Origin of the sequence: Spongiibacter thalassae, assembly GCF_012272835.1 — a bacterium.
GTDB lineage: Bacteria > Pseudomonadota > Gammaproteobacteria > Pseudomonadales > Spongiibacteraceae > Spongiibacter > Spongiibacter thalassae.
The window spans coordinates 1-56,105 of the sequence record NZ_JAAWWK010000009.1 but is presented as its reverse complement, the minus strand read 5'-3'; the positions used below and the strand labels follow the sequence as shown (position 1 = coordinate 56,105).

General features: G+C 55.3%; 55 protein-coding genes (1 of these 55 running past the window's edge). 26 read left to right on the top strand and 29 right to left on the bottom strand.

What is annotated here, in order from left to right; translation table 11 throughout:
- Together HCU74_RS19535 and HCU74_RS19530 are read right to left on the bottom strand one after the other, a co-directional pair.
- On the bottom strand, positions 1-455 hold the 5' portion of the coding sequence (locus HCU74_RS19535) for a methyltransferase domain-containing protein (RefSeq protein ID WP_168452126.1). 298 nt of this gene lie to the left of the window's left edge; the window shows 455 of its 753 coding nt (coding positions 1-455); the start codon lies at positions 453-455; the stop codon falls past the left edge of the window.
- Positions 456-715: 260 nt separating this feature from the next.
- Positions 716-916 (bottom strand): YdcH family protein, encoded by a 201-nt coding sequence (locus HCU74_RS19530; protein WP_168452125.1) that lies wholly within the window; start codon positions 914-916, stop codon positions 716-718.
- A gap of 216 nt (positions 917-1,132) precedes the next feature.
- Here HCU74_RS19530 and HCU74_RS19525 point away from each other — a divergent pair, with 216 nt between their 5' ends.
- On the top strand, positions 1,133-2,260 hold the full coding sequence (locus HCU74_RS19525) for a nitronate monooxygenase (protein ID WP_168452124.1): 1,128 nt from the start codon (positions 1,133-1,135) through the stop codon (positions 2,258-2,260).
- An 11-nt stretch (positions 2,261-2,271) separates the two neighbouring features.
- On the opposite strand, the gene HCU74_RS19520 is transcribed toward HCU74_RS19525, so the two are convergent.
- Entirely contained in the window at positions 2,272-2,895 is a 624-nt protein-coding gene (locus tag HCU74_RS19520; protein WP_168452123.1) for a riboflavin synthase subunit alpha, read from the bottom strand.
- Positions 2,896-3,053: 158 nt separating this feature from the next.
- Between HCU74_RS19520 and HCU74_RS19515 the strand changes: the two genes are divergently transcribed.
- Positions 3,054-3,848, top strand: coding sequence for a ParA family protein (locus tag HCU74_RS19515; protein ID WP_168452122.1), 795 nt, complete (start codon positions 3,054-3,056; stop codon positions 3,846-3,848).
- Between the two features lie 19 nt (positions 3,849-3,867).
- On the opposite strand, the gene HCU74_RS19510 is transcribed toward HCU74_RS19515, so the two are convergent.
- The 5 genes from HCU74_RS19510 to HCU74_RS19490 all read right to left on the bottom strand — a co-directional run bounded on the left by HCU74_RS19510 (position 3,868) and on the right by HCU74_RS19490 (position 10,039).
- Positions 3,868-4,326 (bottom strand): LEA type 2 family protein, encoded by a 459-nt coding sequence (locus tag HCU74_RS19510; RefSeq protein WP_168452121.1) that lies wholly within the window; start codon positions 4,324-4,326, stop codon positions 3,868-3,870.
- Between the two features lie 76 nt (positions 4,327-4,402).
- Positions 4,403-5,071, bottom strand: a complete 669-nt coding sequence (locus HCU74_RS19505) for a YiaD family glycine zipper/OmpA-like lipoprotein (RefSeq protein ID WP_168452120.1) — start codon at positions 5,069-5,071, stop codon at positions 4,403-4,405.
- Positions 5,072-5,202: 131 nt separating this feature from the next.
- Positions 5,203-7,986 carry a CehA/McbA family metallohydrolase gene (locus HCU74_RS20365; RefSeq protein WP_168452119.1) on the bottom strand — a complete coding sequence of 928 codons (2,784 nt, stop codon included), beginning with the start codon at positions 7,984-7,986 and terminating at the stop codon, positions 5,203-5,205.
- Positions 7,983-9,131, bottom strand: coding sequence for an alpha/beta hydrolase family protein (locus HCU74_RS19495; protein ID WP_168452118.1), 1,149 nt, complete (start codon positions 9,129-9,131; stop codon positions 7,983-7,985). The genes HCU74_RS20365 and HCU74_RS19495 overlap by 4 nt, the downstream gene beginning before the upstream one ends.
- 134 nt (positions 9,132-9,265) lie before the next feature.
- A complete protein-coding gene (locus HCU74_RS19490; RefSeq protein WP_168452117.1) occupies positions 9,266-10,039 on the bottom strand; it encodes a ferredoxin--NADP reductase in 774 nt (257 codons plus the stop codon).
- 113 nt (positions 10,040-10,152) lie between these two features.
- Here HCU74_RS19490 and HCU74_RS19485 point away from each other — a divergent pair, with 113 nt between their 5' ends.
- The gene (locus HCU74_RS19485; protein WP_168452116.1) at positions 10,153-11,031 is read left to right on the top strand and encodes a LysR family transcriptional regulator; all 879 of its coding nucleotides are present in this window, start codon (positions 10,153-10,155) and stop codon (positions 11,029-11,031) included.
- A gap of 25 nt (positions 11,032-11,056) precedes the next feature.
- Here HCU74_RS19485 and HCU74_RS19480 read toward each other — a convergent pair whose 3' ends face one another.
- Complete coding sequence (locus HCU74_RS19480) at positions 11,057-12,283, bottom strand: multidrug effflux MFS transporter (RefSeq protein WP_168452115.1); 1,227 nt, start codon at positions 12,281-12,283, stop codon at positions 11,057-11,059.
- Positions 12,284-12,381: 98 nt separating this feature from the next.
- On the opposite strand from HCU74_RS19480, the gene HCU74_RS19475 reads away from it, so the two are divergent.
- Entirely contained in the window at positions 12,382-12,876 is a 495-nt protein-coding gene (locus HCU74_RS19475; RefSeq protein WP_168452114.1) for a MarR family winged helix-turn-helix transcriptional regulator, read from the top strand.
- Here the strand turns inward: HCU74_RS19475 and HCU74_RS19470 are convergent.
- The 3 genes from HCU74_RS19470 to HCU74_RS19460 form a co-directional block, all read right to left on the bottom strand.
- Positions 12,873-14,507, bottom strand: coding sequence for a ShlB/FhaC/HecB family protein (locus HCU74_RS19470; RefSeq protein ID WP_168452113.1), 1,635 nt, complete (start codon positions 14,505-14,507; stop codon positions 12,873-12,875). The two genes, HCU74_RS19475 and HCU74_RS19470, sit on opposite strands and share 4 nt — an antisense overlap.
- 94 nt (positions 14,508-14,601) lie before the next feature.
- Positions 14,602-15,495, bottom strand: a complete 894-nt coding sequence (locus HCU74_RS20360) for an OmpA family protein (protein WP_168452112.1) — start codon at positions 15,493-15,495, stop codon at positions 14,602-14,604.
- Positions 15,496-15,598: 103 nt separating this feature from the next.
- Positions 15,599-16,399 carry a DUF4126 family protein gene (locus tag HCU74_RS19460; RefSeq protein WP_168452111.1) on the bottom strand — a complete coding sequence of 267 codons (801 nt, stop codon included), beginning with the start codon at positions 16,397-16,399 and terminating at the stop codon, positions 15,599-15,601.
- Between the two features lie 184 nt (positions 16,400-16,583).
- Here HCU74_RS19460 and HCU74_RS19455 point away from each other — a divergent pair, with 184 nt between their 5' ends.
- Positions 16,584-17,363 carry a DUF2889 domain-containing protein gene (locus HCU74_RS19455; protein WP_168452110.1) on the top strand — a complete coding sequence of 260 codons (780 nt, stop codon included), beginning with the start codon at positions 16,584-16,586 and terminating at the stop codon, positions 17,361-17,363.
- Positions 17,364-17,557: 194 nt separating this feature from the next.
- On the opposite strand, the gene HCU74_RS19450 is transcribed toward HCU74_RS19455, so the two are convergent.
- On the bottom strand, positions 17,558-18,250 hold the full coding sequence (locus HCU74_RS19450) for an SIMPL domain-containing protein (protein WP_168452109.1): 693 nt from the start codon (positions 18,248-18,250) through the stop codon (positions 17,558-17,560).
- Between the two features lie 66 nt (positions 18,251-18,316).
- On the opposite strand from HCU74_RS19450, the gene HCU74_RS19445 reads away from it, so the two are divergent.
- From HCU74_RS19445 to HCU74_RS19430, 4 genes are all read left to right on the top strand, one after another.
- Positions 18,317-19,783 (top strand): coniferyl aldehyde dehydrogenase, encoded by a 1,467-nt coding sequence (locus tag HCU74_RS19445; protein WP_168452108.1) that lies wholly within the window; start codon positions 18,317-18,319, stop codon positions 19,781-19,783.
- A gap of 286 nt (positions 19,784-20,069) precedes the next feature.
- Entirely contained in the window at positions 20,070-20,513 is a 444-nt protein-coding gene (locus HCU74_RS19440; RefSeq protein WP_168452107.1) for an ATP-dependent zinc protease family protein, read from the top strand.
- A gap of 70 nt (positions 20,514-20,583) precedes the next feature.
- Positions 20,584-21,489, top strand: coding sequence for a 30S ribosomal protein S6--L-glutamate ligase (gene rimK / locus HCU74_RS19435; RefSeq protein WP_168452106.1), 906 nt, complete (start codon positions 20,584-20,586; stop codon positions 21,487-21,489).
- Between the two features lie 55 nt (positions 21,490-21,544).
- A complete protein-coding gene (locus HCU74_RS19430; RefSeq protein WP_345889719.1) occupies positions 21,545-22,669 on the top strand; it encodes a succinylglutamate desuccinylase/aspartoacylase family protein in 1,125 nt (374 codons plus the stop codon).
- Here HCU74_RS19430 and HCU74_RS19425 read toward each other — a convergent pair.
- Positions 22,662-23,861 carry an alpha/beta hydrolase gene (locus tag HCU74_RS19425; protein ID WP_210425405.1) on the bottom strand — a complete coding sequence of 400 codons (1,200 nt, stop codon included), beginning with the start codon at positions 23,859-23,861 and terminating at the stop codon, positions 22,662-22,664. The two genes, HCU74_RS19430 and HCU74_RS19425, sit on opposite strands and share 8 nt — an antisense overlap.
- A gap of 163 nt (positions 23,862-24,024) precedes the next feature.
- Here HCU74_RS19425 and xerC point away from each other — a divergent pair, with 163 nt between their 5' ends.
- Together xerC and HCU74_RS19415 are read left to right on the top strand one after the other, a co-directional pair.
- Positions 24,025-24,948 (top strand): tyrosine recombinase XerC, encoded by a 924-nt coding sequence (gene xerC, locus HCU74_RS19420; protein ID WP_168452105.1) that lies wholly within the window; start codon positions 24,025-24,027, stop codon positions 24,946-24,948.
- Positions 24,949-24,950: 2 nt separating this feature from the next.
- On the top strand, positions 24,951-25,658 hold the full coding sequence (locus HCU74_RS19415; RefSeq protein ID WP_168452104.1) for an HAD family hydrolase: 708 nt from the start codon (positions 24,951-24,953) through the stop codon (positions 25,656-25,658).
- 76 nt (positions 25,659-25,734) lie between these two features.
- Here the strand turns inward: HCU74_RS19415 and HCU74_RS19410 are convergent, their stop codons facing one another.
- From HCU74_RS19410 to moaA, 7 genes are all read right to left on the bottom strand, one after another.
- Entirely contained in the window at positions 25,735-25,938 is a 204-nt protein-coding gene (locus tag HCU74_RS19410; protein WP_168452103.1) for a hypothetical protein, read from the bottom strand.
- Between the two features lie 278 nt (positions 25,939-26,216).
- Positions 26,217-26,555 (bottom strand): P-II family nitrogen regulator, encoded by a 339-nt coding sequence (gene glnK, locus HCU74_RS19405; protein ID WP_168452102.1) that lies wholly within the window; start codon positions 26,553-26,555, stop codon positions 26,217-26,219.
- Positions 26,556-26,702: 147 nt separating this feature from the next.
- Entirely contained in the window at positions 26,703-27,353 is a 651-nt protein-coding gene (locus HCU74_RS19400) for a DUF502 domain-containing protein (protein ID WP_168452101.1), read from the bottom strand.
- 114 nt (positions 27,354-27,467) lie between these two features.
- Complete coding sequence (locus HCU74_RS20355; RefSeq protein ID WP_168452100.1) at positions 27,468-28,850, bottom strand: VWA domain-containing protein; 1,383 nt, start codon at positions 28,848-28,850, stop codon at positions 27,468-27,470.
- A 2-nt stretch (positions 28,851-28,852) separates the two neighbouring features.
- Positions 28,853-29,782, bottom strand: a complete 930-nt coding sequence (locus HCU74_RS19390; RefSeq protein ID WP_168452099.1) for an AAA family ATPase — start codon at positions 29,780-29,782, stop codon at positions 28,853-28,855.
- Positions 29,783-29,810: 28 nt separating this feature from the next.
- Positions 29,811-30,326, bottom strand: coding sequence for a cupin domain-containing protein (locus HCU74_RS19385; RefSeq protein WP_168452098.1), 516 nt, complete (start codon positions 30,324-30,326; stop codon positions 29,811-29,813).
- 9 nt (positions 30,327-30,335) lie between these two features.
- A complete protein-coding gene (moaA, locus tag HCU74_RS19380) occupies positions 30,336-31,337 on the bottom strand; it encodes a GTP 3',8-cyclase MoaA (RefSeq protein WP_168452097.1) in 1,002 nt (333 codons plus the stop codon).
- A 97-nt stretch (positions 31,338-31,434) separates the two neighbouring features.
- On the opposite strand from moaA, the gene HCU74_RS19375 reads away from it, so the two are divergent.
- The 3 genes from HCU74_RS19375 (at position 31,435) to HCU74_RS19365 (ending at position 33,727) form a co-directional block, all read left to right on the top strand.
- The gene (locus HCU74_RS19375; RefSeq protein WP_168452096.1) at positions 31,435-32,070 is read left to right on the top strand and encodes a hypothetical protein; all 636 of its coding nucleotides are present in this window, start codon (positions 31,435-31,437) and stop codon (positions 32,068-32,070) included.
- A gap of 142 nt (positions 32,071-32,212) precedes the next feature.
- Positions 32,213-33,238 (top strand): Rieske 2Fe-2S domain-containing protein, encoded by a 1,026-nt coding sequence (locus tag HCU74_RS19370; RefSeq protein WP_210425404.1) that lies wholly within the window; start codon positions 32,213-32,215, stop codon positions 33,236-33,238.
- 147 nt (positions 33,239-33,385) lie between these two features.
- Positions 33,386-33,727 (top strand): hypothetical protein, encoded by a 342-nt coding sequence (locus HCU74_RS19365; RefSeq protein ID WP_168452095.1) that lies wholly within the window; start codon positions 33,386-33,388, stop codon positions 33,725-33,727.
- Here the strand turns inward: HCU74_RS19365 and murI are convergent.
- Both murI and HCU74_RS19355 read right to left on the bottom strand, forming a co-directional pair.
- Complete coding sequence (gene murI, locus HCU74_RS19360; RefSeq protein WP_168452094.1) at positions 33,724-34,515, bottom strand: glutamate racemase; 792 nt, start codon at positions 34,513-34,515, stop codon at positions 33,724-33,726. The genes HCU74_RS19365 and murI overlap by 4 nt on opposite strands.
- Positions 34,516-34,539: 24 nt before the next feature.
- Entirely contained in the window at positions 34,540-35,019 is a 480-nt protein-coding gene (locus HCU74_RS19355; protein WP_168452093.1) for a peroxiredoxin, read from the bottom strand.
- 182 nt (positions 35,020-35,201) lie between these two features.
- On the opposite strand from HCU74_RS19355, the gene HCU74_RS19350 reads away from it, so the two are divergent.
- The gene (locus HCU74_RS19350) at positions 35,202-35,618 is read left to right on the top strand and encodes an Hsp20/alpha crystallin family protein (protein WP_168452092.1); all 417 of its coding nucleotides are present in this window, start codon (positions 35,202-35,204) and stop codon (positions 35,616-35,618) included.
- Between the two features lie 54 nt (positions 35,619-35,672).
- Here HCU74_RS19350 and HCU74_RS19345 read toward each other — a convergent pair whose 3' ends face one another.
- The 6 genes from HCU74_RS19345 to HCU74_RS19320 form a co-directional block, all read right to left on the bottom strand.
- On the bottom strand, positions 35,673-36,251 hold the full coding sequence (locus HCU74_RS19345) for an REP-associated tyrosine transposase (protein ID WP_168452091.1): 579 nt from the start codon (positions 36,249-36,251) through the stop codon (positions 35,673-35,675).
- Between the two features lie 61 nt (positions 36,252-36,312).
- Positions 36,313-37,974, bottom strand: a complete 1,662-nt coding sequence (gene ettA, locus HCU74_RS19340) for an energy-dependent translational throttle protein EttA (RefSeq protein ID WP_168452090.1) — start codon at positions 37,972-37,974, stop codon at positions 36,313-36,315.
- 343 nt (positions 37,975-38,317) lie between these two features.
- Entirely contained in the window at positions 38,318-38,629 is a 312-nt protein-coding gene (gene cyaY, locus HCU74_RS19335; protein WP_168452089.1) for an iron donor protein CyaY, read from the bottom strand.
- Positions 38,630-38,649: 20 nt separating this feature from the next.
- Positions 38,650-39,141, bottom strand: a complete 492-nt coding sequence (coaD, locus tag HCU74_RS19330) for a pantetheine-phosphate adenylyltransferase (protein WP_168452088.1) — start codon at positions 39,139-39,141, stop codon at positions 38,650-38,652.
- 727 nt (positions 39,142-39,868) lie between these two features.
- Positions 39,869-42,121: a polysaccharide biosynthesis tyrosine autokinase gene (locus HCU74_RS19325; protein ID WP_168452087.1), complete on the bottom strand. Its 2,253-nt coding sequence runs from the start codon at positions 42,119-42,121 to the stop codon at positions 39,869-39,871.
- 61 nt (positions 42,122-42,182) lie between these two features.
- Complete coding sequence (locus HCU74_RS19320) at positions 42,183-43,322, bottom strand: polysaccharide export protein (RefSeq protein ID WP_168452086.1); 1,140 nt, start codon at positions 43,320-43,322, stop codon at positions 42,183-42,185.
- 1,007 nt (positions 43,323-44,329) lie between these two features.
- On the opposite strand from HCU74_RS19320, the gene HCU74_RS19315 reads away from it, so the two are divergent.
- The 11 genes from HCU74_RS19315 to HCU74_RS19265 all read left to right on the top strand — a co-directional run bounded on the left by HCU74_RS19315 (position 44,330) and on the right by HCU74_RS19265 (position 55,955).
- Positions 44,330-45,784 (top strand): undecaprenyl-phosphate glucose phosphotransferase, encoded by a 1,455-nt coding sequence (locus HCU74_RS19315; protein WP_345889718.1) that lies wholly within the window; start codon positions 44,330-44,332, stop codon positions 45,782-45,784.
- A 183-nt stretch (positions 45,785-45,967) separates the two neighbouring features.
- Positions 45,968-47,119, top strand: coding sequence for a glycosyltransferase family 4 protein (locus tag HCU74_RS19310; protein ID WP_168452085.1), 1,152 nt, complete (start codon positions 45,968-45,970; stop codon positions 47,117-47,119).
- Positions 47,109-48,383 (top strand): polysaccharide pyruvyl transferase family protein, encoded by a 1,275-nt coding sequence (locus tag HCU74_RS19305; protein ID WP_168452084.1) that lies wholly within the window; start codon positions 47,109-47,111, stop codon positions 48,381-48,383. The genes HCU74_RS19310 and HCU74_RS19305 overlap by 11 nt, the downstream gene beginning before the upstream one ends.
- 1 nt (position 48,384) lies before the next feature.
- Positions 48,385-49,488, top strand: coding sequence for a glycosyltransferase (locus tag HCU74_RS19300; RefSeq protein ID WP_168452083.1), 1,104 nt, complete (start codon positions 48,385-48,387; stop codon positions 49,486-49,488).
- Positions 49,489-50,511, top strand: a complete 1,023-nt coding sequence (locus HCU74_RS19295; RefSeq protein WP_168452082.1) for a glycosyltransferase family 4 protein — start codon at positions 49,489-49,491, stop codon at positions 50,509-50,511.
- A 12-nt stretch (positions 50,512-50,523) separates the two neighbouring features.
- A complete protein-coding gene (locus HCU74_RS19290; RefSeq protein WP_168452081.1) occupies positions 50,524-51,348 on the top strand; it encodes a sulfotransferase domain-containing protein in 825 nt (274 codons plus the stop codon).
- Positions 51,349-51,429: 81 nt separating this feature from the next.
- A complete protein-coding gene (locus tag HCU74_RS19285; protein ID WP_168452080.1) occupies positions 51,430-52,131 on the top strand; it encodes a WecB/TagA/CpsF family glycosyltransferase in 702 nt (233 codons plus the stop codon).
- A 2-nt stretch (positions 52,132-52,133) separates the two neighbouring features.
- The gene (locus HCU74_RS19280; RefSeq protein WP_168452079.1) at positions 52,134-52,706 is read left to right on the top strand and encodes a sulfotransferase; all 573 of its coding nucleotides are present in this window, start codon (positions 52,134-52,136) and stop codon (positions 52,704-52,706) included.
- 5 nt (positions 52,707-52,711) lie between these two features.
- The gene (locus tag HCU74_RS19275) at positions 52,712-53,596 is read left to right on the top strand and encodes a hypothetical protein (RefSeq protein WP_168452078.1); all 885 of its coding nucleotides are present in this window, start codon (positions 52,712-52,714) and stop codon (positions 53,594-53,596) included.
- Between the two features lie 3 nt (positions 53,597-53,599).
- Positions 53,600-54,667: a hypothetical protein gene (locus tag HCU74_RS19270; RefSeq protein WP_168452077.1), complete on the top strand. Its 1,068-nt coding sequence runs from the start codon at positions 53,600-53,602 to the stop codon at positions 54,665-54,667.
- A gap of 115 nt (positions 54,668-54,782) precedes the next feature.
- A complete protein-coding gene (locus HCU74_RS19265) occupies positions 54,783-55,955 on the top strand; it encodes a hypothetical protein (protein ID WP_168452076.1) in 1,173 nt (390 codons plus the stop codon).
- Positions 55,956-56,105 lie beyond the last annotated feature (150 nt).

Genomic DNA, 56,105 nt, shown 5'->3' with positions numbered 1-56,105 from the left:
ACCAGGGCGTTGAGGTTGTAAAACATCAGCGACAAATAGCCGCCTGGCCGCAGGCCTCGATGCAAGGCTTGCAATAGTGCCGGGGCGTCGTCAACCCATTCCAGCACAGCGTGGCAGCAGGTGAGGTCGAAGTTTGAGTGCTCGACTGACTGAATCGCGGTGCACTCCAGTTCCAGGCGGTCGCCAAGGTGGGAGTGCAGGCTGTCCTTTGCCAGCGCCAGCATTTCGCTGGACAGGTCGTTGAGATAGACCTGATGGCCCGCTTCGAGAAACCATGCACTCATCTGCCCGATGCCGCCACCGGCGTCCCACACTCGGCGCGGCGCAGAGAGAAAGTCGCCCAGCCGGGCGCTCAGCTCCCGCTGGCACAAGGCCAGACGCAACTGCCCCTTGGGGTTGCCGTAAATATTGTGGTGAAAGCGTGCGGCAATGCCGTCGAAGTTGCGGTCAGGCATGGATAGGCAAGGGCTGTGGGAGTGGGTAGCAGAGTGTAGTCGTCCGGTCCTTGCGCTAGCAAGTCCTGCGCCCAAAGGTCAGGCGAAAAAAAACCGAGGCAACGAGTGCCTCGGTTTTTACGAATTTCGACTTCCTATGTCGCATCCAGTCCATTGAATGCCTGAATCGTCCTGATGGGAAGTATTTAACCAAAACCACTTAGTGGGCGACAGGCGTCAAAGTCATCACCGCGTGTGAGATATATCTCACACGCGCGGAGTCACGCGTCGATGTCGGGCACCATTTCGTTCTTGAGCCATTCGATATTGTCTTTGATACGCAGTTTTTCGCGTTTCAGGCGTTGCAGAAGAAGCTGGTTTTGCCAGGGGTTGACCGATAGCAGTTTGATTTCCTCATCGAGTGCGCGATGGCGGCGTTTTAGCAACAGCAGACGCGCACTGGCGGACAGGCAGTTATCCATAATATCGGTTTAATCCCGGAGCGGTAAGGCGGTGTACAAAACCTATTTTTACTCTCTGCCAGTCCATCTTACAAGCGCCGACCGCCCCCTTCGTTGATCTTTTTCGTCACTGGGCAATGACTGCTTAGGCCATTGTTGCGCCGCGGCCCCTTGGCAATACTGGAGGCATCCTGTGCAACCGTCGCCAACAGCGGCTATTTCTGACGAGGCAAAAACATGCGCACTGAACTCTGTGAAAAACTGGGCATTGAGTATCCGATCTTTGCATTTACCCACTGCCGCGATGTGGTGGTGGCGGTAAGCAAGGCCGGGGGCATCGGTGTGCTGGGGGCGGTGGGTTTCACTCCTGAGCAGCTCAAGGCCGAACTCGACTGGATCGACGAGCAGATCGGCGACTTGCCCTACGGTGTTGATATTGTGATTCCGCAAAAATACGAAGGTATGGGCGATACCAGTCCCGAGGAGCTGGAAAAGCAGTTGTGGAGCATGGTGCCGGAGGAGCATATCGCCTTCGCACAAAAACTGCTGGCCGATCACGGCGTACCGGAGTGGCCCGATGGCACCAAAAGCATGGGCCTGCTGGGCTGGACCGAAGCCACTGCAACGCCGCTGTTAATGGAGGCCCTGACCCGCCCCAAATGTCGCCTCATCGCGAATGCATTGGGCACGCCGCCGGCGGACAAGGTCAAGATGATTCAGGACAGCGGTCGTTTGGTCGGTGCACTGTGTGGCAAGGTAAAACAGGTTAAAGCCCACAAAGAAGCGGGTCTGGACTTTATCGTCGCTCAGGGTGGCGAGGGTGGCGGACATACTGGCGACGTAGGGTCGATTGTTTTCTGGCCCCAGGCGGTTGCCGCCGCAGAGGGTGTGCCAGTGCTGGCTGCCGGGGGTATCGGCACGGGGCAGCAGGTGCTGGCGGCGATGGCGCTGGGTTGTGCGGGAGCGTGGACGGGGTCGCTGTGGCTCACTGTTGAAGAAGCCCATGCCGAGCCGGCACAGAAGGAATCGCTACTCAAGGCGAGCAGTGAAGATACCGTGCGCTCGCGCTCGTGGACGGGCAAACCCTGCCGCATGTTGAAAAATGACTGGACCGAAGCCTGGGCGGCGCCGGGCAACCCTGAGCCACTGGGCATGCCCTTGCAGGGCCTGGTCAGCGGTGACGGTATTCGCCGCACAGCGAAATACGCCAGTGTTGGCGACTGCCAGAAAGTGGCATTCAATCCGGTCGGCCAGGTGGTGGGACAAATCAATCAGGTGGAATCCACCCGCAACGTGGTATTCCGACTGATTACCGAATATGTCGATGCGCTGGAGCGGGTCAACAGCCTGATGCCCGAGGCCTGATGCCCAGGGCGTCAAACCCCGAGATGTTGTTCGGCCAAAACCCGCTCAACAGTATCGACGATCACCTGGGTTTGGCGATCCACCTCGATGTTCACCCGGTCACCCCTGCGCAGTGCGCCAAGATTGGTGGCGCGCAGGGTTTCAGGGATCAGGCACACTGAAAATATTCCGCTGCTGCGATCCATGGTGGCGACCGTCAGGCTGCAACCGTGCAGCCCGATAAAGCCCTTGGTAAAGACATATTTGTTCACGGCGTCCGGCAGCTTGAAGTGCAGGCTGAGGTTGTTTTCGCTCTCCTGGCGCTCTACCACTTCGGCGGTGCCATCGATATGGCCAGAGATCAGGTGGCCGCCGATTTCCGCTCCCTGCCTGGCCGAGCGCTCGACATTCACCAAGTCGCCCACCTTTAGCTGGCCCAGTGTGGTCAGGCGCAGGGTCTCGGCCATGGCGTCGAAGTGCAGGGTGTTGCCGTCGATGCGGGTCACCGTCATACACACGCCGTCGAGGCCGACACTGGCACCGATGGTAATATCTGTGAGCAGCGTGTCGGGCAACTCGACGCTGAGCCGCCGCAGTCCGGGCTCATCGTCACAGCGGGTGATGGTGAAGGCGCCCTGCACTATACCGGTATACATGATTTCTCCAGAGTGATCGCGGCTCGGCAAACTACCGATCCGTCAGACATAGCGCATTATGCGCAGCGGGCGAGGAAGCGCAAGCCCACGGCCATAGCGCCGTCCCCCGTGAGCTGCTAGCATTGGCGCTTTCATACGGCTATTGGCAGGATTTACGAATGAAGCGGGTGATCTTCAATCAGAAAGGCGGCGTCGGCAAAACCAGTATCAGTTGTAATCTGGCGGCGATCAGTGCCTGGAAGGGAAGCAAAACACTGTTGATTGACCTCGATATTCAGGGCAATAGCAGCGAATATCTGATTGGCAGCCAGTTCCGCGACCTCGAAGATAACGCGGCGAGCTTTTTCAAGCAGAAGCTCAGCTTGTTTGGCAAGGCCAAGGACGCCGGTGACTGTGTTTACCAGACCGAATTCGACAACCTGTACCTGATGCCCTCAAGCCCCGAGTTGGCGGTGATCGAGCGGGAGCTGGAAAGTCGTCACAAGATCTACAAGCTGCGCGACGCACTGGAGTCTCTGCAAAAAGAGTACGATTACATTTATATCGACACCCCTCCAGCGCTGAATTTTTACAGCCGTTCGGCGCTGATTGCGGCAGATAGTCTGGTTATCCCCTTTGATTGCGACAGTTTTTCCCAGGGCGCGCTGATTGGCCTGCTGGAGACCGTCGAGGAAATCCGCGAAGACCATAACCCCAAGCTGCGTCTGGAAGGCATTGTGGTAAACCAGTTCCAGGCTCAGGCCAGCCTGCCCACGCAGCTGATTGAAAGCCTGCGGGAAATGAACCTGCCAGTGTTTGACCAGTACCTGAACAGCTCGGTAAAAATGAAAGAATCCCGCAGCCGCCAGGTGCCGCTGGTGCATATGGCACCGTCACACAAGCTCACCCAGCAGTTGATTGCCTTGCACGACAGCCTTGATGCCGAAAGTGCCAAGGCTGCCAAAACGGCCTAGAACGCCTCGATTGGCCCCACTAGCGAGTGGGGCCGTTGATCCCGACAAAGCCCTTCTTGCTCAGGGTCATATCTCCCAGTCCAAAGTTGCCCACATCGGCGGTCATGCGCAGCTCGTATTCCAGGTCGCTGCTGGTATTGCTCAATACGGTTCGCAGTAGCCCAATGCCGCTAAGCAAGTTAATGCCCACAGGCACTTCGATTTGCGTCTGGCCATTGGCGGGTACTGAAATGGCATCGTTGAAGGTGCCCGAGGCCAATTGGCTGCCTGCGAGATCCATCTGATAGCGCAGCTTGCCCAGGTTCAGGGCGAAGCTGTTGGGGTTGCTCACCTGTAGGCCGATCAGCAGCTGCTGTTGCAAGCCGTTGGAGGGGCCGATATTGATACGGGTAATGGCGACTTCAGGCTTGGCCACGGGGTTCAGCGAGGCACAGGCGCTCAGCAGCGCGACAAAGGTTAACAGCAGCAGTTTTTTCACGGTAGGCAGGTTCCCGTTGAGTTAAAACAAAAAGGGGCGCCACAAGGCACCCCATTACACCCGTGAGCCAGACCAATTACTGCATTGGCAGCATTTCGATCTCGACCCGGCGGTTCTGGGCGCGACCTGAGGCCGTGCTATTGTCGGCGATGGGGTCACGTGGGCCGTAGCCAGTGGAACGAATGCGGCTGGAGGGCACACCGTGATTCATAAAGTAGCGGGCCACGCTGCCAGCGCGCTGCTCGGACAGGTTCTGGTTGGTCTGGAAGCTCCCGGTGGAATCGGTATAACCGTTGATTTGCATCAGCGTTTTGTCGAATTCCTTGGCGACCAGTACCACACTGTCGAGGACACTGTTGAAGCTGGGCATAATCGCCGAGCTGCCGGTATCAAAGGTGATATTGCCGGGCATAATCAGCTTGATGGTGTCGCCGATGCGTTCAACGCGAACGCCGGTGCCTTCGAGGCGGGCGCGCAGCTTGGCTTCCTGGCGGTCCATATAGTAGCCGTAGCCACCCCCGGCAGCGGCACCTGCGGCGGCGCCGATCAATGCACCTTTTTTACGATCTTCTTTATCAGACACCGCAGCGCCCAGTACTGCACCACCCAGTGCGCCCCAGCCAGCGCCTTTGGCGGTGTTGCTGGTTTTCTCTTCGCCGGTATATGGGTCGATACTACATGCGGCGACCAATAACACTGCCGATGCGAGCCCGGTTACACGTCCTGTTTTCGCTAAACGAATCATTGCTTCCCCCTGGTTGAAGTCTGTTTTTTGCTGTGGAGCTTCTCGATCATGGCACAAATCAGTGAAATATTTATAGTTTAGCGACGGATTTCCCCGCCGCACTTCAGTGCTATGACAAGCAGTATAGCCTGCTAGTTCAATGGTGCCTGCCACCGGCCATCATTATTGGCGTCGATATAGATGGGATTGCTCAGTGCCAGGGGCTGCAGGTCGGGCAATACCTTGCGATACAGCTCCCCGGCCTTGCCGCGTACTTCCACCACCAGCCAGGAGTCCTTGTCGGCGACAATTTCGACAACCTTGTGATCGCCGGGGAAGGTTCGCAGCTCCCGGTAGATTTCACCGTTGACCCAAATCGTCATCAGGTCGACATCGACCCAGTCGGCGGCGCTGACCCGTACGTGGAGCTGCCCCTCGCGGCCGTGCAAATAGCCACCCAGGCCAATGGTATTTTTCCCCTGGCGCAGGGTCAGCTCGAGGAACGGGCCTGTGGTGGCAAAGCTCTGGCCGCTCGACAAGGCCTTGACTATCGCTTGCTCGCTGAGGGGCAGCGGCCCGGAGTCAGGCAGGTAAATATAATTTCTCGGTGCCGCCACCACCTGGGACAGGTCGTGGGAGTCGCTATTGCCGGTGGCGGCGCGGCGGGCACCCTGATTCAGCAGGGCGAACCAGTCGTTGCGCACCTGCTCGTACACCGCAAACTCGCTGCCGTTGATAACTTCCAATAGGTCGAAATCGATATCCCGAGCACCTGACACCGGGTCTACCGCCAGCAAGGAGCGGTTGTCGGACGCGTCCAGTGGCTGGTCGGCGTTAAAGCGCTTGCCGATGGACAGGTGATCGAAGAAGGCCAGGTCCTGATCGTCCGGAGCCACCGCCCGGGGGTGGTTAAGCTGGAACAGGGCGCCGGGTTCACGGCCCTTCACCTCGGCGATCAGCTCGCGCAGGGCGCGCCCCTCGGTGCGGAAAATGCCCCCCGCGTAATCGTTGGGGCGGGCGCGGAGGGGGAAGGCATTGCTGTGACCGATGGTATAGGGGGCCTCCTCGGTGTGGGCCATGCTGGTCAATTCCGCGCCAACCATCACCTGCACGTCGTTCTCCAGTCCCATGTCGCTGACGACCGGGCGATAATCCACTATGCGATTGTGCTCAGAGGCCAGCAATATTTCAGCGCCCTGGGCGACATAGCTACGCAGCCGCTCGCGAATCGACACCGTTGCGTCGAAGCTGGCACCGCTGTGCACATGGAGGTCGGCACTGCGCCAGTCTTCGCCGAACCACAGCCGCTTGGGGGGCTGAATGGGCAGTAAGCTGCGTTTGCCGGCGATCACCGTGAGCAGGTATTCACGTAGCTCGTATTCCATACCCCGGCCCACCAGAACCTGGTAGTTACCGGGGGCGAGGTCGATCACTTCGGGATCGGAGGGAATGCCGGCGAGATCGATGCGATTGCGCTGGGCGGTGCTGGGCAGTGGGCTGTCGCCGATGCTAAAGCCGAGTAAATCGTCGCCAAAACGGGGGTTAGGGGTGTCGCCCAGACCGAAAAAGTACAGGCTCATGGCCTCGCCCCGGGGCAGAGTTAAACTGCCATTGCGTCGGAACATCCAGCGGCCGCTGTCATTGCGGTTGTCGGCCACTGCAATTTCCCGCGCCAGTTGCTGGCCCCAGGGTGCATTGGCGGTGACCCGCACCCGGCGGGCGCGGTCGGGCAGACGCAGGGTAAAACTGCCATCCTGCTGTGGGCGAACCTGGGTAACCGGACGCTCCTGCTGATCCCATACGGTGAAGGACACATCATTATGGTTGCTGTAACCGCGCAGTACCGGGCCGCGATAAATCTGGTCGGTAATCGATGCGACATCGTTGCGGCGGCCAAGCAGTACCTGAAACTTGGCAATCAGTTTTTCCCGGGGCTCCAGATCCATAAACCGGCTTTGCAGCATCGACAGCCAGTTTAGCCGGTCGCTTTGTATCCACAGAGGTCGCGTCAGCCAACCGTGCAGACTGTAATTCGGCAGTACCGCCAGAAACCGGGGCAGGGTCTGCCGCGCACCCTCACCATTAATCAGCTCGGCGCTCATCAGCTGCAGGCCGTAGCTGATGCTGTCGTGGCCGTTGTCTTCGCCGACCAGAATATTCCAGTCCGCGGGCATCATGCCGCGGATCAGCGACGCGGTGCTGTGGCGGTCGATATCCTTGTGTTGAAAGCCCAGTGTGGCGTTAGGTGCGTAGCTGGAATAGCTGAACGGCGACAATACCCGATTGGAATACAGGGTAAACAGGCCGCTCATTTGCAGCGCAGGGCCCTCGCCGATGCGCACCAGTTCCACATCGATTTCGAGACGGTCGCTGTCTGCCCCCAGGCGAAAGCGCACCGTCTGGCGCAGCCCCTCGCGCTCTCCGGTGGCAATAATTTCAGCGGCGTCGTCACTGAGAGAAGCGTTGATATGGCGCACCGGGATCGCGGTGTCCTTGCTCAGGCCGGTCAGTACATTGGCGTAGGTCCACTGGTCGTCGTCGCGGTTGCAGTGGCCGAGGTCGATCAGGCTGCCACCCCCGGCGACAATTCCTGCGTCGTGATCGACATCGCTGATCGCCGCGCAGACGACGCCATTGGACAGCCACCAGTCGCCGACACCGGCGATGGCATCGGGGCCGCTGCGGGGGTAGCTATCAATGGCCGCCAGGGTGATTCTTTCGGCGCGGAGCAGCGACGGTGGCGCAGCATCCTCCTGACTGGCTTCCTCCAGGTAATGGTCCAGACCATCGGCCACCGGCGCTTCGCGGGCCTCATCCTTGGCGCCAAACGCCAGTGTGCAGCTCAGCGCGAGCAGTGCACTGGCGGCTCCCTTGGCGATGTGGCGGCGTGGGGAGTGTCGCTGTGGCGTGTGCAAGGTGGTGTTGAAGCGGCTCACAGGTTTTGCGATGCCTCCTGTTGGCGAACGGTGATCTGTGGGTGCTCGCTGGGAAACTGGTCGTGGAGAAAGCGTTTCGCCGCAGATTTATCCGCCACACCCAAGGCAAAGTGGGACTCGAAAAAGCTGAATACGGCGAGTGTGGTTAAGCGGTGTTGCAATATGGGGTTCATGGCCGGGCCGAGTTCCGAGCGACACAGCTCGGGTTGCGCCATGTCAACAATGCCGTCGAGCGCGCTGCCAATCTCCTTGGCCCATCGTTCTTCGGCGGTCTTTTCGAGTTTATCAACAACGTGGGCGCAGCCGATGGCGTCGGGGTTGCTCGCCCAGCGAAACAGCGCGCCCAGGCTGGCAAACCCGGTGTGGGAGGCGTCAGCCATGATGACCAGCACCGCACCGGGAACGCGCTCGGGAATCGTCGCAGCGTTGGCCTGGTAGTCAACCATCGGATCGCTCGGCGAAGCGATCATCATAAATGGCAGTGACGTATCCCGGAAAAAGGTGTCGTCAAAGATAACACTGGGGCCGGCAATCGACACCGCCGCAGCGATGCGCGGGTCGCGCTTGCGTGGGTGAAAGGCCGCCAGTGTCGAGGTCATACCGCCGAGGGACAGCCCGGCCACACCGATGCGGTTGTCGTCGATGTGCTGGTAAAACTGATGCCCGGGTTCGTCGTTCCAGCTGAGAAACTGGTCCAGCAAAAAGCGGATGTCGTCGCTCTGATGGGCTACGTCCTTGGCCAATGGCCCGCCGGGGGCGCTGTAGCTGGTGAGGGGGTAGTCCATGGCGGCGACAATATAGCCGTGGCTGGCCAAGTGCTCGGCAAGGTAACTGCCCTCGGTGCGCATCGACATAAAACCGTGGCTGTAAATAATCAGGGGTGCGCGGCCATGCATTGGCGAAGGGTGCCAGATGCGGGTTTTCAGCCGGCGAAAATCGCGCCCCTTGAACTCCCCGTTGGCCTGGGTGCTGCGGGTCTTGTCCGTGAGGGTGACGTCGAAATAGTCAACGTCGGCAGCGCCCCGTTCAAGCCATTTGGCCGAGGCTGAATCGGCGGGAAAGTCGTCGGGCACAGCGCTGTATCGCAGCATCAGTCCGGCGAGGATGACCAGCGTCAGCAGCGAAAGTAAAATCTTCTTTACCATAGGGTCTTATCTGTCGGTAAACGAAACGCATAACTTACCAAGTCGGCTGACATGTCTCCACTAGTCTCTTGGTTCACCAACAAAAAAACCGCCCGAAGGCGGCTGGAAAGTTCTCCTCGACAGCGATTGCCGCGTTAGTGCTCGACAAAGGCGCGCTCGATAACATAGTGGCCGTGTATGCCTTTGCGGGTTTCGCGAAAGCCGAGGCCGTCGAGCAGCGCGCAGCTGTCCTTCAACATGGCCGGGCTGCCGCAGAGCATAAAGCGATCGTGCTCGGGGTTGAGCGGTGGCAGGCCGATATCGCTCATCAGCTTGCCGCTGTCGATCAGGTCGGTGAGGCGTCCCTGATAGTGATGGGCCTCCCGGGTGACCGTCGGGTAGTAAATCAGTTTTTCCCGCACCTGCTCGCCGAAATATTCGTGCTCGGGGAGCTGCTGCTGTATCAACTCCTGATAGGCCAGCTCGCTGGTGTAGCGTACCCCGTGGGTCAGGATAATTTTGTCGAATCTGTCGTAAATGTCGGGGTCCTTGATAATGCTGATAAAGGGCGCAAGGCCGGTGCCGGTGCTCAGTAAATACAGATTGCGACCGGGCAGCACATTGTCGGCAACCAGCGTGCCGGTGGGCTTGCGGCTAATCAGAATCTCGTCGCCGACGCGGATTTTTTGCAGCTCAGAAGTCAGCGGGCCATCGGGAACCTTGATGCTGAAAAATTCCAGCTGGTCTTCATAGTTAGCGCTGACAATGCTGTAGGCGCGCATCAGTGGCCGGCCTTCGCGCTCCAGGCCAATCATGGTGAAGTGGCCGTTGGCGAAGCGAAAGGATGGATCGCGGCTGGTCTTGAAGCTGAACAGGGTGTCGTTCCAGTGGTGTACGCTGGTCACTCGCTCGGAAATAATATTGCTCATCGTCTCGCCGCCCCTTGATCGTCTGTTGGCTTGTGCAGTTGCGGTCACTGTACCTGCGGTCTATTATATTGGTAAAACAACTTATATTAATTTTACTAATCGGTTTAGCTGATATGCACTATACCCTGAGACAGTTGGAAGTCTTTCTTGCCGCTGCCCACACAGAAAACATCACCCGGGCAGCGGAGCTGCTGTCGATGTCCCAGTCGGCGGCGTCCAGTGCGTTGAAGGATCTGGAAAAACAGTTCTCGATTCAGCTGTTTGATCGCATCGGCAAGCGTCTGCAAATCAACGAGTTGGGGCGAGCCTTGCGGCCTCAGGCCGAAGCTCTGCTGGAGCAGGCGCGGGAGCTGGAGCGGGATTTTCGCCAGCATGACCGGGTGGGAGAACTCAAGGTGGGGGCGACGCTCACCATCGGCAACTATCTGGCGGTGGACATTATGGCGGAGTTCATTTCCCGCTACCCCAGCGCCAATGTGAAGCTGGAAGTGGCGAATACCGCATCGATCAGCCGTCAGGTACTCAATTTCGATCTCGATGTCGGGCTGATTGAGGGAGAGCTGCAGCACAGTGACCTTGAGGTTAGTAAATGGCGTGAGGATGAACTTCAGGTTTTTTGCAGCGCCAAACACCCCTTGGCCGGGGCTGGCGAACTGAGCGATCGGGACTTGCTTGAGGCCCAGTGGATACTGCGGGAAACCGGCTCCGGTACCCGCCAAGCTTTTGACCGGGCGATGCATGACCTGTTGCCGGATATGGATATTCGCTTGGAATTACAGCACACCGAGGCAATCAAGCGGGCGGTGGAAAACGGTTTGGGGATCGGTTGTCTGTCGCGGGTATCACTGCAGGCGAGTATCGATTCAGGGCGGCTGGTTGCACTGGACACCCCGGGACGGGATCTGCGGCGCAATTTCTACTTTATTCTGCATCGCAAAAAATATCGCAGCGAAGGCATCCTGCGCTGGCTGGAGCTGTGTCGCAACAGCTAGGGTTCTGTGAACTGGCATTGGGCCTTTACGATGTGCCGGTGCCAAACACCGCGTCGCCCCGCCCCTCGGCCCGCAACTGTTCGGCGTAGCGCTCCGGCCGTGGCACCAGCACCATTGCCAGCAGCGCCGCCGCCGTCATTGTGGCAGACATGGGCCACAGTGAGTCGCTGTGAAACTGGGTGGAGATCGCACTGACAGCGGCGCTGAGCAAATACTGGCCGCTGCCGAGCAGCGACGCGGCAGTGCCTGCACCCACCGGAAAAAACTGCATATAACAGGCCGGGGAATTTCCCATCACGCCGCCGAGGGAGATGTAGCTCAGCGCAATCCACGGCACCACCACATAGAGGGGCGGCTCAAAGTAGGTGGCAACCAGCAGGCCCAGGCAGGCAAAGGACTGCAGGGCAATAGCCCGGTGGACAATCAGCGCGGCGGGCAGTCGATTCAGCAGGTAGCTGTTCAGCCGATTGCCAAACATCAAAAACAGAACATTGGCGGCGAACAAGGCCGAGAAGGTCGTTTCGTTCAGGCCGTAGTGGTCGATGTACACCAGCGACGAATTGACCAGAAAGGTCATCATCACGCCAAAATTAAGCCCTTGGGCAAGCAGGTAACGCGGCGCCAGCGGATGGATAAACACCTGGCGGTAACGGGAAAAGACTGAACCGGTGTCCTCGTTTTGACTGCGCGTTACCGTCACCGGAAATTTGCGCCAAATACCCATCGCCACCACGGCGCTGTAGGCTGCGAGTATGTAGAACACGCTGCGCCAGCCGCTGAGCTTGAACGCCAATGTACCCAGCGCCGGGGCGATCGCCGGAGCGATAATGGTCATCATGGAAATAAATGTGAGCAGCTTGGCGGTGGCCTGGCCTTCGGTGTGGTCGCGAATTACCGCCGGCACGACGACAGCAGCAAACCCGCCGCCGATCGCCTGCACAAAGCGCAGCCACCAAAAGGTATGAAGCGTATCGGCATTGGCCAGCCCAAGGCTCGCAACGAAGAATATCCCCAGCCCGGTCAGCAGTATTGGCAGGCGACCCCAGCTGTCGCTGATCGGGCCGCCGATAAACTGCCCGATGGCCAGGCCGATAATATAAATGCTGATGCTGACCGCGACGTCCTGAATACTGGCGTCAAACACCTGCGCCAGTGCTGGAATGGTGGGCAGATACATGTCGATGGCGAGGGGCGACAGGGCGAATATCGAGGCAAACAGAATGGCGAGGGACAGGCTGAAGGTGGCGGGCATAGGGGCTCCAAGTATCTTGCGGGAAAGATAATAGCTGGAAACTATCTTTCCGGCAAGATATTATTCCCGCCTGCAACCTATTGAAAACAGGATCGACGATGGACGACCGGCGCATCACCATAGCGGAACTGCGTGAGCAACAGCGACACAACTGGCCCAAGGCCTATGATGAATCGCAGCCCGCGATTCTGCGTCTGCTGCGTACCTACGATATGTTCAGTCGCGAGTCCGGCGAGTTGATGTCCAGTCAGGGTTTGCAGAGTGCCGAGTTCGATGTGCTCGCCGCGCTGCGCCGCCAATCTCCGCCCCACTGTGTCAGCCCCACCCAATTGTGCTCGGCACTGTTCATCAGTTCGGGGGGCTTGACCAAGGTATTAAAGCGTCTGGAGACAGCGGGCTGGATCGAGCGACCGGCCAATCCCAACGATGGTCGCAGTCAGCTGGTACAGCTCAGCGAGTCGGGCAAGAAAAAAGCCGAAGATACCATGACGCTGCTCTGCAACCTGCACCGGAAGTGGCTGGCGCCGCTGTCGGAAGACGAGACGGCGCAGTTTGACCGACTGCTGGAAGCCTTGATTACCGGGCGGGACTAAAAGCGCCAGCGCAGCCGCCAGAAAAACTCCGCTTCCTGACGCTCTACCCGCGTCTCATCCTGAACGTCTTCACTCACTGCGGTGGCCAGAGCGAGCTCGGACTCCAGTCCCTGAGCCACGTCAAAGGTCACGCTGACACCAATATCGCTGAGGCTCTGGGCGTCGCCAAGGGCGCTGGAGGTATCCTGGAACCAGGCACTGCCATACTCGGTGAATACCGCAGGGGTTATTGCAACCCCGTTCCAGTCAAAGGATTTTTGCAGCGCGAGGCGGGCATAAAAACCCTCGTCGCCGATCAGTGTGCCAGGCAGCCACGCGGCCAGACGGTGAATGCCCCCCAGTACCCATTGCTGTTGCTGGGGCAGCTGTACACTGTTATTCCATTGGCCCAGAGCGTTCAGTGACAGCTCCGCGCCGTTGGCGAGGCTGGTGCGCAGGGCCACCGCCGGGGTAAACACAAAAAAATCGGCGCTGCGGCGGCCGATGCCGACACCGTTACCGTCGTCCGATTCAAAGCTGCCGCCGCTGCCACTCAGGCCGATTTTGCCGGCCAGCTGCAGCCGGGCAAAACTGGGCTGGCCGAGCACGGTGTCGCGCAGGGAATAGCGACCGCCGATCTCAAGGGTGGCGTAGCGCTCTTCGAGCAGCGGGGTGTCGCTGCTTCGAGCTTCGATTCGGGAGTCGATGTATTCCACACGCTCAAACAGGCTGAGGCGACGCACCGGGTTGCTGTACAACACGTGCTCGCCGCGCAGTGCCGCAGAAGAGATGCGCGCATCGAGGGACAGTTCGGTCTCGCTGATCGCCGCGTCGCAGTTCATCAGCAACGGCAGGCAAGCGGGGTCGGCTGCGCTAGTGGCGCTGACGGTGGGCTCGCGCTCGTAGCGAATATGGCTGGCCTCGACGGTGTACAGGCCGCTGGCCATCGGCTGCTCCAGGGCAATGTTCAGGCGGTGAAAGTCGTCGCCGTCGCTGGCTTCACCGAAATCGGTGAAGGCGGTGCGGTAACCCAGACGAAACTCGGTGCCGGTGCTGAAACGTTGACTGCCGCCCAGTTCGCCGAAGTAGCGGCCGAGAAAGCGACTGCCCTGGTTGTTGATTTCAACATAGGCGTCGTTGGCGTCATAGTCGTCGCTGGGGCTCTCGATAAAGTCCAGAATCACGGCGTTGTCGTAGTGCTGCTCGTAACTGATGCTGTACTCGACCCCCGCCCGCTCGGCATAGACATCAGCCAGTACCCGGGCGCGGTCGAACTCCTCAAGCTGAAGGTCGGGGTCATCCACCAGCCCGTCGAAAAACGCTGTTGCCCGGGGGTTGCCCCGCAGCCCCTTCACCGTATTCTGTTCTACCAGCACGTGCACCGTATCGTCCTGGCGGTAGTAGTGCACCGCGACCAGAAGGTGTCCCAGATTGTAATAGCGCCGGGTGAGTGCGGTGATGGCGGCAGAGGGGGTTTCCGCCGCAGCGAGAATACCGGTGACCTGCTCCGTCGACAGATACTTGTTGCCATAGACCCGCATTAACACGCCGTTTATCTTCTGTTCGATGGCGGCGCTGCGAGGCTGATGGGCTTGTATCTGAACCTGGCTGGCAAGCTGGGGAGGCATGACCGGTGGCAGATCAATTGCCATTGTGGGGCTCCTTAAAATGCCTGCCCGGCATCAGGGATGCGGGGCGGCAGATAGTGGACAAGTGAAATGATGATTCAGTGATCGCGCCGAGGCCTCAGGGCTGGACTACGCGCAGTTCAACCCGGCGATTGCGCTCCAGCGCGAGGGGACTGTCGCCCTCCTCCAGAGGTTGATCTTCTCCGTAACCCTTTGAAATCAAACGCTCAGGGGGAATGCCCTGGCTCACCAGATAGGCCAGCACCGCTGCCGCACGTTGCTGCGACAGGCGCAGATTAAACTGACCGCTGCCGCGGTGGTCGGTGTGGCCGGCGACCTCAACCAGGGCCGCGGGGGACTGGCGCAGCATGACCACCGCTTCGTTGAGGTAGGCTCGGGCATCCTCGCTCAACTGTGCGGTGGCGGTGGCAAAATTTACCCCTTCCAGGCGCAGGCCGCGAGCGCCATCAAGGTGGCAGCCATTGGCCATGACCCTCAACTTGGGCGGGGTGTCACGGCACTGATCCTCACGGTCGCAAACGCCGTCGCGGTCGTTGTCGGGGCAGTTGCGCAAATCTTTCTGAATGTAGGCAATTTGAAAACGGGGGTCTACCTGGGACTGCTCGTCGATGGCGGGTTGATCGCGGGCCTCGCTGAGGGGGCCGCCGGCGGCCAGTGCCAGTGGTGCATTGCCGTCTTCGGCGCTGGTGCTGGCGGGCTCATCCATAGTCAATAGCTGGGTCTGCTGGAGGTCTGACATGCCCAGATCGGCCGGGGCGCTGCTGTCGCCGGTATCGAAATCGGAGTTAGAGTCGGCAAGGGCAATGGCGGGGCTCAAATCGATGACGTTGCCCACCCCCGCCGCTGACAGCACGCTACCCAGTGTATTTCCCAGGTCTTCTATCAGACCAGCCTGCAGGGGGGCGCTCAGCGCCAGGCCGAGGAAGGCCCCCAGGGTGGCGCGGTATGTCGCGGAAGGTATCCGTCCTTTGATCGTGGCGGTATTTCGCACGGCTCGTGTCCCTTAGTGAATGTTCAGCTGTGCCCAGCTGTGAAAGGCTCCAAGGGTACCATTAAACTGTGATCCAGCGGCTTTTGCCAGCGTTGGCAGGGCCTTATTCCGCGCTGGTCTTCGGTGTCAGCGGTGGCGGCTGGCGTTTCAGCAGCTGCTGCTTGGCCAGCTCGAATTCTTCCTCACTGAGGCCCCCCGAGCGGTGCAGGGCGGCAAGCCGCTCCAGTTCGTCGGTTAAATTCTCGCTGCTGTCGTTTTGCGTGGGCGCAGACGTGGCCGAGGCCGCGAGGGGTGCCTGGCGTATTCCCAGCCACTGACCGATTTTGCGAAACAGTGCGGCAATGGCCCGCCACAGCTTCGGCAGCAGCCAGATCAGCAGAAGAATAAATATCACAAAGGCGATCAGGAAAAGCACCGGATGGTTCAGTGCCACCCACAGGCCGCCGAGTACGGCGACATCTTCACTGATTGACGCCACCCAGTTGCTGACCGGCTCCGGTGAGGTATTAATCATTACCCGAGTGCTGGCCTTGGCCGCGTGGGTCACCGAGGTGACCGACCCTCCGGCGATGCCCGCCGCCAGCTGTAAGGCCGGGCTGACATCACCGACGGAATTGGCCGCAAGCAGGGCTCCGGCGGGAATGCGAATAAAGGTGTGGATGGCGTCCCAGCCGGTGTCCACACCGGGAATCTTGTCGGCGAAAAATTCTACGCCGTACATTAAACCGGCGGCCATAATCACTGCGGGATCCTGCACAATTTGCAGGTTTTCCGGCAGTTCGATACCGCCGCTGGCGCCGCCGAGGCCGAGCATCAGTATGGCGGCGTAAAGATTGATGCCACTGGCCCAGGACACCCCCATGGTCAGTGAAAGAATGCTTATCAGCTGTTGGTACTCATCCATCTGGATGCCCTCTAATGGTCGCAATGCGCGGCGATGCCGTTGACCGTTTGCGTCATGTAAAACGACCGCAACGGTCACTTTGTTTTTCTCAATTTGCCCTAGTATGCACAGAGTCAGTGAACGTTAACTGAACAGCAGCCGGGGCGCGCCTCTGGTTTGCCCCTGTTTGCTTCGGAGTGCCGCCATGTCGATTTACGACACTTATCCGTCCAATCCGAATTTCGGCAGTGGCTGCTATCGTCGACGGATTCGACTCTGCGCGCAAGTGGACAGGGTGACCGGCGAGCTGGAGGACGACAACCACGGGTTCAGGGTCGATATTCGCCATCAGCATGGCAAGATCGTCGAGGTGCAGGGCGAGGCCCTGCGCGTGCCCTACACCACCTGCGCGGGTGCGGTGGCGCCACTGCGGCGCTTGCAGGGCCTGTTTATTGGCGAATCTGTGGATGCTGTTCATGCACAGAGCGACCCCCGCAGCCAGTGTACCCATCTTTACGACCTGAGCCTGTGGGCGTTGGCCCGCGCCGCCGAGGGGCCGGGTGAAGATATCTACGATATTACCGTTGATGATGAACACCCCACCGAGGGGGGCTGCGCGGAAATCTGCGTCAATGGCGCGCGGTTGCACCGCTGGCTAGTATGCGACTGGCAATTGGTGACCCCGGAGCCACTGGCGGGCAACACCCTGTACAAGGGCTTTTCTGCCTGGGCGGCCAAGGCTTTCAGTGGTCGTGACCTGCAGGCCGCGCAAATGCTGCAAAAGGGCTGTTTTGTCGGCTCCGCGCGGCGTTTTAACCTGAGTGCCCTAGCGGGTGAGTCGGCCACCACTGCTGAGGATGTGATGGCCGGTGCCTGCTTTACCCATATGTCGCCGCAAATCGAGGTGGCAGTGCGCACCAGCGGGACGATTCGTGATTTTTCCACCGCCCCGGAACAGCTGTTGCAATTCAAGGGGGTGGAGTGATGCGGGGTCTGCGCTATGCCGGTAGGCACTATTACGAATACTTGCCCTTGCACCTGGGCGCTACTATTAACTCATGGTGTTTACCACGAGTGACTTCTCGTCACGTAAAGGCCCAAAGTCTCCATAGTAGCACCCCCGCTTGGCACCCACATTCAGGGTGCTTTTTTTATGCCCGGCATTTTTCCTTCGGGGTATCACTTCAACAGGAATACCGCGTTGACCTGAGCGCGAATCGTTTCACTGCCAAGCATCACCGGCGTAGACGCCACCTTGGCGTCCATCATCATCGCCCGTTCAGGACGGAATACCGGCGTGTCGCCGCTGCTGCTGATGCGGTAGATGCTCCCCAAACGACTGCCAAAACCCTCAGCCAGCGCCGTAGCCTGTCTTGTGGCATCAGCAATCGCCTTTTGCATCGCCTCTTCGGTCAAGCGGTCGCGGCGAGCAATATCAAAGTGCACCTGCCCGAGTTCATCCACCCCGGCCTTGACGAGCTGATCGACCAGCGCACCGTAGCGACTCAGATCGCGCAGGGTGATGTCTACCTGCCGTTCAACCCGCTGTCCCTTGAGAATGCGTTTGCCGTCGCGCCACTCGTAGTCGGGAAATACTCGAATCTGCGAGGCGCGAATATCGGCGCTGGCAATGCCCTGTTGCCGCGCCGCATTCAGCACCGCTTCAACCCGGCCATCGACCTGTTTTTTGGCCGTCGCGGCGCTGTCGCGGGTGTCGTTGATTTGCAATTGCAGGCGGGCGATGTCCGGCGTGGCCTCCACCTCGCCGCTACCCGTGACCACCACATGGGCGTGGTCGGGCACGGTGGCGGCAACCGCAGTGAAAGACAGCAGCAAGCACAAGACGATGCCAAGCGATTTTATGATCTTCATTGATACCTTTCCCTATTGTCCCAAACCTGACGCGTCAGCGCGTCTGCCAATAAACCAGGAGCTGTAATGACTACTGCACAACTACACGACACAGTACAAGACGTTGATGCCCACGCTCAAATCCAGTCGCTGCTGCAACGTCAGCGCAGCGCCCTGCGCGCATCCGGCCCCCTCAGCGCCGAGCAGCGCGCCGATCGGTTGCAGCGCGCCATAGATCTGGTGTTTGATCACCGCGAAGCGCTAGTCGCCGCACTGTCGGCGGACTTTGGCCACCGCAGCAGTCACCAGTCACTTATGTCAGACATCTACGCCACCATTGAGTGCCTGCGCCACAGTAAAAAACATCTGAAAAAATGGATGAAGCCCCAGCGTCGCTCGGCGCCGGTGCCGATGAATATTCTTGGTGGCAAGGCGCGGGTCGAATATCAGGCCAAGGGTGTGGTCGGCATTATCGGCACCTGGAATTTTCCGATCAACACGGTGTTTTCACCGCTGGCGGGGGTGTTCGCCGCCGGAAATAACGCGATGATCAAGTGCTCTGAAGTGACTCCGCAAACCGGTGCCCTGCTCGCCTCGCTGATAGGCAAATATTTCAAGGAAGAAGAGTGTGTCGCCATCAATGGTGGCCCCGAGGTTGGCGCGGCGTTTTCCGCGGCACCCTTCGACCACCTGATCTTTACCGGGGCTGGCGCCATCGCCCACCACATTCTCCGCGCGGCGGCGGATAACCTCACGCCGGTGACGCTGGAACTGGGCGGTAAATCGCCGGTGATCGTCAGTGAGCACTACGATATTACCGCGGCGGCCGAGCGCATAGTGCAGGGCAAGGTGCTCAATGTCGGGCAGGTCTGTTTATCGCCGGATTATGTGCTTGTGCCCGAAGATAAACTCGATATTTTCTGTCACGAAATCATGACGCAGCTGGGCAAGTTGTTCGACAATCTTCTCGACAACCCGGACTACAGTTCGGTGGTCAACGCTCGCCATTATCAGCGGCTGCAAAGCTATATTCAGGACGCCCGCGACCACGGTGCCGATGTGCGTGAATTCAATCCTGCCAATGAGGATTTCAGTCAGCAGCAGGGCACCCACAAAATGCCACTGACACTGATCGTCAACCCTGACGATGAGCTGCGGGTGATGCGCGAGGAGCTGTTTGGCCCGCTGCTGTGTGTGAAAAGCTATCGCCGCCTCGACGACTGTCTGGACTATATTGCTGCCCGCCCTCACCCGCTGGCTCTTTACTACTTTGGCAATGACCGTGCTGAACAGGAGTATGTTATCAGCCGCAGTCTCAGTGGTGCGGTCACCATCAACGACGTGATCTTCCATGTCAGCTGTGAAGACCTGCCATTTGGAGGCATTGGCCCCAGCGGTATGGGTAACTACCACGGCCGCGATGGCTTTGAGACCTTTAGCCATGCCAGAGCCATCTACAAGCAAAGCAAGATCAATTTGCAGAAGCTTGGCGGCATGATTCCTCCCTACGGCGAGAAGGCCGACAAAACTCTCAAGGCGATGATTCGCAAGTAAGACTGTTTCCCCCCGGCGAGTTGTCTTGCCACTCTCCGGGGTCTTCAATTCACGCCCCGCACGCTGATTTCTCCGTCAATGCTTTCTTTCTCTGCGCAGATAGCAAATAATCGCGCCGAAAGCCGCCGCTGCTAAGCCGCGCCGGTATTTCAACGTATCTGAGCTATAGTGAGACGGCGACAACCCTTTTCCATGTCGCGGTATACGCGAGTGACCATTGCGCCGAGCGCCAAGGCCCGGCCATGTGGGCTCATTTCGACGAAACCAACGCAGAGATGACGTGTCTATGACGGCAGCGACACAGACCACGCTGGGGTGGCGAGAGTGGGTAAGTTTACCTGCCCTGGGCATCTACGGTGTGAAAGCCAAGGTCGATACCGGCGCACGCAGTTCCTCGCTGCACGCCTTTGATATACGAAAAATACAAGTCGACGACGAACTCTGGGTCGAGTTCAAGGTCCATCCCCACCAGCACGATCAGGAGCTGGTGGTGGAGTGTCGGGCACCGGTGAAGGACTACCGCCAGGTCACCGATTCTGGCGGTCACCGCAGCATGCGCTATGTTATAGAGACCGAGCTGGCCATGGGCGATGAAAGCGTGCGCGCAGAAATCACCCTGGCGGACCGCTCCGACATGTTGTTCCGCATGTTGATCGGCCGCACGGCCATGAAGGGGCGCTACATCGTTGACCCCGGCCGCTCCTACTGTGTCAGCAAGCCGCCGACCTGACACGCGTCGCCCATATTTCACAGCACTGGCGCTGGGGCGCCATGCTGCACATACAACAAGAGTACTCACTATGAAAATCGCAATTCTGTCGAGAAACAGCCGACTGTACTCCACTAAACGTCTGGTGGAGGCCTGTAAAGAACGCGGCCACGAGGTGCGCGTGCTCGACACCCTGAAATGCTATATGGAACTGAGCTCCCATGAGCCGGGGTTGTGGTACAAAGGTGAAAAACTCTCCGGGTTTGACGCCGTGATTCCCCGCATCGGTGCCTCTATTACCCCCTACGGGCTGGCGGTGATTCGTCAGTTTGAAATGATGGGCACCTACTCGCTCACCGAGTCGGTGGCGCTGGGGCGCTCCCGCGACAAACTGCGGGCCCTGCAGCTGATGTCGCGGAAAAATATCGGTATGCCGGTCACCAGCTTTGCCCACGATGTGCACAACACCAAGGAGCTGATCAAACTGGTGGGGGGAGCTCCGGTGGTGGTGAAATTGCTGGAGGGCACCCAGGGTCGCGGAGTGGTGCTGGCGGAAACCGCCAAGGCGGCAGAAAGTGTTATCGACGCCTTTCGTGAATTAAAGGCTGACTTTCTGGTGCAGGAATTTATCAAGGAAGCCGGTGGCTCCGACGTGCGCTGTCTGGTGATCGGGCGCCGGGTGGTGGCGGCAATGCAGCGTAACGCCGCCAGCGGTGAGTTTCGCTCCAACCTCCATCGTGGCGGCACGGCTGAGCTGACCCGGCTGACCCCCAGTGAGCGGGCGACGGCGGTCAAGGCTGCGCAGATTATGGGATTGAACGTTGCCGGTGTGGATATTTTGCGCTCCTCCCGCGGGCCGCTGGTGATGGAAGTGAACTCCTCGCCGGGGCTGGAAGGCATTGAAAATGCCAGCCGCAAAAATGTTGCCGGAGAAATTGTGAAATTTATTGAAGAAAATGCGGCGCCCAATAAAAATAAAACCCGCGGCAAGGGCTGATAGCCGCGAAAGTGGCGTAAAATCAGTGAATTGACCCTCGCAGGGAGTTTGTTGAGTGACAGAGCAAGACAGTCCGTCTCGCCGTAGAAAACCCCGTTCTACGCTGCGCAGCGTAAGCATTGCAGGGTGTGATATCGCCCCCGGTAGCCGGCAGCAAATTGAGCTGCCGGTGGCCAAACTCTACACCCATACCGAGCTGTCGATGACCATTAAAGCCGTGCGCGGCAAGCGCGACGGCCCCACCCTGTTTGTCAGCGCGGCCATTCACGGCGACGAGATTAACGGTGTCGAAATTGTGCGCCGCCTGTTGCAGCACCGCGCCTTGCGTTCATTGCGGGGAACCCTGGTGGCGATTCCCATCGTCAACGTGCACGGCTTTCTCAACAACAGCCGCTACCTACCCGACGGTCGCGACCTGAACCGCTCGTTTCCCGGCTCGCCCAAAAGCTCGCTGGCGGGACGGGTCGCCCACAGCTTTTTCAACAATGTGGTTGCCCAGTGTGAATACGGCATCGACCTGCACACCGGCGCTCGGCATCGGGGAAACCTGCCGCAGATTCGCGCCGACCTGCAGGATGAGCGCACTCGGGAAATGGCCGAGGCCTTTGGTGCGCCGGTGCTGCTTCACGCCAAAACCCGCGACGGTTCCCTGCGCGAGGTGGCCAGCGACCAGAATATTCCGATATTGCTCTATGAGGCCGGTGAGGCGCTGCGCTTTGACGAGGTGGCGATACGGGTTGGAGTGTCGGGCATTATCAACGTCATGCGCCAGATCGGCATGCTGCCCCCGTCACGGGTGAAGAAGCCTCGGCGCCAACCGATGGTTACCGACCAGTCCTATTGGGTGCGAGCCAGGGTGAGTGGCGTGTTGCGGGCGCTGGTGCCCTTGGGGGCCTTTGTTAAAAAGGGCGCGATACTGGCAGTGGTGTCTGACCCCATTGGTGATACCAGTGGCGACACCGAAATTTGCGCCCAGGACGAGGGCATTGTGATAGGCCGTACCTATTTGCCGCTGGTGTACGAGGGCGACGCCCTCTTTCATATCGCCAAGTACAAGGCGGATATCGACGAGGTGCTGCGTCACTATCACGAGTTTCGTGAGGAGTTCGAGCCGGATGCCTACGACCCGGCGAATCACGATCCCAGCGAGTACGACGAAGACCCGCCGATCGCTAGCTGACCTTGCCGTAAGCCGTGTTCTGGCAGTGGCTGTCCATAAAGCTCAGCATCAGCTTCAGGTAATCCCGGCGACCCAGATGAATCATATGGTTGCCGGGGAACCAGTGCAGGTGGCTCTCGGGCCAGTGGGCATGGAGCAGCCGGACATAGCGGGGCGGCGTGAAGCGATCGCCCGCACCACCAATCACCAGCACCCGCTCCGGGTCCAGCACCGGCTGGTAACTGAGGGGGCTGTGCACCGCCATACCCCGACGCAGCTCCTGGGGGCTCAGCCCGCTGCGTTGTTCAATTTTATCCATCAAACTGCGTGTGGGTTGCCAGCCGCGCATGGTGTCTACCGGTGCCACCAGCGGTGAGTTGGGAATACAAAAGGCCAGGCGCGGCTCCACCACCGCCAGCAGCGAACTGATATACCCCCCCAGACTCAAGCCCGACACCCCTACATGGGGCGCGCCACGTTTGAACAGGTAGTCCACCAGCACTCGCAGGTCGCTGATGGCGTGGAGTATCGACTCGTTCAAATGAGCAAAGCCGCCGGAGAACATGCCCTGACCACTGAACATGGAGCAGGGGTTCGCGCGGCTGCCATGAAACGGCAGGGTAATCATCGCGATATCGTAGCCGCGGTCGTAGAACCAGCGCAGGGAAAAATAGTGGCTGTTGAGGGCGTACCAGCTCTCCACCACACCGTGCACAAAAATCAGTGTGGGGCGCGGCCCGTCCGGGTGAGTCCAATACTGGGCATGGGCGCGCCGATTGCGCTTGTGGCTGAGGTAGCTGTCGGCAATATTCGGGTTGAGCGGCTCAAAGGGGCTGTCAAAGCTCAACTGAAAGGCGGGCAGGCCCGAGGGCCGGTATTCCCGCCAGGTCGGTTGCCGGGCAGAAACCCTGCAGGCCTTTGGTTTGGCGAAGACCTTGGCGGTATCCCGCTGCTGCGCGAGGTGGGCGTAAAAATCCAGGTGCTGGCGCTCTTCGGCCATGTGGTTGCCGCGCAGCAACTTGGGTAGCAGGCTGGCGGCAACCATGCCTGCGAGTGCTGTACGCAGGGCACGATCCGCCGCTGCAGTGCCAAAGACCTTCAATGGATACTCACCGTCGAGTTCAGTGCCATCGGCCTGGGCATAAAAGTCTTCGGGCAGGGTCAGCCACCAGGGAGGTGTTTCAGTGACCGTTTGGCCTTGTGCGCGACTCATTAAAAGATCCTTGGCAGAGTTTTCACTATTTTTACCACATTGAGGCGGCAACAGCGTTAGAGAATTACCGAGATTGACAAATTTGCCCGGCCAATGCCCTTGATCCACGCCTATACGCTGATTAAGCTGCCTGTAGCCGTTTTCGGCCAGCCAGAGCCGTCCCATGACCGTCGCCGAAGAAATTGCTGAATTCCTGACCTATCTGCGCAATGTGCGCCGAGTGTCGCCCCATACCCTGAGTGCCTATGGTCGCGACCTGGAGCACTTTGTGGCTTTCTGCGATGGCCAGCATCTGTCACACAGTGCTGCCGTCGACAGTGGCCATATTCGCCATTTCCTGGCGACTCAGCGCAGCCGCTCGGCCTCTCCCGCGACATTGCAGCGCCTGCTGTCGTCGGTGCGCAGTTTTTTCCACTACCGTATTCAGCAGCACGGGGCGACGAAGAACCCGGCGACGGCGGTGGCAGCGCCGAAGCGGGGCCGACCCCTGCCGAAAACCCTGGATGCGGATCGCATCGGGCAGTTGCTGGAGTTCGACGGCGACGAAGCGCTGGATTATCGCGACCGCGCCGTAATGGAGCTGTTCTATTCCTCGGGTCTGCGTCTGGCGGAATTGGCAGGGCTGAATCGTTGTGATGTTGACCTTGCCGACGCCACAGTTGTCGTGACTGGCAAGGGCGGCAAAACCCGGCAGCTGCCGGTGGGGCGCAAGGCGGTGCAGGCCCTCAATGAGTGGCTGCCCTGGCGCAAGGCCTGGTTGCCGCCAAGTGCCGAAGCGGATAACAGCGCGCCCTTGTTTATCAGCCAACGGGGAAGTCGTCTCGGCCATCGCAGCATTCAGCAGCGGATCAAACGTCGCGCGATTCAACAGGGCATTCCGGAAAACCTTCATCCCCATATGCTGCGCCACTCCTTTGCCAGTCACCTGCTGGAGTCGAGTAGTGATCTGCGCGGGGTTCAGGAATTGCTCGGTCATGCTAATCTGTCCACAACCCAGATATACACCCACCTCGATTTTCAGCACCTGGCCAAGGTATACGACGTGGCCCACCCCCGTGCGAGTCGAAAGGCCAAAAAAGCGGATTAACCATGACGATGTTGCGCGCCCTCAGTTTCGACCTTGACGATACCCTGTGGGCCAGCCTGCCGGTGCTCCAGCGCGCCGAACAATGTTTTTATGACGCCCTGTGCGAGCGGGTGCCGGAATTTGTCGCCAGGGTGTCAAAGCAGGAACTTCGCGACCACCGCCTGGGACTGCTGCGGGCTGAACCCAGGTTGCGCCATCACATCAGTGAGTGGCGGCGGCGCAGCCTCACCGAAATGCTGCGTGCCCACGGTTACGGGGCGCGCAGCGAGCAGATCAGTGACGAGGCCTTTGCCATGTTTATTCAGGCTCGACAGCAGGTGGAATTATTTGCCCATGTCGACACAGTGCTCGCCCAATTGTCCCAGCGCTACACCCTGGTCAGCCTGACCAACGGCAACGCCGATTTTCATCAGCAGGACTGTAGCCGCTATTTCCATGCCTGCCTGAAGGCTGAAGACATCGGTGTCAGCAAGCCCGAGCCAGCAGCCTTTGCTGCGGCGCTGGCGGCGGCGGGCTGTGCACCAGAGGAAATGCTGCATATTGGCGATCACCCCCGTGACGATATCGAGGGTGCCAAGGCGGCGGGCATACGGTGTCTGCAAGCGTGTATTGTGAAGGGGCCGGAGACCGCGACACCATTGGCTGATGGCGTATTCAGCGACTGGCGGCAGCTGCCGGATTTGATAGAGAAACTGGCCGGGGGCCGTTGAACAATGCGAAGCGGGGCACTGATGTGCCCCGCGGGAGATGTGGGATTCCGGGTGTCCGGACGGCGTTTTCGTCGGTCTAGTATGAATCCTGATCTGAGTCGTTATCCAGCAAGCTGCTGCGCATATGGGGTTCGAGGTGCTTGATCTCACCGCCCCTGGCCAGAAAGGCCTCTACGTCATTCGACAATTGCTCGCGCATGCGGTCGTGCATTGTCTGCTGCTGATAAGCAACGTATTTTTCTTTTTTGATGTTGTCGCTGTTGCGTATACGAGATCCCATAAAACCTCCTCGAGCATGTGAGATTCACGCCTTGCAAGTGGCTTTATACTGCTAGCGATAGCGGCCTGACAAGCGCAGGATTAGCTTATTTTGTTATTCGGGAATAGGGGGGAAATAGCGAAAAATTCTAAGCCAGAGCAGCCGTTGGCTAGAGAGTGGTGTTAGATGGGGTTGGAATAAATAGTGGCAGAAATTTAGTGGAAAAATGAGAACTGGGTTCGACAATACGCGGCGGAAAGACGGTGCGGCAGCCCTGCAGCTGCCGCGAAAATTTGCCACTAAATAGCGTCTTCGCCGGTCTCGCCGGTGCGAATACGAATAACCTGCTCAAGGGTGGTGACAAAGATCTTGCCGTCGCCGATTTTGCCAGTGTGGGCAGCCTTGCTCACCGAGTCGATGACCTTCTCCACCAGCTCCTCAGCCACCGCAATTTCCAGCTTCACCTTGGGCAGAAAATCCACCACGTATTCGGCGCCACGATACAGCTCGGTGTGACCTTTCTGACGACCAAAACCCTTAACCTCTGTGACCGTAACACCCTGAACGCCGATCTCCGACAAGGCGGCTCGAACATCGTCCAATTTAAACGGTTTGATGACGGCACTAACCAATTTCATCGCGGAATGCACTCCTGATAATTTTTGTATTGATGGCTAACTTAGCTCAGCCCCGCGACCTTGGCAAGGGATGGCCGCGATTGGCGGCCTTTTAGCGGTAACAGGAGTGTTTTGAGCAGCCTTGAGGCAAATGTGCTCGGGCCTGGTTCAACCTTTAAGGGTTGGCGTACCGGGTTCGGGCACTGTATCGCGGCAGACCCCCAGTTCGGCGGAGCCGGCACCGCAGGAAATAATCGAGCGGAAGGCGCTATCGAGCTTTATGTCGGGGCGCAGCTGCACACAGGACTCCGGCAGGTGGTAGATAAAGCCGGAAGTGGGATTGGGGCCGGTGGGTACAAACACCGTAAACCAGCCATTGTCGTGGCGGCTGGTGACAATGGCGGTGACCCGCACTGGTGACGTGGCGCCATAAAGCTGGGCAATGGCGACCTCTCCCTTGGTGAAGGGCGAGTTGCTGTCCTTGCCGAACAATTGCTGAATGATATCCCTGATGAGCCGATAGCCCGGGGCAAAGCGTGCGAGGTGGGAGTCGATAAAATTCTGCAGGTAGCGGCCCGCACTGGTCGCCACAATTGTGCCGACGATAAAACAGATAAACAGAATAATCGCCACGACGGCGGCGTCGATCAACAGCGGCGGCGCCGAGGTCAGCCTGGTTAATGGGCTGGTGAGCGGCGCGATCAGGCCTTGCACCGCATTAACCGCCCAGCGCAATGCGAACAGCATAATCACAATGGGCGCGATAACCAGAATGCCACCGATAAAGGACTGACTGATAAAGTGTTTGAGTTTACTCATGGAAAAAAGCGAGCCGGAAGTGTGTGCCGTCAATAGTAGCGACTTTAACGCTGAAATGGGATGACAAAAAAGTGGGGTCTGTCCCCGGGGACAGACCCCAGGGACAGACCCCGCTCAGCGGATAAGGTTTAGCAGGTCGTCGAGCAGGCGTTCCAGCTTGCGCAGGGAGCCACATTCCGCCACGTAGTGGCAGGCGGTTTGGTAGCGGCGGATTTCCGAGTCACCGGTGTTCCAGCGGTTGCGGGATTCGGGGTTGAACCACAGCACCAGACGGGCGCGGTGGTATATGTCGCGGAGGGCGTCGATGCCGGTGTTGCCGCCGTTGCCTCGGCCATCGCCGAGGACGATAACCGTGCTGCGGCGATTGAGACGGTCGGCGATCTGGTCGCGGAAGCTGGTCAGGGCCAGGCCGTAGTCGCTGCCGCCCATGCCGTGCTGCCTCTGGATAATCGCCAGAGCTTCCTCTTCGGGATACTGACGGAAGATGTCGCTGACCTCGATGCTTTTACCGCAAAACACAAAGCAGCGGGCGTTGGGCAGCACGTCGGCCAGGGCCTGCACGAACAGCATCAGTACCTCAGACCACTGGCTGACCGAGCCACTGAGGTCGCAAAGCAGGTAAATCTCGCTTTTCTCACGGCGGGTATTGCGAAAATAGCGGTGAAAGGGCACGCCGCCGTAGGCGAGGTTGCGGCGCAGGGTTTTGCCCAGATCGGGTTTGCCGCGCTTGGCGCGATGCAGGCGCTGGCGGTGCCGGGACGCCAGCTTTTTCGCCAGCTTGCGGATCAGAGGGGGCAGGCGCTTGCGATAGTAGCTGTCCATGGCGGCAATGCTGCTGTCGCGCATCAGTTCTTCCTGATAGCTGCGGCCCTTGGCGTTGTTGTTGAGCAGCAGTTGCCGGTCGATCACCTCGGTGACGGCTTCGATACGGGCTTCGCGCAGGCGACTCAGCCATTGGGCCTGCTGCTGGTCGTCGGGGCTGCCATCGGCCAGGCCGGCAATGGCCTGGCGTTGTTCACCATCGCCGAGGGCGTCGAGGATTCGCCGGCGATAGACTCCCCGTTGGGTGGGGTATTCCATCTTTTCCAGGCCGACCTCATTCGCGGCCTGCATCACCTCGGCGCGGAGGGCGTCCATACTCAGGCCACTGCCGCCCCCGCCACCACTGCCCTCGCCTTCGGCACTGTCGCCGGGCATAGGCGGTATGTCCGTATCGTCCGGGGAAGATGACGGGCTATCGCCCTCCTCTGACGCCACGGTCTCATCAACAATCTCACTGCGCTCCCCCAGGGTAAAAAACCGGTTGAAGCACTGGTCGAAGGCAATACGCTCCTCCTCGGACTTGGCCAGACTACAGGCCAGGCCTGCGTGGAGCAGTGAGCGGTCGCTGTAGCCCAGACTCGCAGCAACCCGCATGGCGTCGAGGCTCTCCGCCGGGGAGACCTCCAGGCCGTGATGGCGCAAATGGCGAATAAAGCGCAGCAGGGTGGCTTCCACGTTCAGGCCCTGGTGGCGCTTTTGAGCAAAGCGGTTAATTCCGGGGCGACAATGCCGATATCTTCCTCGTATTTCAGTAGTACATTGAGGCTGTCTTCCACCAGTTGTCGGTCGAGGGTGTTGGCGTGCAGCAATAACAAGCTGCGCGCCCAGTCGATGGTCTCGCTGATGGCAGGCTGCTTCTTCAGATCCAGTTCCCTTACCCCGTGTACGAAGGCGACCAGCTGCTCGCGCAGTTGGTCGGGCACCTCGGGCACCCGGCTTTGTACAATGCGGCTTTCCAGCGCAGCTTCCGGGAAGGGAATATACAGGTGAAGGCAGCGGCGCTTGAGGGCGTCGCTGAGGTCGCGGGTGTTATTGCTGGTCAGTATTACCAGCGGCTTGTGCCGGGCACCCAGGGTGCCGATTTCCGGCAGAGTGACCTTGAAGTCGGCAAGAATTTCCAGCAGCAACGATTCGAATTCGTAGTCGGCCTTGTCGATTTCGTCGATCAATAATACCGCCCCGGCATCGCTTTGCAGGGCTTTGAGGAGTGGTCTCGGTTCGAGAAAGCGCTCCGAGTAGAAAATATCATCGAAGTTATGCAGACGCTCCACCGCACTGGCGAGGCTTTCTGCGCCGCCGAGAATATCCCCCAACTGCTCCTTCAATACCTGTACATAGAGCAGTTGCTTGCTGTATTTCCAGTCGTACAGTGCCTTGCTCTCGTCCAGCCCTTCGTAGCACTGCAAACGAAACAGCGGCAGCTTCAACATTGCCGAGGCGGCATTTGCCAATTCGGTTTTGCCCACCCCTGGCGGGCCTTCGATCAGGATCGGACGCTCCAGCTCACGGGCCAGGTGCAGTGTGGTGGCGATCTGGTCGCTGGCGATATAGCCCTGTTCCGCGAGGTTGGCGATCAGCCCATTAATAGCGTGGCGTGGGGAATTCATGGTGTTCCTTATTATTTAGCGAATGCCATTATTCAGCGAAAGCCGGTGTCGGTCGGATCAACGGCGCGAGCCGTGCCCACTCGGCAGCGGAGACCAGCGGGCGGATGTCCTCGGCACCGGCAAATTGGTGGTCGCGGTAGTCAAAGCCGGGACACACCGCCTCGGAAATCAGGCCGTAATCGGCGGCGCCATCGTCACACAATTCGGAAGCCTTCCAACAGCCCCCCTTTACCAACAGTTGCAACTGTTGTCCGGCCGCGAGTTCTGGCCCCATGACCACACACTCATAGTGCCCGTCGGGGTGTAGCAGATGGTAGCGCAGACTGCGCCCTCCCTGCCAGAAATGCAGAATATCGGCGCGGTTTCGGTGCAAATAGCCGCAAGGACTGGAAGTGGAAAGTAAATAAAATATGCTGCTCATCAGCGCCTGGGAGTCGCCATCGGACCGGGGCAGAGTGTATTCAGAGCAAAAGCTGCGGCGGAAAAAACCACCTTCGCTGTGGGGTTCCAGGGCGAGGTGGCGAATAAGCTCGGCTGCGGTCATCGACCAGCCTCAGCCGCCAGTGGTATTCATAAAGCGTACGATCTGGGGGCTGTCATCGAGATCGAAGTGATGGCGCTCGGGTTTAATGTCCATCGCGCTGACAACGGCATCCTGCAGCCGTTGGGTATCCCCGGGGTGCTCCCGCAGTACCGCGCGCAGATCCACTGAGTGTTCATTGCCCAGACACAGGAGCAGGCGGCCCTCTACCGTCAAGCGCACTCGATTGCACAGGTGGCAGAAATTGTGGCTGTGGGGCGAGATGAAACCAATGCGGCTGTCGCTGTCGGCCATGCGGTAATAGCGCGAGGGGCCACCGCTGGTTTCCGCGCTGGCGGTCAGTGGGTAGTGCTGGTCGATGCGCTGGCGAATCACGTCGCTGCTGCAAAAGCTCAGGGCGCGGTCGTGTTCGCTGATCTGGCCCAGCGGCATTTCTTCGATAAAACTGATATCGATCTGGCGGTTTCGGGCGAATTCCACCAGATCGAGAATTTCGTCGTCGTTGCGGCCGGTCATCATAACGGCGTTGATCTTGATTCGCTGAAACCCGGCCTCGCGGGCGGCGTCGATACCGTCGATGACCTTGTGCAGCTCACCGGTGCGGGTCAACTCCCGAAAACGATCGGCGCGCAGGCTGTCGAGGCTGATATTAATGCCGCTCAGGCCAGCGTCCCGCAAGGGCTGGGCGTATTTACGCAACTGGGCGCCATTGGTGGTGAGGTTGAGCTGCTCGAGGCCGTCCAGTTCGCCGAGACGGCGTACCAGGGTGAGCACATTATTGCGCACCAGCGGCTCGCCACCGGTCAGGCGGATTTTGCGGGTGCCCAGTGCGACAAAGGCCGCGGCGACATCGTAGAGTTGTTCCAGGGTCAGTACATCGCGCCGGGGCAGAAAGGTCATTTCCTCTGCCATGCAATACACGCAGCGAAAATCACAGCGATCGGTTACCGACAAACGCAGGTAATCGACGCGGCGACCGAAGCGGTCTTGCAAAAGTTGACTTTGTGCTGACATGCCGCCGATAGTAGCACAGCTGGAGACGGCGGGCATCGCATGCCGAGGGCGTGTGGGCGGTCGCGGCCACAATAATGAATGAACAGGGGGACAAACCATGAAACAGATTTTTATCGCACTGTGTGCGGGTGCGGTGCTATTGGCCGGGGCAGCAGCCCACGCCAACAAGGACACGGCCCCCGGGCAGAGCAAGAAACACCGGACTGAGGTCCACGGCGAAGTACAGGCCTCGGCCGAGGCCGACTGGCAGGTCTACAACCGCCACGGGCAAACGGTCACTGCCAGACAAATCGCCGATGCCATCAGTGTCGAAGCGGCGGTAAAGAAAGCCGGGGCCGCGCCGGAGTCCCAGGAGGCGGCGATGATTCGCATCAGCATGGGCCAGTCGGCGGAAATCGCCGACAAACCCAATGACGGTGTGTTCGACGGCCACGGTCAGCCCATCACCCAGCGCGAAGCGGCGGAGCGCCTCGCGGCAATCGAAATTATGCAGCGTTCCGGTATCGACCCTAACTCCGAAAAAGCAGCGCAAATCCGCGCCGCCGCTCAGGGGCGGGTAGAAACCGAGAGTGGAGAAGAAGTGAATCAGCAAACCATGGCCGAAGTGGGCAAGGAGATCGCGGTGCAGGAGGCCATTATCTTTACCGGCGCCGCACCCGGTTCGGCGGATGAATCGCTGATTCGCATGGGGGCCGACGTGCTCATGGATAAGTTCAGGAAGTGGACCCAGTAAGCCCCGCTGACTCAGCCTGCTGACAGATTTTGCCAGTAGGCTGTCTTTTTTTGTTATTGCCGACAAATCCTCAGGCGCTAGAGTAGACCTATAACTACGCTATATTGACGAGCCCATTTGCGCTCGCCCTGAGGACACAGCCATGACATCTGCCAACACCATCGCCACCAGTTCCCAGAAACGCTACCCCATGCCGATGCCCTTCGGCTGGTTTGCGGTGTCTTACAGCGATGAATTGCAGGCCGGAGAGTCACGGGCGGTGCACTACTTCGGGCAGGAGCTGGTGTTGTTCCGTACCGAGAATGGTCGCGCCGTATTGATGGAAGCCTATTGCCCCCACCTGGGTGCCCACCTCGGTCACGGCATTCACGAGCGTTCCGGCACCGGTGGCGGCCGTATCGAAGGCAATAATATTGTCTGCCCTTTTCACTCCTGGAAGTTCAACCCGGAGGGTGAGTGTGCAGAAGTCCCCTACGCCAAAAACATGCCCCCAAAAATCAAGGGCAAGAAGTGCCTCAAATCCTTCCCCATTCGGGAAACCAACCAGGTCATCTGGGCCTGGTATCACCCCGAGGGTGACTCCCCCAAGTGGGAGGTGGTTGAGCACGAAGAGGCCAATGGTGACGGCTGGTCACCGCTGGAACGCTATGAGTGGACGATCAACACCCACTCCCAGGAAATGGCGGAAAACGCCGCCGACCCGGCCCACTTCAAATATGTGCACGGCACCGCCTCTTTCCCCGAGTGGGAAACCACCTACGACGGGCCGATGGTGCGCGGTCTGCAGCTGGCCAATATGCCCACTCCTCGGGGTGAGGTAAAAGGGGCTATTCGCACCGGCTCTGCCGGCCCGGGTCAGGGGTTTACCAAGTTTGAAGGCATCGCCGACACCTTTTTGATGGGGCTGACCACACCCATCAACGAGGAAACCGTGCATGTGCGCTTCGCCTTTACCCAGCCCAAGGTCAACGGCGAAGTGGTAAAAGGCGGTGTGAATGCGGCGATCATCGCCAATATCGTTGGCCAGCTTGAGGAAGACCGGCCGATTTGGGAGCACAAAATCTATCGGCCACTGCCGGTGTTGTGCGACGGCGACGGCCCGATTGCGAAATTCCGCAAGTGGTTTGCCCAGTTCTACGCCGGCGGCTTTGACCCGCGGGCGTTGTAATACTCCGCTGGCGGCGCGGTCTGCGCCGCCGCACTGTGAATCAGTTCAGAAAACCTCTGGTGAAAACCGTTCAAAACGCCACAAAGCCAACATTCTATCTATGCTGCGTTATACTTGGCCCCGTCCTGGTATTGCTGCGGAAACGTAATGAAACAAGCGCCACTCCTTTTACTGGTCGCCGCCTGCCTCTGCGCATCACTCAGTGAAGCGTCGTGCTTTCCCGCGCGGGCACCCAGCGTCAAGGTGGACGGAGCCAGCGCCAACTACCGGGAAATGCGCGATCTGCGCGACAAGGTTGAGCGTTATCTCGACGAGCAGGGGCGTTATTTCACCTGCCTGGATGCCATGGAAACCACCGCTCGAGGCACCGGCCACGACAACGAGCGCCGTCGCCGACAGCGTATTGAGCGCTACAACAAGGCTATGGTGGAAATGAGTGAGTTGGTCAGTCGCTTTACAGCGGAAGCCCATCGCTTTAATCAGCGCTAGCGCTTCAGCCGCAACCCCCGTTGCTCCAGACCCGCCAATAAATAGTCCGACGCCTTCTCACTGCCCAGAATCACCACCTCCTGCAGCCCGTCCCCTTTGGGGGCTGTCCCCAACAGACTGGCGACACGCCGGGCAATGGCCTGGCCGGAATCGACCCACTGGCAGTGGCGAATAAACGTCGCCAACTCCTTTTGCACCAGGGGAAAATGGGTGCAAGCCAGCACCAGGGTGTCCATGTCGTGATAGCGGGGATGGGCGCGAAATCGGTCGGCGATGGTGGCCACACAATCTTTGGGTGATGCCCCCTGCCAGAACAGCGCTTCCACCGCGGGTGCCAACTCGCCATTGCCGACAGCAATAACCTCGCAGTCGGCGGCGAAGTCGGCAATCAATTGAGCCGTGTACGGACGGGAAACGGTGCCGGGGGTGGCGAGCAGGCCGATCACCTTGCTGCGACTCAGCGCGGCGGCGGGCTTGATCGCAGGCACCACACCGACCACGGGGATCGACAGTCGCTCTCGCAGAGCGGGCAACACCGCCGTGCTGGCACTGTTGCAGGCCATGACCAGCATGGTCGCGTACTCGCGTTGGAGCACTTCCTCTACCCGCTTGCAGATGTGCTCTACCAGTGGTGCTTCCTGCCACAGCCCATAGGGAAAGCCCCCGCGATCCATCACATACAACAGATCCAGCTCAGGCAGCAGGCGATGAATTTCGGCGCCGATGCTCAGTGAGCCGACGCCGCTGTCGAAGACCAGCACACGGTGAGTGCGCGGTGGTGTTGCCATAATGTCAGCTTAACGGGCCGGGGATTACAGCTGCTCCAGGATTTTTTCCGCTGCGCTCACATCAATGCCACCGGCAGGCTCAACCGCCAGGAAGGACACCACGCCGTCTTCGGCAATCAGGGCGAAACGCTTGCTGCGCTGGCCCAAGCCAAAGCCGCTGCCATCCATTTCCAGACCCATTGCAGCAGTCAACTCGCCGTTGCCGTCGGCCAGCATCAGCAGCTCCTCAGCGTTTTGTGCCTTGCCCCAGGCATCCATTACAAAGGCGTCATTCACCGCCATGCACACAATGGTGTCGACACCCTTCTCTTTGATCTTGTCGGCGTTAACCACGTAACCGGGCAGGTGGGCCATGGAGCACCCGGGGGTAAATGCGCCGGGCACCGCAAACATCACCACCTTTTTACCGTTAAAAATATCGCCGGTGGTGATGTCTACAGGGCCTTTCTCGCCCATCACCTTCAGGGTTACATCAGGAATTTTGTCGCCGGTTTGAATACTCATTTTACTATCCTTATCAGTGTCAAATACGAGGGATAACAATTGTTGTTGTCGATGTTGAGGGTGCAGTGTAGCAGAGCCCTGCGGGGGCGTAATACTCTTGAAAAAAATCCGCCAATCCCCATGTTAAGAATGACAGCACGTGCTGCCAAACTGGTATACAGGCATTTCAGGAGGTATTTACGATGAACAGCTATCTGCCTTTTGCATTGTTTGACGATCTGACACGGGACGTGAACCGCCTGTTCGACGGTCGGGGCGAACCCCGTCGCAGCGCGCAAAACACCTGGCTGCCCGCCGTTGATATAAGCGAAACCGACGACGCCTATTTGCTCACCATGGACGTGCCGGGCGTGGCCAGCGACACCATTGATATCAGCATCGAAAACAAAGTGCTGAGCATCAAAGGCGAACGCAAAATCGACCACGGCGACAAGAAAGTGGCGATCAGTGAGCGCTGGCAGGGCGACTTCTCTCGCCGATTTTCGCTGCCCGACAGCGTCGATATCGAACATATCGCCGCCAAGGTCGAAAACGGCGTGCTGGGCCTGCACATCCCCAAAATCGCCGCCGCGGCCCCGCGCAAAATCACCGTCCAATAGCACTACTACCATAGGGGTCTGTCCCCGGGGACAGACCCCAGGGACAGACCCCGATCAGGTTTGCAGGCGGCGTACGGTGCGCTCGTCCAGGGGCTGCTCGAACAGGCTGCGGTATTGCCGCAGTCGTTGGGCTTTGGAACCAGCCATAGCCTCGTAGGTTGGGTGGGCAACAACCAACCCGCCGCTCTCCCCTTCACCATTGGCGCGGTAGCTGCTCCAGGGATAGTCGCCAGGGTGCTCCACCATTCCCGCCCGCACCGGATTGAGTTCTATGTAGCGATAGCAGGCGAGTACATAACGATCGCCTTCGGTGATTCGGGAGCGAAAGCGTCCTTCCCAAAGACTGCCGCTGCGGTCGTAGTGCCGATTAATATATTGCGCATAGCGTTGGCTTTGCTGCTTCATCAGCGCGGCCAATGAGAAAGACTCCTCGGGAGTGACCAGCAGGTGGACGTGGTTGGTCATCAATACATAGGCGTGAATAGCGCAGCCGGTGCTTGCGGCGTTTTCCTTCAGCCAATCCAGGTAGATGCGATAATTCGCTTCGGAGAAGAAGCAGGGTTGTCGGTTATTGCCGCGTTGAACCACATGATGCGGCATACCCGCCTGTACAATTCGTGCTTGTCTTGGCATGGGGAGCGTCCTTGCTCGCACCACATAGGGGTCTGTCCCCGGGGACAGACCCCTATGTGGGTTATTTCAGTTTTCGGTATTTCATTCGCTTGGGCGCGGCGTTGTTGCCTTTGCGCTGAACGAAGTCTTCGTGATACTCGGTGTAGTTCCCTTCAAAGAACACCACGTCGCTGTCGCCTTCGTAGGCCATGATATGGGTGGCGATACGGTCAAGGAACCAGCGATCGTGGGAGATCACCATCGCGCAGCCGGGGAAGTCCAGCAGTGCATCTTCCAGCGCCCGCAAGGTTTCCACGTCGAGGTCGTTGGAAGGTTCATCGAGCAGCAGCACGTTGCCGCCCTCTTTCAGGGTGCAAGCCAGTTGCAAGCGACCACGCTCACCACCGGAGAGTTCGCCAACCCGCTTCTGCTGGTCGCTGCCCTTGAAGTTGAAGCGCCCCAGATAGGCCCGTGAGGGGATTTCATAGCCGCCAATTTGCAGTATGTCGCGGCCATCGGATACGGCTTCCCACACCGTTTGCTTGTCGTCCAGCGCGTCGCGCATCTGATCGACAGACACCAGCTTCACCGTGTCGCCCATTTCGATGCTGCCGCTATCGGGCTGTTCCTTGCCGGTAAGCATACGGAACAGTGTCGATTTACCCGCGCCGTTGCCGCCGACAATACCCACAATCGCGCCCTTGGGAACACTGAAACTCAGGTCGTTAATCAACAGCCGGTCGCCGTAGCTCTTGCTGATGTTATTGACCTCAATCACCTTGTCACCGAGGCGGGGGCCGGGTGGAATATAAATCTCGTTGGTCTCGCTGCGGCTCTGGAACTCCTGGGATTGCATTTCCTCAAAGCGCGCCAGTCGCGCCTTGCTCTTGCTCTGCCGCCCCTTGGCGTTGCTGCGCACCCACTCCAGTTCCGAGGCGATGGCCTTTTTGCGCGAAGCCTCGGATTTGGCTTCCTGCTGCAGGCGGGCTTCCTTGGCTTCCAGCCAGTCGGAGTAGTTGCCTTCGTAGGGAATGCCGCGGCCCCGATCCAGCTCCAGAATCCAGTTAGCGGCGTTGTCCAGAAAGTAACGGTCGTGGGTAATGGCCACCACAGTGCCGGGGAAGTCACACAAGAAACGCTCCAGCCAGCCGACCGATTCCGCATCCAGGTGGTTGGTCGGCTCGTCGAGCAGCAGCATATCGGGGTTCGACAGCAGCAAGCGACACAGGGCGACCCGGCGGCGTTCACCCCCGGAAATCGTGGAGACATCCGCATCCCATGGCGGCAGGCGCAGGGCGTCGGCAGCGACTTCCAGCTTATGGTCGAGGTTGTGGGCGTCGGACGCCTGAATAATATCTTCCAGCTCCGCCTGGCGCTTGGCCAGCGCATCGAAGTCGGCATCGGGTTCGGCGTAGGCGGCGTAGACCTTGTCGAGCTCTACCAGAGCATTTTTCGCCTCGGCGACACCATCTTCGACATTGCCGCGCACATCCTTGCTTGGGTCCAGCTCCGGTTCCTGCTCCAGATAACCGATTTTGAGTCCCGGCTGGGGGCGGGCCTCGCCGTTAAATTCAGTATCCACCCCGGCCATAATCCGCAGCAGAGTCGATTTACCCGAGCCATTGAGGCCGAGTACACCGATTTTGGCGCCGGGGAAAAACGACAGGGAAATATCACCGAGAATCTCGCGCTTGGGTGGCACCACCTTGCTTACGCGATTCATAGTAAAGACGAACTGCGCCATGCTAACTCCTGAAACTGAGGGGGCTGCGGCTGCGGGACAAGCAGCCGGAAAATGAGCGAAACGGTAGCGAAAACGCGGGGGAAGTGCAAGGCTGGCAGATGGGGTCTGTCCCCGGGGACAGACCCCACTTTGTGAAATCAGGTAGCAGGAAGGCAGTTGCCTCCTGGCAACGCCTTCAATCCCTTGCTGACTCTCATCCTGAGAATGCCTTCCATGCCAAGGCTCATCCTGAGCCCACTGAAAACTATACCTGCCTTCTGTGAAGATTTAAAAACATTATTGGGGCATCGCGTGGGCGGTTTCACAAATACCTTTGGCAAGGTGTTCCCATGCTGGCGTGGGCTTATAGCGGCAATGTCTCGCCAATTTGTTCCTGGCATACAGCATCGAGCTTGGTGGTCAACGAGCAGGTCTCCTTGCGGCTGTACCACTCGCCGTCCTGCCAGACAAAATGAAATCCCCCTGAGCGGGCGGCAAGCCACAGCTCGCGGGTGGCAGACTGCCTGCTGAAGATAATCGCACTGCCGTCGGGGCAGCGCAGCGTCAGCACAGACCCGCTGATCTCGCAGTCTACATCGGCGTCGAGTTCATCGACGGCGTCTTCGATGGTGTCGTAAAGGGCGTCGAGCTGATCGTTAAATTCGGCTTCTGTCATAGTGTTTGGATGCCCGGGTCTTATACTTTCGGCTTTGGTGCAAAGCGCTTGTTCAGTGCTTGCATCACATTGGTGGGAACGAAGCGTGACACATCTCCGCCCATGCTGGCGATTTCCCGCAGCAATGAGGAGGACACATAAGACAGGGACTCGCCGGGAGTGAGAAAAACCGTTTCCAGGCCGGGTGCCAGTGCACGATTCATATTCGCCAGCTGTAATTCGTATTCATAATCGGCAACGGTGCGAACGCCGCGCAGAATAATCTCGCACTTCTGGGCGCGGGCCAGCTCTACGGTCAACCCGGTGAAGCTGCACACTTCAATGTTGGGGAGGTGATTCAGCGCCTCGCGACACAGCTCCATGCGCTCGTCGAGCTTGAACATCGGCTGTTTTTTTTCCGAATTGGCCACGGCGAGGACGACGGTATCGAACAACTTGCTGGCGCGCTCCACCAGGTCGATATGACCAAGGGTAATTGGATCGAAGGTGCCAGGGTAGACGATTCTTTTCATAAAATCTTTCCCATCAAATAGAGTGTTTGGCGTGGCCCCTTTTCGCGAGGAAGCCTCGCTCCCACATAGTCAGGGTTCTCCTGTAGGAGCTTGCCCTGCAAGCGAACCCCGCGGGCTAGGCCAGCCCAATTCGCGAGGAAGCCTCGCTCCCACATTTTCAGGGTGCTCCTGTAGGAGCTTGCCCTGCAAGCGAACCCTGCGGGCTAGACCAGCCCAATTCGCGAGGAAGCCTCGCTCCCACAGTTTCAGGGTTCTCCTGTAGGAGCTTGCCCCGCAAGCAAACCCTGCGGGCTAGATCAGCCCAATTCGCGAGGAAGCCTCGCTCCCACAAAGTCAGGGTGCTCCTGTAGGAGCTTGCCCCGCAAGCGAGCCCTGCGGGCTAGACCATCCCAATTCGCGAGGAAGCCTCACTCCCACATAGTCAGGGTGCTCCTGTAGGAGCTTGCCCTGCAAGCGAACCCCTCGGGCTAGACCAGCCCAATTCGCGAGGAAGCCTCGCTCCCACAGTTTCAGGGTGCCCCTGTAGGAGCTTGCCCTGCAAGCGAACCCTGCGGGCTAGGCCATCCCAATTCGCGAGGAAGCCTCGCTCCCACATAGTCGGGGTTCTCCTGTAGGAGCTTGCCCCGCAAGCGAACCCCTCGGGCTAGACCAGCCCAATTCGCGAGGAGGCCTCGCTCCCACAGTTTCAGGGTGCCCCTGTAGGAGCTTGCCCTGCAAGCGAACCGCCCTATGCCTTGTCAGACTTATACTCGTAATGGTAATTGTAATACCCGTAACCGTAGCCGTACCCATATCCCGATGCGCTTCGGGTTACCGCGTTCAACACCACGCCCTTCACCTGAATGCCATTCTGCTCGAAACGGTGTTTGGTGGCTTCCAGCTCTTTCACCGGATTCAGGCCGAAGCGCGCTACAATCATGGTAACGCCGCACTGGCGACCGACGATCGCGGCATCGGTTACCGCCATAATCGGCGGCGTATCGACGATAATCAAATCGAACTGGTCTTTCACTTCATCCAGCAACTCCGTCAGACCCTTGCTCATCAGCAGCTCTGAAGGATTCGGCGGCACAACCCCACGGGGCATAAAGAACAACTCACCGACACGGGTTTGTTTTATGGCCTCCTGCACTGGCAGGCGCTTGGCCAGCACATCGCTCACGCCATTTTCCGGGCCCAGATCAAACATCTTGTGCATATAGCCTTTGCGCAAGTCCATATCGATCAGCAGCACTTTCTGTCCGGCCTGGGCGACAACCGCCGCCAGGTTGCCCGACACAAAGGACTTACCCACGTTGGGGCTGGGACCGGAGATCATCATAATATTGTTGCTGGACTCCAGCATGGCAAAGTGCAGGCTGGTGCGTAGGCTGCGCAAACTTTCTACCGCGATATCGGTCGGGTTGCGCTGGGCCAGCAGGGCTTGTGGATGCTGGCTCTTGCGCTTGCGCAGCAGCGAGGAATTGCGGCTTTTAACGCCGTCGAGTTTGCGCTGTTCATCCGACAGCGGAATGCTGGCATACACCGGCATGCCAATGGCTTCGATATCGTCGGGGTTTTCCACTCCGCGATTCAGTGCGGCACGCACCAGCACCGCCGCTACGGCTAAAAAGCCGCCAAGCAGTGTGGCAATTACCACAATCAGGGCTTTTTTCGGTTTCACCGGCTCTTCGACATTCACCGCCGCGTCGTCAACAATGCGCACATTCCCCACAGTCCCGGCGCGAACAATATCCAGCTCCTGAATATTGTTCAGCATCTGGGTGTAAATCTCGGTGCCAACTTCCAGGTCGCGTTTCAGCCCCAGCAGTTCCTGTTGGGTTTCCGGCAGATTTTTGATCTTCTCATTCATCTCTGCCTTGCGGGTACGCTGTTCTGCCATTTGCTCGCGCCAGGCCTGATAGGCGGGGTGGTCGCGGGTGTATTTTCGGTCCAGCTCGGCCTGCTGCAGCTGAAGTTCCGCTATCGCCGCTTCGACGTCGACCACTTGCTTAAGGAGTGCGGACGCCTCAGCGCTGATGTTCACAGAGCCAACCTTTACTTGGTAGTCGTTGAATCTCCGTTCTGCCTCTTCTAGGTCTTTCTTTATTATAGGGAGCTGGGCTCGCAAAAACTCGAGGCTTTTAGATGCCTCCGCTGACTGGCGTTCGACATTTTGACGCAAATAGCCTTGTGCGATGACATTCAATACATTTTCAATGTGGGAAGGGTTCGTGCCTTCCAAGGTCAGGGCGATTATTCCAGAATCCTTACCCTTTTGGGTGGCTTCGAGAGTCGCCTGAAGTCCGAGAATTGCACTTAACCGCCGTTTTTTAACTATTGAAAACTTAGTTCCCGAGTTAGCTGTTAATTTACGAACGAAAAGCGAGTAGCCGTCTTTCTCTTCAATTGACCCTACGGTGCCTTCCAGTACCGTGACGCCAGCGGGTGACTGCAAAGCGTAAGAATTGCGTTGTTGAGCTACTATCGTATGTCGAGCACCATACATTTCCTCTGGAACGGTGAACTCCACAACTTGAAGACTTTCCCCTCCCCATGCATAGCCATTCAGTCCTAATCGGCCCCCCGCGCCTCCTGCAATTGATTGTGGGAAGTGTCGGGCAAGTACTTTGCCAAAAACTGGGAAGTAATTTGGTTTTACATCAATGTCTAAATTTAGTTTGTCAACTGCGGTTCCCAAGACTCTTCTGCTCTTTATGAGCTCTATTTCGGTGGTCGAGCCAGATTCACTGCCTAGCATTTCAGACATCTCGCTAAGGCCGGGCAAGCCGGGAGATTTTTCTTCTACTTGTATGACTGCATCTGCTCGATAAACTGGCGTCGCGAGAAGAGCATAAAAAATACCGGAAATAAAAAAAATAAGAGTTACTGCTGCAATAAATACTTTTCGATCCCATAACGTAACAAACAACGCTAGCAGATCAATCTCGTCGTTTTGATGGGCTTGGCGTTGGGGATCGGGTGATGCATTTGGGGTCATAGCAAATCCAGCAAGGCGCGATTAGCGCGATCAGTTGGTAAATAGGATTTTAAATCGGCCTTTAGTTAGAGTTTTCTATATCGCCTATACGATCTGTGGCGACAATGCTTGGCACGAATTGGCTGAGAAACCTATTCCAGCGCGTAATGGGTGCTGCGGACACGTACACCACATCTCTCGGTTTCAGCGGAAATTTGTCGGCATACATGAAACCTAGGGCCGAGGAGGCATTCAGATGGAACACTGTAGCCCTGTATATCAGCTCGCCATTGTGGCCCCGCGTAACACCAGTATTGCGCAGTACATAAATACCCCGACCGTCGGCGCGGCTCTCATTGATACCGTTTGCTGTGGCCAAGGCCTCGGCCAAGCTAGTGCCGTTGCGCGACATCAGCAAGCCCTGGGGGCGATTGACTTCACCCAGAACAAAAATCTTTTCGGCGTCGTTGCGCGGAATATGAATCAAGTCGCCATCGCGCAACAACAGGTTTTCCGTCCAACGGCCCTGTTCATAAAGTTTGCGCAGGGATATCTCGCGGGTAAGGTTGTTGCGGGTTAGCTGTACGGTGCTCCACGCGGCGTCGGAGGCCAGGCCGCCTTGCTGTTCAATAGCATCAATCAGCGTTAGGGGGATTTTGGTAATGGGCACAATGCCGGGCTGGCCGACTGCGCCGCTCACGTACACCTTCTGGCTTTTGAAATCCGCCACGCGCACATCAATTTGTGGCTTTTTAATCACCGAGCTGAGCTTGTTCTGAATCAGCACCTTGATCTGGGCGGTGGTCAGGCCCGATACCGGTAACTCTCCCGCGTAAGGGTAAAACACTGTGCCGTCGGCCTTCACCTCATTCCCCCCTTCAGCTGGGCTTCGAAAAGAGCCAGAAGGGATTGTCAATTCGGGGTGTTCCCACACGGTAATGGTCAGCACGTCGCCTGGGCCAACCTTGTATTCGTACTCTTTTATCTGCTGGCTCAGCTCGCCGTTCAGTTGTGCAGAGGGCGGAGGCCCCGCGTTCAAATTACTCAGCACAGTGGCATTGATGGGTATATAGTCAATATCGACATCGGCGGGGGTGTAATCCTCCGGGGTGTCGTCGTACCAGGCGGAGTTAAAGCGGTACATATGACTGCCGGGTACGATGGTACAGGCGGTCTGGGCCAGGGCCAGAGCCGACAGCAATATTACGTGGGACACTCTCATGCAGTAATTCCTTGTCTGCGTTTAATAAACACTGCTCCGAACAGTTCGCATTCAGTTTGGCCAAGGTGGCTTAAAAAGCGATGGCTTAAAAAATTGTTCGACATCTAAAAGCACTACCCTTGCGCCAAGTTGACTGACCACACAGCGTCTGCCGTGGCCGAGTTGTCGAGAACAGCGGGAGCACAAATCGTGCCCGTGAACCACCTCGCCCGAAAATCAGGGGTGCCAAAGCAATGAAAAGGTGGTCGATTTCCCTCACTGCCGCCGCTCGCGGCCAATAATACGGGCCTTTGGCGCGAATCTCCAGTCATCATAACCCGCGGGCGCTTGGCCCTGTGTGAGCCACTCGGTGTCGCGTAACAGGAGGAATGCGCAATACACTACCTTGCGCCAGAAAAACGAGCGGTGCGGCGGCGCGGAACGGTGGGGCACCCTCGCTGCATGTCAGCAATATTACCGCAAATAAGTTGAGCGGCCGCTGGTAGATGTGCCTGCAATAGGTTCAAAGTGGTGTGGTGCGCCCACTGCGCCCGAAATGCATTCGGCGGAGCAGTCGAGGGTTGGGGAGGAGTAGTGGGCAGTGAACACATCGCCTTGGGTTATCATGCGCGCCCGGTGCCGGTGGCAGGGTCAAAACGCAGGGTTCGTTCACACGACTGTAGCACTCCTCTGCAAGACTGCCTGCGGACCGAATGTAAACAAAGCAATCTACGAGTCGAGTTGGCCCGTAAACTGCTAATGTTCTATGCACTGATGTAGTGATCTGGGGCGGGAGGCCTTAACTGCTGCCAAATTACCGTGCGAAGTTCTTGGAATTCGCACAGATATGGCGCAAAATTACCGGCTTGATTGTGGGGTATGCTGGTTTTCAGTGCAAAGTACAAAACCAGTGCTACATTTATAGATCCCCCCATAATGAATGTCGAAACAGGATTGGGGGGGTGTCAAAGGACTGCCCACTTCCCGAATCGTAGAGTAAACAGCCCGTTGTAAGCGAGGGACCTGCTGTGAGTACCGAACACGCAAGACTGTCTGAAGCCGCCCCACACGGTGGCTTCATTCGTCAGCATCATTCGATGTTGGTTGCAATGCACCAGTTGACCGACGTGCTGGTGACTTGGGGCATACTGGCGGCTTTTGTTGAGCTGTCTGGGCTGGCCTGGAACATCTCTTACCAGCTGGCCGCCTTTCTCGGCTCAATCTGCTTCCATGTCTTTGCCCACAAAAACGGGCTCTATCTTTCCTGGCGGGGTCAATCACTGTTTCAGGAAGTACGCACGGTATTTACTACCTGGCTGATCGTAGTGGGCGCCCTGCTCACTGTTGTTTTCCTGTTTGATCTCAACACCAGCTACGGTGGCGGTGTTATGGTCGCCTGGGCCATCGCGGTGCCGGTTACCATCAGTTTTTACCGTGTGTCTGCCCGCATTATTATGCGGGAGTTTCGTCGTGCGGGGGTCAATACTCGCAAAATCGCTATTGTTGGCGCCAAAGAACCTGGCCTGAGCCTGGCGCGCAGCATATTGGGTAGCCCCTGGATGGGTATGGAAATCGCCGGTTTCTACGATAACCGGGTCACCATTGGTGATCGGCCATTGCAGGGCATTAATAAGCAAGCAGACCAGCTTCAAGTGCTGGGTGATGTCGAATTGCTTAAAAAAGAAGCCCGCGACGGCACCTTTGACGACATCTACATTGCCCTGCCCATGCGCGAAGAAGAAACCATCAAAAGCCTGGTGGAAGAACTCGCCAACAGCTCCTGCTGTGTGCATATCGTGCCAGACATCTTTACCTTCAAAATGCTCAATGCCCGCAGTCGCGAAATTGGCGGTTTGCCGGTAGTGAGTGTGTACGACACCCCCTTCGACTCCATCGACGCTATGGCAAAGCGCGCAGAGGATGTAATCCTTAGCTCTATCATTCTTTGTATCGTTGCGATTCCAATGCTGTGTATTGCGGCGGCGGTCAAATTGACGTCGCGAGGCCCGGTGCTTTTTAGGCAGCGCCGCTATGGGGTAAATGGCGAGGAAATTGAAGTGTGGAAATTCCGCAGTATGACAACTTGCGATAACGGCGATATAGTCGTGCAAGCTACAAAAAATGATAAGCGTGTTACAAAGGTCGGTGCCTTCTTGAGAAAAACCTCTCTCGACGAACTGCCCCAGTTTATTAATGTGTTGCAAGGTCAAATGAGTATTGTTGGCCCAAGGCCCCATGCCGTGGCGCACAATGAGCTCTATCGCGATCAAATTAGTGGATATATGCAGCGACATCTTGTCAAGCCGGGGATTACGGGGTTGGCTCAGGTAAATGGGTGGCGTGGAGAAACGGATACGCTTGAAAAAATGGAAAAACGAGTAGAGTTCGATCTCAAATATATTCGCGACTGGTCGGTACTATTGGATATTAAGATTATATTCCTCACATTTCTCAAAGGTTTCGTAAACTCCAGCGCGTATTAGAAAAGGTCTAGATTCGACTCCTTTTCAGGCGCGCCGCGCTCATTGAAAACTAGCTATAGTGGGCTGCTTTTCAGTTCCGTAATTGGCCTGTGGCCAACAGTATATGCCAGGGTCGCACGCTAGAGTGCGACCCTGAATACTACATCTGAATTAGATAACGTCGTATTGGTAATAGAGGTAGGTATGCCGCCAAAGAAACTCCTGTTTATTGCTTGGGATCTAGATTTTAAGAAAGGCGCTGCTTTAGTCGGTGGCATGGTCAAAAATCCGTACTATTTGCTAAAGGGAATAAGTAAAAATTTTGAAACCAAGTATCTATCAACGAGTAAAAATCGGGATTTTTTCTCTCATAATGTGCGTGAGCGAGTCGATACGAACTATCTCGCGGCATTACCCAAATATTTAATACGATGCTTGATAATATCTCTTAAAATAAGCCGAAGCTATGAAAAGCCAGATATTCTGCATGTGCATACTCCTGCGCTAGTTCCTATATTCTATTCATTCAAAAATACGGCGCTAGTTGTTACGGCGCATGGAACTCATTGGCCAGAATTTAAAGCTAATCATCGGGTAAGAGGCTTAAAGAGTTTGGTTATCTATATTAATGCATACTTACAATTTATGCTCGAAAGAAAAATATATGCAATGGCGGACAGGGTTATTTCTGTTAGCGATTTTCAAGTGAAGGAGTTAGTGGATGACTATCGGGTAAGGCCCGAAAAAATCGAAGTAATTCAAAATGGGATTGACATGTGCTTCTATGCACCACCAGAGTTGAGTGTAGTCAGGGATACAGATGTTCTATTTGTAGGCAGGCCCGTGCCCAAAAAGGGAATCGATGTGCTATTAGAAGCGATTAAAATCGCAAATAAAGAACTTCCTTCTCCCATCGAAAGCACTTGGGTTTTTGGTCAAGGCTGGGTTAGTGAGCCAAATGTTGGCAATCAATATGCTGAGGCTATTCAAAACATTGGTGGGCGAATTTTAAATCACGTTCCCGAAGAAGATTTGCCTTCCCTTTATGGGAAGGCAAAGGTGCTGGTTGTGCCGAGTTTAGGTTATGAATCTCTTCCGACAGTGCTAATGGAAGGGGTGGCGTGTGGAGTAGTACCCTTGGCTTCGAAGAGCTTTGGGAATGTTGAATTGCTACCCGCTGAATTATTGTTTGAAGAAGGAAATGTTAAAGAGCTCGCTAAGCAGATAGTAAGCGTTTTAACAAATATTTCGGTCAGTCAAAAGATGGCCGCTACGGTTGATTTGGAAAAATACAAGCTGGAGCGCTGTGTCGCAGAGCACGAAAAGCTATATATGAGGGTGTGTAATGAGCAGTAAGGCGCTGATAATCGACTATTGGTCGGATTATAATCGAGGTGATGCGATGATGCAGGTCGCGATACTTCAGCTGATAAAACAGTGGCCTGCGGATGTGGTTCTGGATTCGGGATGTAATGAATTCAGAGAGTTTTCAAAGCAGCTTGATGAGACCACTAAAGTTGGCGACGTCTCTTTCTATCCTTCCCCTAAACTGAGTTATTTTTTTCGTGGAGAGGGAAAGTTTCAAATATTGCTTAATAAACTTTGCCTTATTGCCAATGTCTTTGTGTTCCATTTCTTTTATTTATTGAATGCCGTTGGGTTAAAAACCCTGTTGCCAAAAAGTGTTCGTAGCTTTTTTCAACAAGTGAAAAATGCAGACGTAATTATTTGGAATGGAAGAAACTTTAGGAGCAACAAAAAGTTTTTCGAATTTTTCGAGTTTTTCGACCTGTGTTGCGCAGCGATAGCCGCGCTATATATGGGGAAGAAGGTGTATGCTCTGGGGGTATCAATTTGGCTTCCCAAAAGTCGTATTGGTCTGCTATTGCTTAGAGCTGTGTTCTCAAGGTGCGCAACAGTTTACGCGCGAGAAGATATTTCATTGGAAGTGCTGCAGCGAGAAATTATCCCTACCTATAAAAATAAGTGTGCTTACTTACCTGATTTGTCATTCTTTTACATGAAGAATAACTTGGAAGAAAATGAGGACTTGCGGTCCGAGGGGATCTATACGATTGGAATAGTACCCAAAGATCCTGTTCGTAGGAATAGCGTTTCCCTGCAAGAGTACTCAAATTATATTGTTAGGATCGCGGAAGCAGTTATATCCGAACTGGCCGAGGGTAGGGAAATCCAGTTTAAATTTGTGAATCAAGCAGTGCTTGACAATGAACCAAATGAAGAGGCAGTCGCAATCATAAGTGAAGCCCTGTGTCCACTGGGAGTAATCGTCGATCCGATGAGGAGGCCTATGCTATCGGACTTATCTGAAGCGTACCGAAGTTGCGATTTCGTAATTTCATCAAGAATGCATGGTTGTATCATGTCCGCATACCTTGGTCGACCATTCATTGGTATACCGTACGATGCAGGCGCCAAATGGGGGATTCTACAGCGACTTGGTGAATGCGTGTTGGTTCCAATGGAAGACATCGGGGGAAAACGGGAAGATTTCACGCTGCTAATAGAAAGAAGCCAAAAATTCAGTCCTAAGAACAGAATGCTCCAGGAGTCCGACGAAATAGAGTCCATTATTCAAAATGTTATTGGGCTCCGTTAATATGGCTAAAAAGCGCGTAGTTTTTGTGTTGCCATCACTAGGAAAGGGTGGTGCTCAGCGAGCGACTGTAAGTTTGATTAACTATCTATCTGAGAACGATAAGTTAGATATTGCACTCATTGCATTGAAAAACGACGAAGTGGAGTTTGCAGTTCATAGTTCAGTTAGGGTTATAAAGCTTAACAGTTTGTCGTTCAAAGCCTCCTTGCGAAAGCTGATCGCTGTCTTGAAAACTGAACGACCTCATATCGTTTACTCCGCACTTTGGCATATTAACCTTCTTGTGTGTTTGTCCCGATTTTGGCTTCGCTTTACTTCGATTCACCGTTTTTTCCATATTGCCTCAATACATAACAATCCAACGAGGATTATTCAAACTGAAAATAAAGTTTTATCCGTGCTGTACTATTATTTTTTTGCCAGATTTAGCCATTCTATAGTCGCAGTTTCGGAAGGTATAAGAAGGCATTTGGTTAGTAAGTGCCTGATACCGAGTAAAAAAATTGTCTTGGCATATAATCCTGCAATTACAGACAAGCACAGAGCGCAATTAAACGAACCTCTAGGCGCTGAATTTGCGATCCAGAACTCAGGTGAGTACCTCATATGGGTGGGGCGACTTGATTATCAGAAAGATCCGTTAAAATTTCTTGAGTTAGCTAAAATTACTAGTCGGCCGGCGATCATCGTTGGAGATGGCCCGCTCGAAAAAGACGTAAAAGACTTTATAAGTGCGAATAAACTTAATGAAAAGGTGCTTCATCTGCCATTTCAGGAAAACGTTATGTCGTTGATAGCTAATGCGTACCTACTGATAATGACGTCTCGATTTGAGGGCTTTGGATTGGTGCTGGTCGAGGCGCTGGCGGCCGGTACACCTGTTATCTCTACAAACTGTTCTTATGGGCCTTCTGAAATAATTTGCGATGGGAAGAATGGCATATTGCTCAATGACGGCGCTTCTGCGGACGAATTTGCGGTAGCAATAGATTCTATTGGCCAAAACCAAAAGTTGTATCTGTCTATGCGTGCAGAAGCGTCTGAAAGTGTAGAAAAATTTTCGGATCGCGCAGTATTTCAGCAGTATCGGGAGTTGTTTTTTTAAATGAAGCGTATTTTGATGGTTATTCCTGATCATGAATACGGCGGGGAAGAAAACCGTTCGTATCGTATATACAGAGGTCTCGTTGATTGCGGTATGAATGTCGTATTTGCGACAGAGGAGTCAGGCTACCAGTTCGACGACGGAAATATTGTAAAAGTTAAAAACTTGAACAAGGTTTGGATGTTGCCGGTCAATATTGTCAAGTTATATATTCTGATTAAAAAAGTTGATGCGGAAGTCATATTGCTTTTTAAAAGAAAGAGTGCATTTTTGGGGTGGGCGCTCGAGAAATTGATGAGTCGACGAAAATTCGTATTCAATGTCGCTAATGCTTGGAATGATAAAAAGATACTGTGGAAATTTAGCCCGCGATACATTTGTACCCTTTCTGATCGTTTGGTGCCTGAAGAATTGCGTTCAACGAAAGAGATAAAGCAGATTCGCATAGGCGTTCCGATGTCGTATAAGTTAGAGCGTTCAAAGGCTTTGCTCACGAACAGGAAGATTAGGCTTATAGCTGCGGGAAAGTTAAACAGACAAAAAAACTACGTCAGACTGGTAAAGATTGCTGGCTCTTTGAATGAGTTTGGTTACGAGGCCATAGTGGATATTGCTGGTGATGGTCCAATGAGGGGGGAAATAGAAAAGGCTGCAGAGGCGTTGGGGGTTTCAATATGCCTTCGTGGGCACGTAGAGAATATGGAAGATTTCTATAGGGAAGGTGGCGTGTATGTTCAAGCATCAAGCTTTGAAGGCATGCCCAACGCATTGATAGAAGCTGGTCAATGCTGTATTCCAGTTGTTGCTAATAGTGTTGGAGCCACTGCGGACTTAATTGATAGCGAAACTGGCTGGCTGATTAACTCTGATACAACAGAAGAGTATGTTATGGCGTTGCGAGAGATTATCGAAAATCCAGCAGAAGCCGAGCGAAGGGCAAAAAGCCTGCAAGATAGAGTCGTTCATAATTATGACGTTGACACGATGAATCGCGCTTATTTTGAATATGTGTCGAGCTTATAAGGGATAACTGCGATGACGTCAAATGAGAAAGTTTATATTTGTATTGGAGCGCAACGTTCGGCGACCACTTGGATTTATCGGACGCTATCAAAGCAAAGTGGTGTGGTACTACCGAAAACGAAAGAGATAGATTTTTTTAGGTATCTAGGTAACTACTCAAATGGATTGGACTGGTACGAAAATCAGTTTAATAATGCCAATATGTGGCTGGATATTACACCAGAATACGCTGTTGCTGGCGAGACCGTAAGGTTGATAGCGGAGAACCTGGCAGATAATGCCGAAATCCTTCTGGTGATACGCGATCCTATTGAAAGGATGGTTAGTGCGTACCAAAAGCATCTAAGGAATGGCGATCTCCAGTGCGACTTCGAGTTCTTCGTTAAATACAACATAGACCATTGCGTGGACAGATCGTTGTACTTCCCTACAATAAAACGATTTTCCCAATACTACAAACCTACGGTTTTGGTCTATGAGGATATAAAAGTAGATCCAGATCGCTGGTTGGAAGGTGTTAATAAATTTTTCAATGTCAGTGTTGATTTGCAAGAGTCGAAAAGTAAGTTCAATCCCTCGTCAAGCATAGGTGGGGTGAGAGGGCTAATGAATAAGTTCTATCGACTTGCTCCGGGTTGGCTCAAGTTAAGAGAACTAAAGGAGAAGATCGAAGGAATGCCGTGGAGTAATAAATTATTATATGGGGGCACTAAAAAAGAAGATAGCCTTTATGAGGTAGTTAGAAGGAATAGTGAGCTCACTCGCTTGTTTGCAGAGGACAAAGCAGCTTTAGAGAAGTATTTGGAACGAGATTTGTCTCGTGTATGGGGGAGTTAACTTGATAGTTAGTGACACTTCTATTGATTTAGTTGCGCTAAGCAAGGAGTGTAAAGCTACAAAGCTGTCGACGGATAAATCGTGGATAAGACAATGCTGATTCGCCGGATGGCCTCGACGGCCCGTAAACTCAAAGACAAAGACGTGATAGAGGTTTGCCAGAACAAAAAAAATGGTTTTTTAAACCCGTATTCGTATTATGTAAGCCGGGTATTTTCAAAGGAGTTATTGCCGGACAATATATTTGCCGATGGATTACTGCTTGCTCTGTTGCTAAGAGCTATTGGTATTGATATGCCGAGGTTGTCGTTCGATGCAACGTCACTGGCTCCAGTCGTGTTTAAAGATGCGGTCAAGAATCGAAAGCGCGTAGCCATTATCGGAGGGAAACAGGCGGAAATAGAGTTATTCTGTAGCTATATATTAACGTCATATCCCACAATTGATATCACACTCGCTAGAAATGGCTATGATTATACAGTTAATCAATATACTGAAGACCTGTATCAAGTTAAGCCAGACGTTATAATTATTGGCATGGGTGCGCCATTGCAAGACCAAATCATGCGCGATTTATATAAAGTATATCCAGCTACATATTTCACATGCGGTGGATTTATATCCCAGTCGGCCTCTGGGTTAGAGTACTATCCGTCTCTTATTAACAAATTAAATCTTAGGTTTTTGTATAGGGCTTTCAAGGAGCCGCATTATAGAAACCGATTATTGATATATCCGGTTGCTTGTACGCTCTTTCTAAAAGACGCCATTTTGAGGAGATAGGGATGAAAGCATTTCGAGATTGGCACGAAGTCTGTGTGGTTTCAGGATTGCCACGCTCAGGCACGTCTCTAATGATGAATATATTGAATGCTATGGGCGAAGACGTTTTTTTCGATGATGGTCGAGAGTCTGATGAATCGAACCCTGGAGGATATTTCGAAAGTCAATTAGTAAAGGGAATACCTAAGGGAGAGGTAGAGTTTCTAAATAAAATAAGTGGTTGGATAAAAATCACGGCTAATTACATACCCGACATTTGTGACTCTTACAAGCTTAAGATCATATATATGGATCGAAAGTTGGAGGAGGTTGCGATTTCTCAGTCGAAAATGATTGAAGATGGAATTGACGACCTGCAGCGGCAGGTAGACCTTCTTGCAGAGGCTCGCGAGCGTGCGTTTTATTTTTTGCGCTCTAGGCTAAATGTAGAATTTTATACTGTACGGTATGACGAGCTAGTTGCAAATCCGCTAGAAGTAATAGAAAGCCTTTCTGCCTTTGTTGGTTCTCCAAAAACACGAATTGGGCCTGCCATAGAAATAGTAGACAAAAATTTATACCGCAACAAGGGGTGATAAGAATGTTCTCCATACTGGTTTTTAAACTGCTTCGCCTATACGGACGTTTGTTTTCGAGTGAAAGTTACGCGATGAATGAGCCGTGGCACAATTTGTTCATACTTGATTCCTGTCGAGCGGATGTGTTCAGTGAAATTTATCCGGAGTTCGAGCTTTTAAAAAACGCTCGGTACCGCAGCCGACAAAGTAGCTCTTCCTCCAGCCCTGAGTTTGTCGAGAAAAACTTTTGCGGGAACTATTTTGGCGACTGTATTTTAATTAGTGCAAACCCGTACCCGGCGACGATGGCCCCCGACGCATTTTTCTTCAGGTTCGATGCGTGGTCACTTTTATTCGACCAGCATGTAAATAATGTCCGACCAGAAGATTTATATGAGGTATTCCTCGCTTACAGGAACCGATTCCCCGATAAGCGGATTATTGTATGGTTTATGCAGCCGCATATCCCTTTTATCACCGCTCCGGATCTTTTTAGTGATTATGACTTTGAGGAAAGGACGAAGGAAATTGCGAGTGAAGGCCAGGTGGCCTCAGAATACCGGAATATCTGGGAAAAGGTGCTAGACGGAGAGGTCGATTCTAAAGAAGTATGGGATGGGTATCGTGGAGATCTCAGGCTGGTATTGAAGGTTATTGCAGAGGGGCATAGAGACAATCATGGACAGACCGCGATAACAGCTGACCATGGAGAAATATGCAAGCGCTTCTTGGGTGTAAAGTTGTTTGGTCATCCGTCTAGAATCAGGGATAAAGAGCTCGTTACAGTTCCGTGGCTAACAATCCCAGGGAAACTGCCGGAAACTAAGTCGGAAAAAAATTACGGTCTTTCTGCGGCAGATATGAGTGAACTTAACGAGACCTTAAAAAAATTCGGGTATTGGGACTAGTTCATGCTGAAAGTATTGCTTGCATCGAAGGCATCTGTTGTAGCGCAGGTGTTAGCTTTTGCTTGCTTGCTTTTGCTAGAAGGTTCAGTTAATGAAGATATAATAAAAAATCTTTTTATACTGCTCGGATTACAGCGATTTTCCAATTTGTTTTGTGGCTTAAGATTAGAGCTTGTCTCCAAAGTTTCGGCTCCAATATTGCTCACAATCACATTGTTGATGGCCGTTATTTTTGTTGAATGTCTATACCTTGTTGATAAGTACACTACATTTAATCTACTACATGGTTCCGCATCTTCACAATTTGAACTGATTTTTTTCTTTTTTGCGAGTACTCTCTGGAACTTCGTCAATTTCCGCGCGGCATGCCTAGATCATAAAGAGGCGTTGCTAATCAGAGTAGCCAGACCCTTGGCTCTACTCATCTTTATAGTTCTTGTATTATATGTAGGCCTTCCGGAAAATGGTTTGGTCTGGTGGGTCGCGATTAGTTTCCTGGCACCTTCTGTATTCTCATTCTCAAAAGTGCTCAAGTCTCCGGCAATCGGTAACTTGCCTTGGACGAAGAGCTATTTTTTCTCGAACTTTGTGTTCTCATTTTTATATTTAATGCTCGATTTATACTTAATCTCTACAATCGTAGAAAGCGAGAATTTCGTTGAGGTCTTTGTGTTCTACCGAATACTAACAGTCCTTACCACCGCTCTCGCGAGTAATCATCGGGCTATCCACCTTTTTACTGAAGGAGAACAGTTGCAAAAGGGCAGAGTGTTGATCAGTTCAGCCATGATACTAACAATATGCTCCGTGTTGATACTGCTGATTGACGAGGCAGCGATGGGTGTTATTTGGTTCTTGTTTCTAATTGCTTTTATTTGTTTCGGTCGTCTTTATTTTTCAATAGTTTCATCCGGCATAATGAAAAAACAAAATATGCATTATATTTTAGTAAGCGCAGGGATCGCTTGTATATTTAACGTCAGTTTGTTTTTGGGCTATTTAAGCTGGAAAGTCGTAGCGATAGTCCCAGTTTTGTTTTCTCTTGTCGCGATTTTGGTAGATAGAGATTAACTTATGATGAATCGTTGCTGCAATAAAAAATATCGCAAAAAAATCTCTTATCGACATTTAGTTGTTACTGGTCACCCTTGTCGGCCCACGTGTGTTACGAGGCTTGGTAATTGAAATGGCGAGATTATGGCGGATTACATCGGCGGAATTTCTGGTTTTCTTCTCAGTTTGGTTGGTTTTTAACTTCAATGGGTTAATAGATGGCGCAATTATTGGTAGAAACGGAATACCTTCATGGTTAATACTTATTTCGGCTATATGGGTCGTTCTTTATTTTAACGCTAGGCGGCTGGTTCGATTTGATAGGTACAGTGTGCTTTTCTTTATTTTTTTCGTACTGTGCTTGCCCGCGTTTGTATCTTTCTATAATTTCTATTCATTTTCAGTATTATCGATATTGATTTGCATAATGATATCTGCGGGCCTGAAGCGCCAGTGGACCTTAAGTCTCTCGCAGAAGCAGTTGTTCTTTAGTGTCGGAATAGTGATAGCGTTTCTTTCCTTGGTAATGTTTTTTTACTTTACGATTATTGATAGGCCAAGATTCGGTGTTGATCTGATACGGCCAGGTTATGGATATGCTATTGATCGAGGCGTGTTGCTACGACTCGTTGGTTTTGCTGACGATCCTAATTTCTATGTGCTAGGAATGATATTTCCTTTGCTACTTGGCATGTCAGAGAAGCTCAAGTATAGAAAAATTGGTATATTTATTATCGTATTATCTATGATTCTAACGTTTTCTAGAAGTGGGCTTGTTGCGGTTGTAGCTGGTTTGTTCGTTTTCTATTGCAAAAGAATCGATATCAAGCACTTTGTTGTAGCATTGGTGTTTGTAGGTGCTGCTTTCGGTGGGATCGCGGTGTTCGATACTTTGATGGGTGAATTGAAGACTTCTGATAATGTTACAGTCGAAAGGTCATTTTTATCAGGAATGATGAGTAGGAATAATTTACTTAGTCTTGCTCTTAGAGAAGAGGAAATTAAGCTATTTGGCAATGGTATAGGCAGGGCTAAAGAGGTAATCGGGATCCATTCGCACAATAGCTATTTCGATTACATTTTTGACGCAGGTATAATCCCATTTGTATTTCTTTTGCTCATTATGGCGGTTTCAGTTTATGAAGCATTTAAGAGACCGACTTTAGTCTCCGCATACACGATTTCAATTATGGTAGGTGCTGCAGCACTTTCGATATCGTATCAACCAATGCTTTTGCTAATGGTTATGATCTCCGGGCGGTATCGAAGCGAACTAAGCAGTTCACCTTCAGAGTTAGTTGGTTGAAAAGTGTTAGGTTGATCTTTATCAGTATGACCTGCTCCCCGCTAGCCGTACCAGCCTGAACTTAGTAAAGTCCGCAAACGATGGAGAATGCGGACATGAAGAAGCGGTTTACCGACGAGCAGATCGTCACCATTTTGAAGGAAGGCGAAG

What these genes read in the sequence shown, in the direction of transcription:
- HCU74_RS19530 (WP_168452125.1), bottom strand. Translation starts at nt 916, where the DNA reads ATGGATAACTGCCTGTCCGCCAGTGCGCGTCTGCTGTTGCTAAAACGC.
- HCU74_RS19525 (WP_168452124.1), top strand. Translation starts at nt 1,133, where the DNA reads ATGCGCACTGAACTCTGTGAAAAACTGGGCATTGAGTATCCGATCTTT.
- HCU74_RS19520 (WP_168452123.1), bottom strand. Translation starts at nt 2,895, where the DNA reads ATGTATACCGGTATAGTGCAGGGCGCCTTCACCATCACCCGCTGTGAC.
- HCU74_RS19515 (WP_168452122.1), top strand. Translation starts at nt 3,054, where the DNA reads ATGAAGCGGGTGATCTTCAATCAGAAAGGCGGCGTCGGCAAAACCAGT.
- HCU74_RS19505 (WP_168452120.1), bottom strand. Translation starts at nt 5,071, where the DNA reads ATGATTCGTTTAGCGAAAACAGGACGTGTAACCGGGCTCGCATCGGCA.
- HCU74_RS19495 (WP_168452118.1), bottom strand. Translation starts at nt 9,131, where the DNA reads ATGGTAAAGAAGATTTTACTTTCGCTGCTGACGCTGGTCATCCTCGCC.
- HCU74_RS19490 (WP_168452117.1), bottom strand. Translation starts at nt 10,039, where the DNA reads ATGAGCAATATTATTTCCGAGCGAGTGACCAGCGTACACCACTGGAAC.
- HCU74_RS19485 (WP_168452116.1), top strand. Translation starts at nt 10,153, where the DNA reads ATGCACTATACCCTGAGACAGTTGGAAGTCTTTCTTGCCGCTGCCCAC.
- HCU74_RS19480 (WP_168452115.1), bottom strand. Translation starts at nt 12,283, where the DNA reads ATGCCCGCCACCTTCAGCCTGTCCCTCGCCATTCTGTTTGCCTCGATA.
- HCU74_RS19475 (WP_168452114.1), top strand. Translation starts at nt 12,382, where the DNA reads ATGGACGACCGGCGCATCACCATAGCGGAACTGCGTGAGCAACAGCGA.
- HCU74_RS19470 (WP_168452113.1), bottom strand. Translation starts at nt 14,507, where the DNA reads ATGGCAATTGATCTGCCACCGGTCATGCCTCCCCAGCTTGCCAGCCAG.
- HCU74_RS19460 (WP_168452111.1), bottom strand. Translation starts at nt 16,399, where the DNA reads ATGGATGAGTACCAACAGCTGATAAGCATTCTTTCACTGACCATGGGG.
- HCU74_RS19455 (WP_168452110.1), top strand. Translation starts at nt 16,584, where the DNA reads ATGTCGATTTACGACACTTATCCGTCCAATCCGAATTTCGGCAGTGGC.
- HCU74_RS19450 (WP_168452109.1), bottom strand. Translation starts at nt 18,250, where the DNA reads ATGAAGATCATAAAATCGCTTGGCATCGTCTTGTGCTTGCTGCTGTCT.
- HCU74_RS19445 (WP_168452108.1), top strand. Translation starts at nt 18,317, where the DNA reads ATGACTACTGCACAACTACACGACACAGTACAAGACGTTGATGCCCAC.
- HCU74_RS19440 (WP_168452107.1), top strand. Translation starts at nt 20,070, where the DNA reads ATGACGGCAGCGACACAGACCACGCTGGGGTGGCGAGAGTGGGTAAGT.
- rimK (WP_168452106.1), top strand. Translation starts at nt 20,584, where the DNA reads ATGAAAATCGCAATTCTGTCGAGAAACAGCCGACTGTACTCCACTAAA.
- HCU74_RS19425 (WP_210425405.1), bottom strand. Translation starts at nt 23,861, where the DNA reads ATGAGTCGCGCACAAGGCCAAACGGTCACTGAAACACCTCCCTGGTGG.
- xerC (WP_168452105.1), top strand. Translation starts at nt 24,025, where the DNA reads ATGACCGTCGCCGAAGAAATTGCTGAATTCCTGACCTATCTGCGCAAT.
- HCU74_RS19415 (WP_168452104.1), top strand. Translation starts at nt 24,951, where the DNA reads ATGACGATGTTGCGCGCCCTCAGTTTCGACCTTGACGATACCCTGTGG.
- HCU74_RS19410 (WP_168452103.1), bottom strand. Translation starts at nt 25,938, where the DNA reads ATGGGATCTCGTATACGCAACAGCGACAACATCAAAAAAGAAAAATAC.
- glnK (WP_168452102.1), bottom strand. Translation starts at nt 26,555, where the DNA reads ATGAAATTGGTTAGTGCCGTCATCAAACCGTTTAAATTGGACGATGTT.
- HCU74_RS19400 (WP_168452101.1), bottom strand. Translation starts at nt 27,353, where the DNA reads ATGAGTAAACTCAAACACTTTATCAGTCAGTCCTTTATCGGTGGCATT.
- HCU74_RS19390 (WP_168452099.1), bottom strand. Translation starts at nt 29,782, where the DNA reads ATGAATTCCCCACGCCACGCTATTAATGGGCTGATCGCCAACCTCGCG.
- HCU74_RS19385 (WP_168452098.1), bottom strand. Translation starts at nt 30,326, where the DNA reads ATGACCGCAGCCGAGCTTATTCGCCACCTCGCCCTGGAACCCCACAGC.
- moaA (WP_168452097.1), bottom strand. Translation starts at nt 31,337, where the DNA reads ATGTCAGCACAAAGTCAACTTTTGCAAGACCGCTTCGGTCGCCGCGTC.
- HCU74_RS19375 (WP_168452096.1), top strand. Translation starts at nt 31,435, where the DNA reads ATGAAACAGATTTTTATCGCACTGTGTGCGGGTGCGGTGCTATTGGCC.
- HCU74_RS19370 (WP_210425404.1), top strand. Translation starts at nt 32,213, where the DNA reads ATGACATCTGCCAACACCATCGCCACCAGTTCCCAGAAACGCTACCCC.
- HCU74_RS19365 (WP_168452095.1), top strand. Translation starts at nt 33,386, where the DNA reads ATGAAACAAGCGCCACTCCTTTTACTGGTCGCCGCCTGCCTCTGCGCA.
- murI (WP_168452094.1), bottom strand. Translation starts at nt 34,515, where the DNA reads ATGGCAACACCACCGCGCACTCACCGTGTGCTGGTCTTCGACAGCGGC.
- HCU74_RS19355 (WP_168452093.1), bottom strand. Translation starts at nt 35,019, where the DNA reads ATGAGTATTCAAACCGGCGACAAAATTCCTGATGTAACCCTGAAGGTG.
- HCU74_RS19350 (WP_168452092.1), top strand. Translation starts at nt 35,202, where the DNA reads ATGAACAGCTATCTGCCTTTTGCATTGTTTGACGATCTGACACGGGAC.
- HCU74_RS19345 (WP_168452091.1), bottom strand. Translation starts at nt 36,251, where the DNA reads ATGCCAAGACAAGCACGAATTGTACAGGCGGGTATGCCGCATCATGTG.
- ettA (WP_168452090.1), bottom strand. Translation starts at nt 37,974, where the DNA reads ATGGCGCAGTTCGTCTTTACTATGAATCGCGTAAGCAAGGTGGTGCCA.
- cyaY (WP_168452089.1), bottom strand. Translation starts at nt 38,629, where the DNA reads ATGACAGAAGCCGAATTTAACGATCAGCTCGACGCCCTTTACGACACC.
- coaD (WP_168452088.1), bottom strand. Translation starts at nt 39,141, where the DNA reads ATGAAAAGAATCGTCTACCCTGGCACCTTCGATCCAATTACCCTTGGT.
- HCU74_RS19325 (WP_168452087.1), bottom strand. Translation starts at nt 42,121, where the DNA reads ATGACCCCAAATGCATCACCCGATCCCCAACGCCAAGCCCATCAAAAC.
- HCU74_RS19320 (WP_168452086.1), bottom strand. Translation starts at nt 43,322, where the DNA reads ATGAGAGTGTCCCACGTAATATTGCTGTCGGCTCTGGCCCTGGCCCAG.
- HCU74_RS19310 (WP_168452085.1), top strand. Translation starts at nt 45,968, where the DNA reads ATGCCGCCAAAGAAACTCCTGTTTATTGCTTGGGATCTAGATTTTAAG.
- HCU74_RS19305 (WP_168452084.1), top strand. Translation starts at nt 47,109, where the DNA reads ATGAGCAGTAAGGCGCTGATAATCGACTATTGGTCGGATTATAATCGA.
- HCU74_RS19300 (WP_168452083.1), top strand. Translation starts at nt 48,385, where the DNA reads ATGGCTAAAAAGCGCGTAGTTTTTGTGTTGCCATCACTAGGAAAGGGT.
- HCU74_RS19295 (WP_168452082.1), top strand. Translation starts at nt 49,489, where the DNA reads ATGAAGCGTATTTTGATGGTTATTCCTGATCATGAATACGGCGGGGAA.
- HCU74_RS19290 (WP_168452081.1), top strand. Translation starts at nt 50,524, where the DNA reads ATGACGTCAAATGAGAAAGTTTATATTTGTATTGGAGCGCAACGTTCG.
- HCU74_RS19280 (WP_168452079.1), top strand. Translation starts at nt 52,134, where the DNA reads ATGAAAGCATTTCGAGATTGGCACGAAGTCTGTGTGGTTTCAGGATTG.
- HCU74_RS19275 (WP_168452078.1), top strand. Translation starts at nt 52,712, where the DNA reads ATGTTCTCCATACTGGTTTTTAAACTGCTTCGCCTATACGGACGTTTG.
- HCU74_RS19270 (WP_168452077.1), top strand. Translation starts at nt 53,600, where the DNA reads ATGCTGAAAGTATTGCTTGCATCGAAGGCATCTGTTGTAGCGCAGGTG.
- HCU74_RS19265 (WP_168452076.1), top strand. Translation starts at nt 54,783, where the DNA reads ATGGCGAGATTATGGCGGATTACATCGGCGGAATTTCTGGTTTTCTTC.